At 69.3% G+C, this 55,836-nt stretch carries 54 protein-coding genes; 27 read left to right on the forward strand and 27 right to left on the reverse strand.

Annotation, left to right across the window (positions count from 1 at the left end):
• The first annotated feature begins 111 nt into the window (after positions 1-111).
• Entirely contained in the window at positions 112-1,158 is a 1,047-nt protein-coding gene (locus tag ACFE87_RS05410) for an MBL fold metallo-hydrolase (protein ID WP_375458596.1), read from the forward strand.
• A gap of 83 nt (positions 1,159-1,241) precedes the next feature.
• Here the strand turns inward: ACFE87_RS05410 and ACFE87_RS05415 are convergent, their stop codons facing one another.
• The 15 genes from ACFE87_RS05415 to ACFE87_RS05485 all read right to left on the reverse strand — a co-directional run bounded on the left by ACFE87_RS05415 (position 1,242) and on the right by ACFE87_RS05485 (position 22,163).
• A complete protein-coding gene (locus tag ACFE87_RS05415) occupies positions 1,242-2,126 on the reverse strand; it encodes an alpha/beta hydrolase (RefSeq protein ID WP_375458597.1) in 885 nt (294 codons plus the stop codon).
• A gap of 113 nt (positions 2,127-2,239) precedes the next feature.
• Complete coding sequence (locus tag ACFE87_RS05420) at positions 2,240-2,413, reverse strand: hypothetical protein (protein ID WP_375458598.1); 174 nt, start codon at positions 2,411-2,413, stop codon at positions 2,240-2,242.
• A gap of 167 nt (positions 2,414-2,580) precedes the next feature.
• Positions 2,581-3,234 carry a bifunctional 4-hydroxy-2-oxoglutarate aldolase/2-dehydro-3-deoxy-phosphogluconate aldolase gene (gene eda, locus ACFE87_RS05425; RefSeq protein ID WP_375458599.1) on the reverse strand — a complete coding sequence of 218 codons (654 nt, stop codon included), beginning with the start codon at positions 3,232-3,234 and terminating at the stop codon, positions 2,581-2,583.
• Positions 3,235-3,338: 104 nt separating this feature from the next.
• On the reverse strand, positions 3,339-6,491 hold the full coding sequence (locus tag ACFE87_RS05430) for an efflux RND transporter permease subunit (RefSeq protein WP_375458600.1): 3,153 nt from the start codon (positions 6,489-6,491) through the stop codon (positions 3,339-3,341).
• Between the two features lie 103 nt (positions 6,492-6,594).
• Positions 6,595-7,686 (reverse strand): efflux RND transporter periplasmic adaptor subunit, encoded by a 1,092-nt coding sequence (locus ACFE87_RS05435; RefSeq protein ID WP_375458601.1) that lies wholly within the window; start codon positions 7,684-7,686, stop codon positions 6,595-6,597.
• The gene (locus tag ACFE87_RS05440) at positions 7,683-8,315 is read right to left on the reverse strand and encodes a TetR/AcrR family transcriptional regulator (protein WP_375458602.1); all 633 of its coding nucleotides are present in this window, start codon (positions 8,313-8,315) and stop codon (positions 7,683-7,685) included. Before ACFE87_RS05440 ends, ACFE87_RS05435 begins: the two co-directional genes overlap by 4 nt.
• An 86-nt stretch (positions 8,316-8,401) precedes the next feature.
• Positions 8,402-11,491, reverse strand: coding sequence for an efflux RND transporter permease subunit (locus ACFE87_RS05445; protein ID WP_375458603.1), 3,090 nt, complete (start codon positions 11,489-11,491; stop codon positions 8,402-8,404).
• A complete protein-coding gene (locus ACFE87_RS05450) occupies positions 11,488-11,931 on the reverse strand; it encodes a PIN domain-containing protein (RefSeq protein ID WP_375458604.1) in 444 nt (147 codons plus the stop codon). The genes ACFE87_RS05445 and ACFE87_RS05450 overlap by 4 nt, the downstream gene beginning before the upstream one ends.
• Positions 11,928-12,170 carry a type II toxin-antitoxin system Phd/YefM family antitoxin gene (locus ACFE87_RS05455; protein ID WP_375458605.1) on the reverse strand — a complete coding sequence of 81 codons (243 nt, stop codon included), beginning with the start codon at positions 12,168-12,170 and terminating at the stop codon, positions 11,928-11,930. The genes ACFE87_RS05450 and ACFE87_RS05455 overlap by 4 nt, the downstream gene beginning before the upstream one ends.
• Positions 12,171-12,270: 100 nt before the next feature.
• Positions 12,271-15,477 carry an efflux RND transporter permease subunit gene (locus tag ACFE87_RS05460; RefSeq protein ID WP_375458606.1) on the reverse strand — a complete coding sequence of 1,069 codons (3,207 nt, stop codon included), beginning with the start codon at positions 15,475-15,477 and terminating at the stop codon, positions 12,271-12,273.
• A complete protein-coding gene (locus ACFE87_RS05465; protein WP_375458607.1) occupies positions 15,474-16,925 on the reverse strand; it encodes an efflux RND transporter periplasmic adaptor subunit in 1,452 nt (483 codons plus the stop codon). The genes ACFE87_RS05460 and ACFE87_RS05465 overlap by 4 nt, the downstream gene beginning before the upstream one ends.
• On the reverse strand, positions 16,922-18,322 hold the full coding sequence (locus ACFE87_RS05470) for an efflux transporter outer membrane subunit (RefSeq protein WP_375458703.1): 1,401 nt from the start codon (positions 18,320-18,322) through the stop codon (positions 16,922-16,924). The genes ACFE87_RS05465 and ACFE87_RS05470 overlap by 4 nt, the downstream gene beginning before the upstream one ends.
• A 199-nt stretch (positions 18,323-18,521) precedes the next feature.
• A complete protein-coding gene (locus ACFE87_RS05475; RefSeq protein ID WP_375458608.1) occupies positions 18,522-19,634 on the reverse strand; it encodes an acyltransferase family protein in 1,113 nt (370 codons plus the stop codon).
• Positions 19,635-19,734: 100 nt separating this feature from the next.
• Positions 19,735-20,667, reverse strand: a complete 933-nt coding sequence (locus ACFE87_RS05480; protein ID WP_375458609.1) for a sugar kinase — start codon at positions 20,665-20,667, stop codon at positions 19,735-19,737.
• A gap of 8 nt (positions 20,668-20,675) precedes the next feature.
• Positions 20,676-22,163 carry an FAD-binding oxidoreductase gene (locus ACFE87_RS05485; protein ID WP_375458610.1) on the reverse strand — a complete coding sequence of 496 codons (1,488 nt, stop codon included), beginning with the start codon at positions 22,161-22,163 and terminating at the stop codon, positions 20,676-20,678.
• Between the two features lie 137 nt (positions 22,164-22,300).
• On the opposite strand from ACFE87_RS05485, the gene ACFE87_RS05490 reads away from it, so the two are divergent.
• The 7 genes from ACFE87_RS05490 (at position 22,301) to ACFE87_RS05520 (ending at position 28,062) form a co-directional block, all read left to right on the forward strand.
• Complete coding sequence (locus ACFE87_RS05490; RefSeq protein WP_375458704.1) at positions 22,301-22,651, forward strand: RidA family protein; 351 nt, start codon at positions 22,301-22,303, stop codon at positions 22,649-22,651.
• A gap of 200 nt (positions 22,652-22,851) precedes the next feature.
• The gene (rpmH, locus tag ACFE87_RS05495) at positions 22,852-22,986 is read left to right on the forward strand and encodes a 50S ribosomal protein L34 (protein ID WP_375458611.1); all 135 of its coding nucleotides are present in this window, start codon (positions 22,852-22,854) and stop codon (positions 22,984-22,986) included.
• A 17-nt stretch (positions 22,987-23,003) separates the two neighbouring features.
• Positions 23,004-23,405 (forward strand): ribonuclease P protein component, encoded by a 402-nt coding sequence (gene rnpA / locus ACFE87_RS05500; protein WP_375458612.1) that lies wholly within the window; start codon positions 23,004-23,006, stop codon positions 23,403-23,405.
• Positions 23,406-23,414: 9 nt separating this feature from the next.
• The gene (yidC, locus tag ACFE87_RS05505) at positions 23,415-25,235 is read left to right on the forward strand and encodes a membrane protein insertase YidC (protein WP_375458613.1); all 1,821 of its coding nucleotides are present in this window, start codon (positions 23,415-23,417) and stop codon (positions 25,233-25,235) included.
• A gap of 103 nt (positions 25,236-25,338) precedes the next feature.
• Positions 25,339-26,001: a ribosome biogenesis GTP-binding protein YihA/YsxC gene (yihA, locus tag ACFE87_RS05510; protein WP_375458614.1), complete on the forward strand. Its 663-nt coding sequence runs from the start codon at positions 25,339-25,341 to the stop codon at positions 25,999-26,001.
• Positions 25,998-26,375, forward strand: a complete 378-nt coding sequence (locus tag ACFE87_RS05515; RefSeq protein ID WP_375458615.1) for a DUF423 domain-containing protein — start codon at positions 25,998-26,000, stop codon at positions 26,373-26,375. The genes yihA and ACFE87_RS05515 overlap by 4 nt, the downstream gene beginning before the upstream one ends.
• Positions 26,376-26,445: 70 nt before the next feature.
• The gene (locus ACFE87_RS05520; RefSeq protein WP_375458616.1) at positions 26,446-28,062 is read left to right on the forward strand and encodes an acyl-CoA synthetase; all 1,617 of its coding nucleotides are present in this window, start codon (positions 26,446-26,448) and stop codon (positions 28,060-28,062) included.
• 168 nt (positions 28,063-28,230) lie between these two features.
• Here ACFE87_RS05520 and ACFE87_RS05525 read toward each other — a convergent pair whose 3' ends face one another.
• A complete protein-coding gene (locus tag ACFE87_RS05525) occupies positions 28,231-28,413 on the reverse strand; it encodes a YdcH family protein (protein ID WP_375458617.1) in 183 nt (60 codons plus the stop codon).
• Positions 28,414-28,571: 158 nt separating this feature from the next.
• Between ACFE87_RS05525 and ACFE87_RS05530 the strand changes: the two genes are divergently transcribed.
• From ACFE87_RS05530 to ACFE87_RS05540, 3 genes are all read left to right on the forward strand, one after another.
• The gene (locus ACFE87_RS05530) at positions 28,572-28,793 is read left to right on the forward strand and encodes a YdcH family protein (RefSeq protein ID WP_375458618.1); all 222 of its coding nucleotides are present in this window, start codon (positions 28,572-28,574) and stop codon (positions 28,791-28,793) included.
• A gap of 85 nt (positions 28,794-28,878) precedes the next feature.
• The gene (purE, locus tag ACFE87_RS05535) at positions 28,879-29,382 is read left to right on the forward strand and encodes a 5-(carboxyamino)imidazole ribonucleotide mutase (protein WP_375458619.1); all 504 of its coding nucleotides are present in this window, start codon (positions 28,879-28,881) and stop codon (positions 29,380-29,382) included.
• On the forward strand, positions 29,375-30,442 hold the full coding sequence (locus ACFE87_RS05540) for a 5-(carboxyamino)imidazole ribonucleotide synthase (protein WP_375458620.1): 1,068 nt from the start codon (positions 29,375-29,377) through the stop codon (positions 30,440-30,442). The genes purE and ACFE87_RS05540 overlap by 8 nt, the downstream gene beginning before the upstream one ends.
• A gap of 156 nt (positions 30,443-30,598) precedes the next feature.
• On the opposite strand, the gene dapE is transcribed toward ACFE87_RS05540, so the two are convergent.
• Complete coding sequence (gene dapE / locus ACFE87_RS05545; RefSeq protein WP_375458621.1) at positions 30,599-31,756, reverse strand: succinyl-diaminopimelate desuccinylase; 1,158 nt, start codon at positions 31,754-31,756, stop codon at positions 30,599-30,601.
• Positions 31,757-31,888: 132 nt separating this feature from the next.
• Here dapE and ACFE87_RS05550 point away from each other — a divergent pair, with 132 nt between their 5' ends.
• Positions 31,889-32,188 carry a hypothetical protein gene (locus ACFE87_RS05550; protein WP_375458622.1) on the forward strand — a complete coding sequence of 100 codons (300 nt, stop codon included), beginning with the start codon at positions 31,889-31,891 and terminating at the stop codon, positions 32,186-32,188.
• Positions 32,189-32,200: 12 nt separating this feature from the next.
• On the opposite strand, the gene dapD is transcribed toward ACFE87_RS05550, so the two are convergent.
• The 8 genes from dapD to ACFE87_RS05590 all read right to left on the reverse strand — a co-directional run bounded on the left by dapD (position 32,201) and on the right by ACFE87_RS05590 (position 40,082).
• Positions 32,201-33,043 (reverse strand): 2,3,4,5-tetrahydropyridine-2,6-dicarboxylate N-succinyltransferase, encoded by an 843-nt coding sequence (dapD, locus tag ACFE87_RS05555; protein ID WP_375458623.1) that lies wholly within the window; start codon positions 33,041-33,043, stop codon positions 32,201-32,203.
• Between the two features lie 68 nt (positions 33,044-33,111).
• A complete protein-coding gene (lptB, locus tag ACFE87_RS05560) occupies positions 33,112-33,882 on the reverse strand; it encodes an LPS export ABC transporter ATP-binding protein (RefSeq protein ID WP_375458705.1) in 771 nt (256 codons plus the stop codon).
• Positions 33,883-34,060: 178 nt separating this feature from the next.
• Entirely contained in the window at positions 34,061-34,759 is a 699-nt protein-coding gene (locus ACFE87_RS05565; protein WP_375458624.1) for an LptA/OstA family protein, read from the reverse strand.
• Positions 34,756-35,502 carry an LPS export ABC transporter periplasmic protein LptC gene (gene lptC, locus ACFE87_RS05570; protein WP_375458625.1) on the reverse strand — a complete coding sequence of 249 codons (747 nt, stop codon included), beginning with the start codon at positions 35,500-35,502 and terminating at the stop codon, positions 34,756-34,758. The genes ACFE87_RS05565 and lptC overlap by 4 nt, the downstream gene beginning before the upstream one ends.
• Positions 35,503-35,594: 92 nt before the next feature.
• Positions 35,595-36,206 (reverse strand): ribonuclease D, encoded by a 612-nt coding sequence (locus tag ACFE87_RS05575; protein WP_375458626.1) that lies wholly within the window; start codon positions 36,204-36,206, stop codon positions 35,595-35,597.
• 113 nt (positions 36,207-36,319) lie between these two features.
• A complete protein-coding gene (locus ACFE87_RS05580; protein WP_375458627.1) occupies positions 36,320-36,673 on the reverse strand; it encodes a ComEA family DNA-binding protein in 354 nt (117 codons plus the stop codon).
• A 38-nt stretch (positions 36,674-36,711) separates the two neighbouring features.
• Positions 36,712-38,718 (reverse strand): heme biosynthesis HemY N-terminal domain-containing protein, encoded by a 2,007-nt coding sequence (locus tag ACFE87_RS05585; protein ID WP_375458628.1) that lies wholly within the window; start codon positions 38,716-38,718, stop codon positions 36,712-36,714.
• A 110-nt stretch (positions 38,719-38,828) separates the two neighbouring features.
• Complete coding sequence (locus ACFE87_RS05590; RefSeq protein ID WP_375458629.1) at positions 38,829-40,082, reverse strand: COG4223 family protein; 1,254 nt, start codon at positions 40,080-40,082, stop codon at positions 38,829-38,831.
• 148 nt (positions 40,083-40,230) lie between these two features.
• Between ACFE87_RS05590 and ACFE87_RS05595 the strand changes: the two genes are divergently transcribed.
• Positions 40,231-40,776 (forward strand): hypothetical protein, encoded by a 546-nt coding sequence (locus ACFE87_RS05595; protein ID WP_375458630.1) that lies wholly within the window; start codon positions 40,231-40,233, stop codon positions 40,774-40,776.
• Here the strand turns inward: ACFE87_RS05595 and ACFE87_RS05600 are convergent.
• Positions 40,754-41,587 (reverse strand): uroporphyrinogen-III synthase, encoded by an 834-nt coding sequence (locus tag ACFE87_RS05600; RefSeq protein ID WP_375458631.1) that lies wholly within the window; start codon positions 41,585-41,587, stop codon positions 40,754-40,756. The genes ACFE87_RS05595 and ACFE87_RS05600 overlap by 23 nt on opposite strands.
• 128 nt (positions 41,588-41,715) lie before the next feature.
• On the opposite strand from ACFE87_RS05600, the gene tsaD reads away from it, so the two are divergent.
• The 6 genes from tsaD (at position 41,716) to ACFE87_RS05630 (ending at position 45,364) form a co-directional block, all read left to right on the forward strand.
• Positions 41,716-42,783, forward strand: a complete 1,068-nt coding sequence (tsaD, locus tag ACFE87_RS05605) for a tRNA (adenosine(37)-N6)-threonylcarbamoyltransferase complex transferase subunit TsaD (RefSeq protein ID WP_375458632.1) — start codon at positions 41,716-41,718, stop codon at positions 42,781-42,783.
• A complete protein-coding gene (locus ACFE87_RS05610; RefSeq protein ID WP_375458633.1) occupies positions 42,780-43,103 on the forward strand; it encodes a GCN5-related N-acetyltransferase in 324 nt (107 codons plus the stop codon). Before tsaD ends, ACFE87_RS05610 begins: the two co-directional genes overlap by 4 nt.
• A complete protein-coding gene (locus tag ACFE87_RS05615; RefSeq protein ID WP_375458634.1) occupies positions 43,100-44,092 on the forward strand; it encodes an NAD(P)H-dependent glycerol-3-phosphate dehydrogenase in 993 nt (330 codons plus the stop codon). Before ACFE87_RS05610 ends, ACFE87_RS05615 begins: the two co-directional genes overlap by 4 nt.
• A 60-nt stretch (positions 44,093-44,152) precedes the next feature.
• Positions 44,153-44,566 (forward strand): EVE domain-containing protein, encoded by a 414-nt coding sequence (locus tag ACFE87_RS05620; RefSeq protein WP_375458635.1) that lies wholly within the window; start codon positions 44,153-44,155, stop codon positions 44,564-44,566.
• A 26-nt stretch (positions 44,567-44,592) separates the two neighbouring features.
• Positions 44,593-45,003: a DUF1761 domain-containing protein gene (locus tag ACFE87_RS05625; protein WP_375458636.1), complete on the forward strand. Its 411-nt coding sequence runs from the start codon at positions 44,593-44,595 to the stop codon at positions 45,001-45,003.
• A 67-nt stretch (positions 45,004-45,070) separates the two neighbouring features.
• Complete coding sequence (locus ACFE87_RS05630) at positions 45,071-45,364, forward strand: hypothetical protein (RefSeq protein WP_375458637.1); 294 nt, start codon at positions 45,071-45,073, stop codon at positions 45,362-45,364.
• Between the two features lie 6 nt (positions 45,365-45,370).
• On the opposite strand, the gene ACFE87_RS05635 is transcribed toward ACFE87_RS05630, so the two are convergent.
• The gene (locus tag ACFE87_RS05635; RefSeq protein ID WP_375458638.1) at positions 45,371-46,576 is read right to left on the reverse strand and encodes a Zn-dependent hydrolase; all 1,206 of its coding nucleotides are present in this window, start codon (positions 46,574-46,576) and stop codon (positions 45,371-45,373) included.
• A 153-nt stretch (positions 46,577-46,729) separates the two neighbouring features.
• Here ACFE87_RS05635 and acs point away from each other — a divergent pair, with 153 nt between their 5' ends.
• The 8 genes from acs (at position 46,730) to ACFE87_RS05675 (ending at position 55,783) form a co-directional block, all read left to right on the forward strand.
• A complete protein-coding gene (gene acs / locus ACFE87_RS05640) occupies positions 46,730-48,727 on the forward strand; it encodes an acetate--CoA ligase (RefSeq protein ID WP_375458639.1) in 1,998 nt (665 codons plus the stop codon).
• 133 nt (positions 48,728-48,860) lie between these two features.
• Entirely contained in the window at positions 48,861-49,892 is a 1,032-nt protein-coding gene (locus ACFE87_RS05645; RefSeq protein WP_375458640.1) for a YeiH family protein, read from the forward strand.
• 120 nt (positions 49,893-50,012) lie between these two features.
• Positions 50,013-51,446 (forward strand): NAD-dependent succinate-semialdehyde dehydrogenase, encoded by a 1,434-nt coding sequence (locus ACFE87_RS05650; RefSeq protein WP_375458641.1) that lies wholly within the window; start codon positions 50,013-50,015, stop codon positions 51,444-51,446.
• A gap of 153 nt (positions 51,447-51,599) precedes the next feature.
• Positions 51,600-51,839 carry a hypothetical protein gene (locus tag ACFE87_RS05655; protein ID WP_375458642.1) on the forward strand — a complete coding sequence of 80 codons (240 nt, stop codon included), beginning with the start codon at positions 51,600-51,602 and terminating at the stop codon, positions 51,837-51,839.
• Between the two features lie 8 nt (positions 51,840-51,847).
• Complete coding sequence (locus ACFE87_RS05660; protein ID WP_375458643.1) at positions 51,848-52,186, forward strand: hypothetical protein; 339 nt, start codon at positions 51,848-51,850, stop codon at positions 52,184-52,186.
• A 10-nt stretch (positions 52,187-52,196) separates the two neighbouring features.
• Positions 52,197-53,291 (forward strand): alanine racemase, encoded by a 1,095-nt coding sequence (locus tag ACFE87_RS05665; RefSeq protein WP_375458644.1) that lies wholly within the window; start codon positions 52,197-52,199, stop codon positions 53,289-53,291.
• 133 nt (positions 53,292-53,424) lie between these two features.
• On the forward strand, positions 53,425-54,765 hold the full coding sequence (gene glmM, locus ACFE87_RS05670; protein ID WP_375458706.1) for a phosphoglucosamine mutase: 1,341 nt from the start codon (positions 53,425-53,427) through the stop codon (positions 54,763-54,765).
• Positions 54,766-54,919: 154 nt separating this feature from the next.
• Positions 54,920-55,783, forward strand: a complete 864-nt coding sequence (locus tag ACFE87_RS05675; RefSeq protein ID WP_375458645.1) for an outer membrane protein — start codon at positions 54,920-54,922, stop codon at positions 55,781-55,783.
• The last annotated feature ends 53 nt before the right edge of the window (positions 55,784-55,836 follow it).

The raw sequence follows: 55,836 nt of genomic DNA on the forward strand, positions 1-55,836 counted from the left end.
GCCAACTACTTCAGAGCCGCTGGATACGAACCGGAGTAAGCTGAAACCGCTCTAGGGGCGCGGGCGCGACGCGGCCTTGAGGTGGGGCACCTCCCCCTGTAGCCAACCCGGATGGCATCCCCGGTCGCTCCCGCCCTCGCGCATCCTCACCCTGTCCCGCCCGAATGGGGGGAGACGATCGAGGTCGCGCCCGGCATCCTCTGGGCCCGACTGCCGCTGCCCTTCCGGTTGAACCACGTCAACGTCTACCTGATCGAGGACGGCGCGGGCTGGGCGGTGGTCGATACCGGGATCGGCAACGCGGCGACGAAGGAGGTCTGGGAGGCGCTCCTCGCCGGCCCGCTCGCCGGCCGGCCGCTCACGCGCCTCATCGTCACCCACATGCATCCCGACCATGTCGGGGCGGCCGGATGGCTCGCCGAGACGCTCGACCTCCCGCTTGACATGACGGAGACCGAGTATCTGCAGGCTCTGGTCCTCACGACCGATCCGGCCTCGCTCGAGAAGGACCCCTATCGCGGTTTCTATGTCGAGAACGGCCTCGACGAGACCGTGACCAACGCCGTCATGACGCGCGGCCACGACTACCTGCGCATGCTGACCGGCCTGCCGCACACCTTCCGTCGCGTGATCGCGGGCGACCGGCTGATCATCGGCGGGCGCAGCTTTCACGTGCTGACGGGCGGCGGCCACGCTTCCGAGCAGATGATGCTGCATCTCGCCTCCGAGAACCTCCTGCTCTCGGCCGACCAGGTGCTGCCCCGCATCTCTCCCAATGTCAGCGTCCAAGCGCGCGACCCCTCGGGCGACCCGCTCGGCATCTTCCTGCGCTCGCTGCGGAGCCTGAAGAGCACGATGTCGGCCGACACCTTCGTGCTGCCCGGGCACGACCTGCCCTTCACGGGCCTGCATGCCCGGCTCGACGCCATGGCGCAGCATCACGAGGAGCGCTGCGGCGAGATCGTGGTGGCCTGCCGGGAGGCGCCGCGCTCCGGGGCCGAGCTCGTGCCGGTGATCTTCCAGCGCGAGCTCGACGCGCACCAGACCGGCTTCGCCTTCAGCGAGGTCCTGGCGCACGTGAACTACCTCATTCGCCGGGGCAGGCTGACCTCGGCCGAGGGTACGGACGGGATTTGGCGGGCCTCTGCCGTGGGATAAGGCCTCCGCTCACCCGGGCGAAAGTCGGGGCCCAGGTCGCGAGGCTGGATCCCGGCTTTCGCCGGGATGAGCGGTTTGTGGCTTCAGCCCACGCGGCCGCGCCCAGCCCCGAGGCTCCTGACGAAGCTCGACATCTCGGCCAGCGCGGGCGCGCTTCCCCGGAAGGGGACGGAGAGCGAGATCAGCGTGTCCTTGTGGTCGAGCCCCTCGTAGAGCCGCTCGACCACGGGCACGCCGGCTGCCCGCAGCTTAGCGGCGAGATTCACCGTGTTCTTCGGCCGAACCGTGTCGTCGGCCGTGCCCGAGGCGAGGAACGAAGGCGGCGACCCGCGGCCCGCGAAGGTGATCGGCTGTGTCGCGCGCTTGTCCGGCGCGTCGCCGAAAACCTCCTGGGCCGTGCCGGGATCGAGCGGCAGGAAATCGTAGGGTCCGGACAGCCCGGCGAAGCCCCGGACCGTGCCGGCCGGGACGCCGGCCCGGCCGAGATAACGGCCGTCATAGGCCAGCATCGCGGCATTGTAGGCCCCGGCCGAATGGCCGGCCAGGATGATCCGGCTGCCGTCGCCGCCGAACCGCGCGGCGTTCTGCTGCGCGAACCCCACCGCCGCCGCGCTGTCCTCGAGGAAGTCGGGGAAGCGAACCTCGGGGTAGACGCGGTAATCCGGCAGCACGGCGACGAAACCCTGAGCCGCGAGCGCGGCGCCGACAAAGTCGTATTCCTCCTTGGTGCCGCCCTTCCAGGAGCCGCCGTAGAAGAAGACGACCACTGGAGCAGCCGCCGATCCCGGGCTTGAGGGAACATGGACGTCGAGCGTCTGCCGCGGATGCGGCCCGTAGGCCAGCGCCCGTCCGGGCTTGGTCGTGCCCGAGTCGCGCGGCGCCACGGCGTCGAAAATCGCCAGCGGCGAACAGCCGGCAGCGGCGAGCGCGGAGGCGCCGGCCGTGAGAAGACGCCGGGTGATCAGCATGAGGTCGATGTCCAGTCGCGCGCCACGAAACGAGCAAGCGTCCTGGCAACGCGTTACGGGCGAACAAGTCTCAGGGTTTCGACGGTCCGTAAGGAAACGCGGTGAGCGCTCGGTCAGCCGAGCGTATCCAGAACGATCTGCCGAAGTTCGTCACGGGTGAGGCCGGAGGCCTCGGGCCGCCAGACGGGCGGGCATTGGGCCTTGGAGCCGCTCTTGGCGCGGCGATGATCGGTGTCGTTGGTCTTGGCCTTGGTGACTTGCAGCATGGTTCCTACAGTCGGCTTCATCTGCCGAACGTATGATGGCGGCCGTGACGTCCTCGTGACGCCCCGTGCCGTGATCCCGATTGTGCGGGTGTGATATCGGCCTTCGATCGGGAGGCTGTGAGCCTCGCTCGAGAGATCGACCAGATTGATATGGTTGAAACCCGCGCCTGCCGCAAGGGCGCGCCGGATCAGCGAGCCCTGGACAGACCCGCGGCCGCCCGGGCGAGCGTGCCGATCCGCGCCCAGTCGCCGGCCGCGACCGCGTCGGCCGGCACCATCCAGGCGCCGCCCACGCAGGCGACGTTCGGGAGGGCCAGGAAGGCGGGCGCGCTCGCGGCGTCGAGCCCGCCCGTCGGGCAGAAGGAGACCTGCGGCACCGGCGCCGCGACGGCTTTCAGCCAGGCGAGGCCGCCGGAGGCGATCGCGGGGAAGAATTTCAGGTAGCTGAAGCGAAGGTCGGCCAGCGCCATCGCTTCCGAGACCGTGGCGCAGCCCGGCATCGCCGGCAGGGCGGATTCGGCCAGCGCCTCGGCCAGCGCCGGCGGCGTCCCCGGCGTGACGATCAGCTTCGCGCCGGCCGAGGCGACGTCCTCGATCTGCCCCGGCCGCTGGATCGTGCCGGCCGCGATCACGGCTTCGGGTACCAGCCGGGCGATGCGTTCGATCGCGCGCAGGGCGGCTTTCGTCCGGAGCGTCACTTCGACGACCGGCAGTCCGGCTTCGACCAAGGTGCGGGCCAAAGCCTCGGCGGTCTTCTCGTCCGCGATCGTCACGACCGGGATCACGGGCGCCAGCGCGACGTATCCGGCGAGAAGCTTGTTCTTGGTCTCGATCTGCGGCATCGCGACCTCCTGCCGCGCAGGGCAGCGGATGTCCATGCCCCGCGCGCCAGGACAGACGGATTTCGACCCTGACTACCGCAATGCGCTGTTTAATTTCGCCCGGTTCACTCCGCGGGCATCGGCTGGAAGCCGCCGGTCCGGGCTGCCAGGCGGGACGCGCGGCGCTCGTTCCGGCGGGACGCGCGGGCCTGCCGCCAGGCTGCCATGTTGGCGATCACCATCAGGAGCGCCGGCGTCACGATGAGGGTCAGCACGGTCGCGAAGCCGAGCCCGAAGACGATGGCAGTCGAGAGGTTGATCCACCATTGCGTCGACGGCGCCCCGATATCGACGGCCCGGTGCAGGAAGTCGATATTCACCCCGAAGGCGATGGCCAGCACGCCCAGCACGGCCGTGACAGCCGTCAGCACCACCGGCCGCGCCCGCTCGCGGCAGGTCTCGAGGATGGCGTCGCGGGCCGAGACGCCGTCCTCGCGCAGGCGGTCGTAGGTGTCGATCAGGACGATGTTGTTGTTCACGATGACGCCCGCGTTCGCGATCACGCCGATCCCGCCCATCACCACCCCGAAGGGCTGGCCCATCACCATGAAGCCGATCAGGACGCCGACGGTCGACATGATCACGGCCGAGAGCGTGATCATCACCGACGAGAAGCGGTTGAACTGCGCGAGCAGGATCGCGAAGATCAGGAAGAGCGCAGCCCCGAACGCCTTCATCAGGAAGGCGCCGGCCTTGGCCCGCTCCTCGTCCTCGCCCTTCAGCCGGAAGGTCACGCCGGCGCCGAGATCGGTCTTGGCGAGCTCGGCCGCAACCTCCGACTGCACCTGCGCGCTCTGCACGCCCTCGCCGACATTCGACGTCACCGTCACGACCCGCATCGAGTTGACGCGATTGATCTGGCCGACTTTCTGGGCCGCCTTCCGGGTGACGAAGTTGCCGATCGGGACCCCGCCCATCGCGGTGTTGATGCGGAGTTCGTCGAGCTGATCGAGCGAGCGGCGGTTCTCGGGGAAGCGCACCAGCACGTCGACGGACTTGTCGGTCTCGACGGGGCGGTATTCCGTGACCTTGACGCCGTTCGTGACGAGCTGCACGGCGGCCCCGACCGAGGCCGGGGTTGCGCCGAATTTCGCGGCCTCCGCCTTGTCGACTTCGAGGCGCCAGTCGATGCCGGGCAGCGGTAGGCCGTCGTCGACGTCGCGCGTGTCGGATCGAGCGCGCAACATGTCCGCGACCTTGCGGGCGGCTCCCGGCAGCGCCGTGGGTTCGAAGGCCGAGAGCTGGATCGTGACGGGCTTGCCTGTCGCGGGTCCGGCCCGAGGCTTCGTCACCTCGATGATAACGCCCGGGATGTCCTTCGTGCGGTCCCGGATGTCGTTCATGATGAGGGAGGCGCGGCGGCGCAGGCGCCAATCCACGAATTCGAACTGGACCGTCCCGACGGTATCCTCGGTCACCTCGTTCGAGCCGCGCTGGCCATCGCCGGCCCGGGCATAGATCGTGGACAATTCCGGCATGCCGAGAAGCCGCGCCTCGACGTGGCGGACGAGCTGGTCCTTCTCGGACATCGAGAGGTTGCCGCGGGCCCGGACCTGCACGAGGCCGAAATCCGGCTCGACGTCGGGGAAGAACTCGACGCCGTGACCGAAGCGGCCATAGGCGGTGACGACGCCGACCAGGACGGCAGCCGCGATCGCGAGGGTCGAGAGCGGGCGCGTGATGGCCGCGCCCACGATCCGCATATAGGGCCCGCGATCGGCCATGCGGTCGTCATGGGCCGCCCCCGTATTGGCGCGCCCGAGCAGCGCGCCGAGCGTCGGCGTGAAGAAGAGCGCGACCACGAGCGAGGCGGACAGCGTCGCGATGAGGGTGATCGGCAGGTATTTCATGAACTCGCCGACGATGCCCGGCCAGAACATCAGCGGCGAGAAGGCAGCGATCCGGGTCGCGGTGGCGGAAATGACAGGACCGGCCATGCGTTTGGCGGCGAGCGAATAGGCCTCGCGCGGCGGCATCCCGTCCTGCATCCGGCGCTCGGCGAATTCCGACACGATGATGGCGTCGTCGACCAGCATGCCGACGGCCAGGATCAGGCCGAAGAGGACGACGATATTCACCGTGAGACCGGCCATCTGCAGGGCCAGGATGCCGGTCAGGAACGAGGCCGGGATGGCGATCCCGATGAAGAGCGAGGCCCGGCCGCCGAGCACGACCAGCATGATCACGAAGACGAGGAGGACGGCCGTGATGACGGAGTTCTGCAGCTCGTGCAGCATGTCCCGGATCGTCTTCGACTTGTCCTGGGTGAAGTTTACCTGGACCGTCGAGGGCCAGCTCTGGCGCACCTGCGCCATCGCGACCTTCACCCCGTCGACGGTCTCGATCAGGTTCGCGCCGGTGCGTTTCACCACCTCGATCGCGATGGCGCTCTTGCCATTGAGACGGGTGATCGAATTCGCGTCCTTGAAGGTCGGCCGCACCTCCGCGACGTCGCCCAGCGTCACGGTCGCGCCGGCAGAGGCCGCGATGGGATATTTCAGGACGTCGGCGGGCGTCTCGATGAGTGACGGCACCTTCACGGCGAAGCGGCCGGACGCGCTCTCGATGGCGCCGGCGGCGACCAGCGAATTGCCAGCCGTGAAGGCGTTGGTCAGGTCGCCCAGATTGATGCCGTAGCTCCTCATGAGCATCGGCTCGGCGATGATCTCGACGGCCTCGTCGCGCGCGCCGCGAAGCTCGGCCGAGAGGACGCCCGGCAGACCTTCCAGCAGCGTCTTCGCCTGGCGGGCGAGGCGGAGAAGCGTGCGTTCCGGCACGTCGCCGCCGAGCGCGACGACGATCACCGGAAAGAGCGAGAGGTTGACTTCCTGCACGATCGGCTCGTCTGCGTCGCGCGGCAGGTCCTTCTTGGCCATGTCGGTCTTGGCCCGGATGTCGGCCAATGCCCGGTTCGGGTCGAAGCCGGCCACGAACTCGACCAGCACGAAGCCGCCGCCTTCGAAAGCCTGGCTGCGCATCTCCTTGATGTTCGAGACCGATTTCAGCTGCGTCTCGAGCGGGCGCAGGATCAGCCGCTCGGAATCCTCCGGCGAGATGCCCCGCTGCGTGACGTTCACGTAGACGATTGGCACCTTGATGTCGGGCTCGGCCTCCTTCGGGATCGACAGATAGGCCGAGAAGCCCGCGACGAGCAGGAAGAGCAGGACCGACAGGGTCAGCCGCGCATGGCCGATCGCGTAATCGACGGGGTTTCTCATGGTCTCGCGCCTCCGCCGTTCACCCCGGCGCAAGCCGGGGCGCTGCCCCTCCCGGTATCCTGGATCCCGGCTTTCGCCGGGATGAGCGGACAAGCCATGGGCCTCATCCCTGGGCCGCCGCCGGCAGGACCTCGACGGCCTCGCCCTCCTTCACGAAATCCTGGCCCTGGACGATCACCCGCGCACCATCGGGAAGCCCGGATAGCCAGAGCTCCTGCATTACGTCCTCGACGATCGCGACGGGCGTGAAGACGACCTTCTCGTCGGCGCCGACATGGCGGATTCCGAGCCGGCCCTCGGACGAGAAGGTGAGGGCCGAGCGCGGCACGCGGGCCGCCGGCACGGGGGCGAGGAGCAGGTCGACCTCGGCCGTGACGCCGTCCGGAATGCGCGCGTCGGCATTGGGGAGCTCGACATCGACCCGGTAGGTGCGGGTGCCCTGGCTGGCGCGTTTCGAGACGAAGCGGATGCGGCCGGCGACGCGCTCGCCCGTGACGAGCTTCACCTCGGCCCGGCCGCCCACCACGACGCCGGCGAGCTGCCGTTCGGCGACCTCCACCACGGCCAGCATCGGGTCGAGCCCGATGATCTCCGCGACATTCGCGCCCGACATCATGACCTGGAGGGCCTGGCCGATCTCGACCGGGACCTCGTTCACGACGCCCGAGATCGGCGCCGTGATCTCGCCCTTCTTCTGTTCGGCCTGGGCCTGCGCGAGACCGGCCTCTGCCGCCCGGAGCTCGGCCTGGAGGGCCGACTTGTTGATGGCCGGATAGCTGCCGGACTCGATCAGGCGCAGCCGCGCGGCCGCCTCGGCCTTGCGCTGTTCGAGCCGTGCCAGGGCCTGGGCGACCTGCGACTCGCGCGCCTCGTCCGACAGCACCGCGACGATGTCGCCCGCCTTCACGACCGAGCCGCGCCGGACTCGCAGATCCAGCACCACGCCGGAGACCCGGGCAACGGCCATCACGCGCTTGTCCGCCTCCGTGCGTCCCTGGAGGACGACGCGGCGCTGGTGCATCTCGGTCCGGACCGGGAGCGCCGCGACCTTGAAGCGCGGCAGGATCGCCGGGGTACGAGCGGTTTCGACATTGGCCGTCCGGGAAGTCGCGGCGTCGCGCCCGAGCACACCCGAGCCGATCCAGGCGGCGCCTCCGACCACGAGCGCGATGGCGGCGAGGCGTGAGGGTTTCATCCGGCGTCCTCGGCGAGGCGTTTGGGGCAGGGCAGGGGCATGGCGCCGGATACGAGGGCGCCGATCAGGTTGAGGACCCGGGGGACCTCGCGGGCGGCGTCGAAGCTCGGAACCACGGCGCGGCGCACGAAGAGGCCGTCGGCCAGGGTGGAGATCAGGATGGCGACAGCCTGAGGATCGATGTCGCGCCCGACCCGTCCGGCGGCACGGGCCTCTTCGAGCAGCGCGGTCAGCCGGCTGGTGACGTCTTCGACGAAACCCGCCACGAAGTCTGCCACCACCGGCGAGCGGGCCGCCTCGGCCCAGATCTGGAGGCAGAGCACGGCCTTTTCGCGAGGCTCGTCCTCGAAATGCTTGCGGCCGAGATCGAAGAAGGTCGCCATGAAGTCGCCGCCGCCCTCGAAGGAGGCGAAATCGCCGGCGAGATCGCGCCGGTCGCGCTCGCACAGGCCCTCGACGACGGAATCCTTGGACGGGAAATAGCGATAGAGATTGCCGGCGCTCATCCCGGCTTCGGCGGCGATGTCCTGCATCGTCGTGCGGTGGAAGCCGGCCCGCACGAAACAATGCTCGGCCGCGTCGAGAATGCGGGTCTTGCGGTCCGGCGGATCGGGGTTGATCTGGAGCATGGCAGCCACGAGAATGAACGTTCATTCTCATCGATGGCCGAATCTGTCAAGCTTCCCGCCTCGGGAGCGACGCCCGACTGCTCGCTTCAGCCCGCCGGGGCGGGATGAACCAGCCGCCTTCCGGCCGTGCTCCGCCGATGCAGCTTTCCGAGCAGGAGGTAGATGGCGGGCGTCGTGTAGAGCGTCAGCACCTGCGACACGATCAGCCCGCCGATGATGGTGATGCCGAGCGGGCGACGGATCTCGGCCCCGACACCTGACGCGATGGCGAGCGGCACCGCCCCGAGCAGGGCCGCGAAGGTGGTCATCAGGATGGGTCGCAGGCGATCGATCGCGGCAGCCACCACGGCCCGGGCCGGGTCGAGCCCTCTCGCCTCGTGTTCGAGCGCCGTGTCGACCAGCATGATCCCGTTCTTCTTCACGAGGCCGATCAGGAGGATGAGGCCGATCAGCGCGATGATCGAGAGTTCGAGCCCGGTGATCTGGAGGGCGATGAGCGCCCCGAGACCGGCCGACGGCAGGGTCGAGATGATGGTCAGCGGATGGACCAGGCTTTCGTAGAGGATGCCGAGGATGATGTAGACGGCGACGAGCGCGGCCAGGATCAGGATCCCGAACTCGCCGGCGCTGCCCATGAAATCCTTCGCGTCGCCGGCGAACTCGGCCCGGATCTCGTCCGGAAGGTGAAGCTCGTTCACGGCCGACAGGATGCCGCGCGACACCTCCTCGAGCGCGCTGCCCGGTGCGACGTTGTAGCTGATCGTGACCGCCGGAAAGGATCCCTGGTGGTTGATCGTGAGCGGCGACAGGCCGCGTGTCACCTTCGCGATGGCCGAGAGCGGCACGCCGACATCGTCCCGGCCCGGAACGTAGATGCGGGTCAGGTCGGCCGGGTCGTCGCGATCCTCGGGCGCCACCTCCAGCACCACCCGGTACTGGTTGCGCTGCGTGTAGATGGTCGAGACCTGGCGCTGCGAGAAGGCGTTGTTCAGGGCGTCGTTCACGTCCTGCATGCGGATTCCCATCCGGGACGCCGCCGCCCGGTCGATCTCGACCTTGGCCTGCAACCCGCCCCGGTCCCGGTCGCTCGAGACGTCGACGAGGCCCGGCACCCGGCGCAGGCGCTCCAGGATCCGGGGCGTCCAGGTGTCGAGCAGGCCGAGATCGGGAGAGAGCAAGGTGAACTGGTATTGCGAGCGGCCCTGCCGGCCTCCCGCCCTGACGTCCTGGGCGCCGAACATGAAGGTCCGGATGCCCGGAATGTTGGCAAGTTCCCGCCGCAAGCGGGCAATGACGGCATTCGAGCTCTCACGCTCGCCGTCCTGGCGCAGGCTGACGAAGAGCCGCCCCTGGTTGACGGAACCGCTCCAGCCCGAGGAGCCGGCCGAGGAGGACACCCCGACCACCGCCCGGTCGGCCCTGACCCGCTCGGCGACGCGCTCCTGAAGCTCGGCCATGGCCGGGAAGGAGATGTCGGGCGACGCCTCGGTGACGCCGATGAGGAGCCCCGTATCGTCCTGCGGAAAATAGCCCTTCGGCACGGTCCGGAACATCTGCACCGTGAGCGCGACGGTCGCCAGCGTGAGCAGGAGCATCAGCCAGGGATGCCGCAGGGCGCCCCCGAGGGTCGCGCCGTAGCCGCGGGTCAGGGCGCCGAGCACGGCCTCGCAGGCCCGGTCGAAGCGCGTCTCGCGATAGGGCCGTTGCGGCAGACGCGCGACCACTGTCGGGGCAACCGTGAGCGACACGATGGTCGAGACCACGATCGCGGCCGCGAGGGTGAGTGCGAATTCGTGGAAGAAGCGCCCGATGATCCCGGGCATGAAGAAGAGCGGGATGAAGGCCGCGAGCAGCGACAGGCTGATCGAGATGACCGTGAAGCCGATATCCCGCGCGCCCGCGATGGCCGCGTCGATGCGGGACATCCCGCGCTCCAGGTGTTTGTGCACGCTCTCGATCATCACGATGGCGTCGTCGACCACGAAGCCAACCGAAATCGTGACCGCCATGAGGGAAAGGTTGTCGAGCGTGAATCCGAAGAGCCACATGGCTGCCAGTGTGCCGGCGATCGACAGCGGCACGGTCACGCCGGCGGCCAGCGTGGGCGTCGCTCGGCGGAGGAACAGGAAGACGACCAGCATGACGAGGCCGATCGTCTCGACGAGAGTCCATTTCATGTCGTCGAGCGAGGACCGGATGGTGAGCGTGCGGTCGCTCATGATCTCGATGTCGACGGCGGCCGGGATCCAGCGCCTCAGGTCCGGCAGCAATGCCCGGACCCGGTCCACGGTCTCGACCACATTCGCGCCCGGCTGACGGGTGACCTGCAGCGTCACGGCCGGAAGGCCGTTATAGGAACCGGCCGCGCGGGTGTTGCGGGTACCGCGCTCGACGACCGCGACGTCCGCGAGCCGGACCACGGTGCCGTTCCGCGACCGGACGACGATGCGGCCGTATTCCTCCGGCCCGCCCAACTGGTCGTTGGTCGCGATCGTCAGCGATTGCGTGGGTCCGTCGAAGGAGCCGAGCGGTGCCTGCGCGTTCGTGGCCGCGATCGCGGTCCGGACATCCTCGAGCGAGAGGCTCATCGCCGCGAGGCGGCTCGGGTCGAGCCGCACCCGGATCGCGGGCTGTTCGGCGCCCGACACGATGACCTCGGCCACGCCCTCCACCTGCGCGATGCGCTGCGCGATCACGGTGTCGGCGACATCGTAGATCGCGGAGGCGGCGAGCGTCCGCGAGGTCAGCGCCAGGATCAGCACCGGAAAGGCGCCCGGATTGGCCTTGCGGAAGATCGGCAGGGTCGGAAGGTCGGAGGGCAGATCGGTCGCGGCAGCGTTCAGGGCCGCCTGGACGTCGCGCGCGGCCCGGTCGGCGGTGCGCGAGAGGTCGAACTGGATCGAGATCGAGGTCGAGCCGAGCGACGAGGTCGAGGTGATCTCGGTCACCCCCGCGATCGCGCCGAGCCGCCGCTCGAGCGGGGCCGCGACGGTGGACGCCATCGTGGCCGGGTCGGCGCCCGGGCGCGAGGCCGACACCCGGATCGTGGGGAAGTCCACCGACGGCATGGAGGCAACCGGCAGGAACAGGTAGGCGATCGCGCCGATCAGGAAGATTCCGATCGACATCAGCGTCGTGGCGACCGGGCGCCGGATGAACGCCTCGGAGATGTTCACGGGGGAAGGCTGGCGAATGGATCGACCGCCGTGATCCCGAGCGGCGCGAAATGGCGGAGGTTGCGGGTCAGCAGAGACAAGCCATGTGCCTGGGCTGTCGCCCCGATTGCGATGTCGGCCAAGCCAGGATGACGGCCGATCGAGACGGCCCGGTCCGACAGGCGGCCGACCGCTCGTGCTAGCTCCCGGTCGACCAGAATGATGTCCGCCCCGAACTCCGACAGCAATTCCTTGAGCCAATCCTCAAGAGATGAGGCCCGTTGCTCAGCTCCGGCTCGGCGGAGCTTGGATATGCCTCCCTCGATCTCGATCAGCGAGATGACCGAAAGACGCGTCCCGCCGGGCGATCGGCCGAGCTCAACAAGCCACGGCGGTGGCAGCCCCCGCCGACCCGGAGCGAGCTCCGAAAGGATCGACGTGTCCAAGAGGTAGATGCTCACAGGTCAATCGAGCGAAGGGGCGTCTGGTCTCGCTCGAGTTCGACGCCTCCCGGATAGGTCAGTAGATGGTCGAGCAGCGTCCTTCGCCTAACGGGATAAAGCTTTTCGGCGTCGGAGATGGGGACCAGCACGGCCGCGGGCTTCCCGTGCCGCGTGATGGTGGTCGGCTCGCCTCGTTCAGCTGCTTCGATGAGGGCGGAGAGAGTCGCTTTCGCGTCCCGAACTTGGACTTTCTGCATACAACCTCCTGAAGTGTGACCACAGGAAGTCACATTTGGCCGATGGTCGTCAAGCGCTGCGCTGCGATCTGTGGCTAGGGGTAGGGCCAAGCCCGCCTCCTCAAGCCGCGCCCTCTCGCACGCCATCCATCCCGCCTCGGAGCGGCAGTTCCGGCTCATATTCCTCCTCGGCCTCGTCCACACCCCGACGATTCCAGCGCTCGCGGAGATCCTCGAAGCCGAGATAGATCACGGGCGTCGTGTAGAGTGTGATCAACTGGCTCAGCACGAGGCCGCCGATGATGGTGACGCCCAGTGGCACCCGCAATTCGGAACCGGCGCCCTCGCCAAGCGCGAGCGGCAAGGCGCCGAGCAGCGCTGCCAGCGTCGTCATCATGATCGGCCGGAAGCGGAGGCGGCAGGCTTTCAGGATGGCGGCGGCCGGGTCGAGCCCCTCCTCGCGCTGAGCGCCGAGCGCGAAGTCGATCATCATGATTGCGTTCTTCTTCACGATCCCCATCAACAGGATGATGCCGATCAGGGCCACGACGGAGAGATCGTGACCGAGCGCCATCAGCGCGAGCAGCGCGCCGACGCCGGCCGAGGGCAGCGTCGACAGGATGGTCAGGGGGTGGATGAAGCTCTCGTAGAGCATGCCCAGCACGATGTAGATCGTCACGGCCGCGGCGAGCAGAAGCCAGGGCTGGCCGGAGAGCGACCGCCGGAATTCCGCCGCGTCGCCCGCGAAGGAGGCGACGACCGAACTCGGCAGACCGATATCCGCCTCGGCCCGCGCGATGGTCTCGACGGCGCTTCCGAGGGCGGAGCCGGCTGCAACGTCGAAGGAGATCGTCGCGGCCGGGAATTGTTCCTGGTGCGCGATCGAGAGCGGCGCCGTGGTGCGCTCCATCGTCGTGAAGGCCGAGATCGGGATCTGCGGCGCGCGCGCGCCCTGGACCGTTGTCGGCGCGACGCCGTTCGCGGCCAGGGTCACCTGCCCACTCGCCGGGACGTAGAGCTTCGAGAGCGCGTCCGGGCTCGCCTGGTATTGCGGCGCGGCCTCCAGGATCACCCGGAACTGGTTCGCCTGGCCATAGATGGTCGAGATCTGGCGCTGGCCGAAGGCGTCGTTCAGGGCGTCGTTCACGGCCTGGACCGAGACGCCGAGCCGGCCCGCCGTCTCGCGATCGATGGTGATCTTCGCCCTGAGCCCGCCCTCCTGGGTCTCGAGCGCCACGTTGCGGAGCCCGGAATCGTCGCGCAGCCGCTCCGCCATCCGGGCCGTCCAGAGCGTCACCTCGGCCGCATCGGCGCCGGACAGGGTGTACTGATATTGCGAGCGGCTCGACCGGGTGGCGATCTGGATGTCCTGGACCGACTGGACGTAGAGCGTGACGCCGGGGACGACCGCGGCGTTCCGTTTCAGGCGCTGGCCGACGTCCTGGGCCCTCGCCCGCCGTTTGTCGCGCGGGACGAGGCTCACGGAGAGCCGGGCGACATTCGGGGTCGGATTGAGTGTGCCGACCCCGACGACCGAGACGGAGGAGGCGACGTCGGGGTCCCGCCGCACGATCTCGGCGACGCGGTCCTGAAGCCGGCTCATCTCGGCGAAGGAGACGTCGGGCGCCGCCTCGACGACGACCGAGAGCAGGCTCGTATCCTGCTCGGGCAGGAAGCCTTTCGGGATGGTGACGTAGAGCCATCCCGTGAGGACCAGCGTCGCGAGCGTGACGAGGTTCATCAACCCGCGCCGGCGCAGCGCCCAGACGAGCGTCACGTCGTAGAGCCGCGCCATCTTCGCGATCGGCCATTCCGCGAGCCGCTGCAGCCAGCCCTCGTGGCTCGCGCGGGCCGGGCGGAGCAGCTTCGCGCACATCATCGGCGCAAGCGTCAGGGAGACGACGGCCGAGACCACGACCGCGATCGTCAGGGTAAGCGCGAATTCCCGGAACATGCGGCCGATGAGGCCCGTCATGAACAGGAGCGGGATGAATACCGCGACCAGCGAGACGGTGAGCGACATCACCGTGAAGCCGATCTCGCTCGCGCCGGACAAGGCCGCCTGGAGGGGCCGTTCGCCCTCTTCGATCTTGCGGACAATATTCTCGATCATCACGATCGCGTCGTCGACGACGAAGCCGGTTCCGATCGTGAGCGCCATGAGCGACAGGTTGTCGAGGCTGAACCCCGCGAGCCACATCACTCCGAAGGTCGCCACGATCGAGAGCGGCAGAGTGACCGCCGCGACGAGCGTCGCCCGGATCGTCCGCAGGAACAGCAGCACCACCAGGACGACGAGGCCGCAGGACAGGACCAGCGTGAATTTCACCTCGCCGATCGAGGCCCGGATGGTGTCGGTGCGGTCCTGGACGAGTTGCAGCGTCACACCTGCCGGCATGGCGCGCTCAAGCCGAGGCAGCTGGGCCCGGATGCGGTCCACCGTGTCGACCACGTTGGCGCCGGGCTGGCGCTGCACGTCGAGCACCACGGCGGTCTCGGCCCCGAACCGGCCGGCGACGCGCGAATCCTCGAGCCCGTCGACAATCTCGGCGACGTCCCGCAGGAGCACCGGAGCGCCGTTCCGATAGGTGATGACGATGTTGCGGTAAGCCTCGGCGGCCGCGAGCTGGTCGTTCGACGCGATGGTGTAGGATTGGCTCGGCCCGTCCAGCGCCCCTTTCGGGCCGGCGACATTCGCGGCCACGATCGCGACCCGGAGGTCGGCGAGGCTCATCCCGTAGGAGGCGACCCGGGCGAGGTCGGCCTGGACCCTCACGGCCGGCCGGACGCCGCCCTGGATCGTAACGGCGCCGACGCCCGAGACCTCGGCCAATCGCTGCGCCAGAAGGGTGTCGGCGAGATCGGACAGCGCCCGGAGGGGCACGGTCGGCGAGGTCAGGGCCAAGGTGACGATCGGCGCGTCGGCCGGGTTCACCTTGGCGTAGGTCGGCGGATAGGGAAGGTTGCGGGGCAGGGTGGAGCCGGCCGCGTTGATGGCCGACTGCACGTCCTGGGCGGCGGAATCGATGTCGCGGTCGAGCTCGAATTGCAGCGTGACCTGCGACAACCCGAAGGACGAGTTCGACGACAGCCCCGCGAGCGCGGGGATCTGGCCGAATTGCCGTTCGAGCGGGGCCGTCACGAGCGAGGCGATCGTGTCCGGGTTGGCGCCCGGCAGCCGGGTCGTGATCTGGATCGTCGGGAAATCGACCTGCGGCAGGGACGCGACCGGCAGGCGAAGATAGCCCAGGATTCCGCAGATCAGGATCGCGAGGCCGAGGAGCGAGGTCGCGATCGGCCGCCGGATGAAGGGCGATGAGACGCTCACGGCCGGGCCGAGCCGGTCCCGACAGGAGCGGCCGGGTTGGGGGCGGTCACGGTGGGAGGTGGCGCGGCCTCGTCCGCAGCCGCCGCGGGCCGGCCCTCGCGTGCCGCACGACCCTCGCGATTGCGGCGTGGCCGGTCCTCGCCGCCGGGCCGACCTTCGCCCGTAGACGAGGTCGGGATGTCGGCCGCGCCGCCCTCTCGTCCGCGTCGCCGCCGCGACGTGGCAGCTTCGCCCTCGGGCGCAGCCCGATTTGCCGCCGGCGCGTCACCGCTGGCCGGCGGATCGGCCACCGCGACCCGATCGCCGTTGGTGAGCCTCGCGAAGCCGGTCGTGATCACGCGCTCGGGCGGCGTGAGGCCGGAGGTCACGACGGTCAGGATTTCGGTCTGCCGCGACACGGTCACCGGTTTCAGCGCCGCCTTGTCGCCGTCGAGACCGTAGACGAACGTTCCCGTGGGTCCTCGCTGGACGGCGCCCGTCGGCACCACGACGACCTGGCGCAGGACGTCGATCGTGATCCGGACATTGACGAAGGACCCGGGCCAGAGCTGGAGGTCGGCGTTGGGGAAGGTCGCTTTTAGCTTCACCGTCCCGGTCGCCTGGTCGACCTGATTGTCGACCACCTCGAGCCGCCCCCGGTCGATCACGGTTCGGTTGTCCGCCTCGAGCGCGTCGACCGCGAGCGGCCCGGCGGCGGCCGCCGCGTTCACCGCGCGGAGGTTTTGCTGCGGCAGGTTGAACAGGATGGTGATCGGGCGGAGCTGCGTGATGACGACGAGCCCGGTCGAGTCGCCGGCTCGGACGAGGTTGCCCTGGTCGACGAGCCGGATGCCGAGCCGGCCGTCGATCGGTGCCCTGACGGTGGTGTAGTCGAGATAGGCCTTGGCGTTGTCGATCGCGCCCTGGTCAGACTTGATCTGCGCCTCGAGCTGGGCGACCGCCGCCCGCTGCGTGTCGGCCTGCTGCTTCGACCCGGCATTGGTCGCCGCGAGGCTCACGTAGCGCTGGAGATCGATGCGGGCATTGGCGAGGTTGGCCTCGTCCTGCGCCTTCTTGGCGACCGCCTGATCGTACTGGGCCTGGTAGATCGCCGGATCGATGCGGGCAATGACGTCGCCGCGCTTCACGTCCTGGCCCTCCCGGTAGGCGATGTCGAGCAGCTTGCCGTCAACCTGCGACCGCACCGTCACGGTGTTCAGCGCCTGTGCGGTCCCGACCGCTTCGAGCGTGACCGGCACGTCCTCGACCCGCGACGGAGCGGTCAGCACGGAGACCGGGCCCTCGTCGCCCCCTCCACGCCGCCCGCCCCGCCGGCCCGGACGGGAGTTTCCCGCCGGCGGTGCGACGCCCGGCTCGCCACCTGTGGGAGGCTGCCTCTCGTGCCAGACGAACACGCCGGCACCGAGCGCCAGCAGAAGGACGGCGACCGTCCGGATGGTGCGTCTCATGGTGCGGCGCCCGGCTCGGGCCCGCGGCGGAGCGGAACGGCGCGGTCCTGCGTCCAGCCGCCCCCGAGCGCCTGGAAGAGCGAGGCCAGGGCCTGGAAGCGGAGCAAGCGCGCCTGGACGAGGGCATCCTGGGCGTTGAACAGGGTGGTCTGCACCGTGAACAGGGTGACGACGTCGATCGTGCCTTGCGTGAGCTGGTTCTCGACGATGGTGAGGGCCCGCCGCGAGGCCGCCACAGCCTCGCGCTGCCGGACCTCGAATTCCGTATTCTGCCGGACCGCGATGAGGGCGTTCTCGACATCGGCGAAGCTCTGCACGATCGCCCGCCGGTAGAGCGCGGCGAACTCGGCCGCGCGTCCCTGCTGGAAGTCGAGCTGGCCCTGGAGCGCGTAGCCGTCGAAGATCGGCTGGGTGAGGCCGGCCGCGACCGAATAGACGAAGGCGTTCGGGCCGAAGAGGCTGCGCAGGGCGAGGCTCTGGACGCCGCTCGATCCGGTGAGCTGGATCGACGGGAAGAAGGCGGCCCTGGCGGACGCGATCGAGAGCTCGGCCGAGGCTAGCGTCGCTTCGGCGGCCGCGATATCGGGGCGCCGGAGCAGGAGTTCGGATGGCAGGCCGGGTCGCACCGACGGGACCCGGAGGGCATCGAGGCTGCCGCCCTTGACGAAGACGCTCTCCGGCGTCCGTCCCATCAGGACGGCCAGCACGTTCCGGTTCTGCCCGACCTGCTGCACCAGCGGCGGGATGCGAGCGCGCTGCGTCGCGACGAGGCTCTCCTGCTGGGCGATGTCGAGGCCGGTGCCGGTGCCGACGCGGCTTTTGGTCCGGACTGTCTCGAGGACGCGGTTCGCGATGCGAAGATTGTCCTCGGCAATGCGGAGCCGGTCCTGGGCCGAAACGACCGCGAAATAGGTGTTGGCGACAGAGGCGGTCGTCGCCAGCGCGATCGTGTCGCGGTCGAACCGCGCGGTCCGGGCTACTTCCTCGGCGGATTGGGCAGCGAAGCGGTTGCGGCCGAACAGGTCGAGTTCGTAGGACGCGGTCAGGCCGAGGCCGAACCGGTTCGACCCGACCGCGCCGCGTCCACCGCCGGGCAGGCCCGCACCGGACCCCTGCTGGCGCGAGACGTCCGCCGTGCCGCCGAGGCTCGGGAACAGGGCCGAGCCGGCGATGACGGCCTGCGCCTCCGCCTCGTTGATGCGCGCAAGCGCGGCTTCGATGTCCAGGTTCTCGACCTGCGCGATCGCGACGAGCCGGTTCAGCTCCGCCGAGCCGAACCCGGTCACCCAATCCTGGCGCAAGGGCGTCGTCGGGCTGCTCGCTCCTGCCCGATAGCCGGTTGGGATCGGCAGGGCGATGTTCGGCGCGACCGTATCGCAGCCGGCGAGCGCAAGCATGCTCACGAGCGCCGCGAGGCTCCTGCGCGTGCGTCGTCGCTGACGGGAAATCGAGAGGCGCGGATTGGGCATCTGCATGTCGGGCCACAGCGATGGACCGCGTCCATGGGGCCGAACCTCTCTCCGATCTTCAGGGGAGACGGACTCTAGGAAGGTCGCGCGGTCCTGAGAAGTGTGCGTGCCGTCACATGGAGAAGAATTAATACGACCGAGGCGCCGGACCTCGGGCAAGAAGGCGGCCCAGGCGCGAGGTCAGGGGTCGCTCCAGCCAGTGGAACACGCCGAGCGAGACCAGGAGGGTGGCCCCGAGCCCCAGCGTCGCGAGACCCCAGGGTCCGATCGCGACCGCGAGCCCGGCGCCATCAAACGTCCGGCCGACGGCCCGGATTACGAAGGGGTGAAGCAGATAGACGGCGTAGGACGCGTCGCCCACCGCCGTCCCCGCCCGTTCCCAACCGCTCTCTTGCGATCGGGCCCGCGACGGGGCGAAGCCGCAGGCCGCGACGAGCGCCGCCGCCGGCAACCCGAACAGTAATGCGCGTGGCAAGGCCGATGTGGTCGCGGCGTCCCCGCCGACCCAGCCGAGCCAGAGGAGAGCCGCGAGCGCGAGCGCGAGGCGAGGCGCGAGGCCGAGCGTCACGCCTTCGGCCCGCAGCAGGCCGAGCGCCATGCCGAACGCGAATTCGAGCAGCAGCGTGTCGGTCCAGAAGCCGAGCGGTTGCGGCAGCGGCCCCCATGCGAGGCCGAGAAGAACCAGCATGCCTAGCGCCGCCCCCGCCGTCGCGACGGCTAGGCGGCGGGGAAGGGCGAGCGCGAGCGCGAACAGCCCGTAGAAGAACATCTCGTAATTGAGGGTCCAGCCCAGGGTGTAGACGGGCTGCACGATCCCGTCCGGCCGGGCGAAGGGCAGGAACAGGTAGGACGAAACAACGGCCGTGGCCGTCGTGGGCGGCGAGTGGACCAGCTCCGGACGGAGCGCGAGGACGAGCAGGAACAGGGTCGTCGTCAGCCAATAGAGCGGCACGATCCGGGCGATGCGGCGCGCCAGGAACTCGCGAAAGGCGCCCTTGCGGCCGAACAGCCGTCCCGAGGCATAGACCATCACGAAGCCGGAGATGACGAAGAAGACATCCACGCCCGCATCCCAGGGGAAGATGGACGGCGACACGCTCACACCGGCGGCGGCGGCCGCACGAAGCTTGCCGTCGTGCTCGGCATGGAGGGCGGCCACCGACAGGGCGGCCGCCGCCCGCAGGACCTGGATCCCGACGAGTTTCGACGACGCGCCGTCCCGAGCCGGGTCCGGCGTCACGCTCGTTCCTGCACCGACCGCCTGGTCGCCCGAGTCGCTCCGGCGAGAATGTCGGTCCGGTCTTCGCGGAATACAGCGGGGATATGCACCGGCGCCTGCCTCAGGACACCCGGCCGGCCAGAAAGGCCTCCACGGCCGGGCGGCGGGGCAGCGGTGCGACCGCGCCCTGGCCGAGGGTCTTCAGTGCGGCGGCCGCATTGGCGTAGTCGGCGGCCCGGAACGGGTCGCGGTGGGCGAGCCATTCGGCCAGGAAGGCGCCGCCGAAGCAATCGCCGGCTCCGCTCGCATCCACGGCCTCGACCCGGCGGGCCGGCACGAGCCGGCGCTCGCTTGGCGTCGCGACGAGCACCCCGTCGGCTCCGAGCGTCATGGCGACGAGTCCGCAGCCGAGGCCGAGATAGAAATCCGCGATCTCGTCCGGCGTCTGGAGGCCCGTCAGCTTGCGGGCATCGTCGAGCCCTGGCCGGGCGACGTCCGCGCCCGTGATGGCGGCGTGGATCACGGCCCGGGCGCGGTCCAGCGGCCACAGGGCAAGGCGGAGATTGGTGTCGTAGCTGACGAGGCGGCCATTCGCCTTCGCATGCCGGATGGCCGCGAAGACGGCATCCGCGGCACTGTCCGAGATCGCCTGGCTGATGCCCGAGACATGGAGCAGACCGGCCGCGGCGATCTGGTCGAGCGGAAGGTCGGCGGGCCCCACCCGGCTCGCGGCCGAGCCGTCCCGGACGTAGCTGAAATGATGCCCGTCGGGTCCGTAGCCGATGAAGTAGATGCCGGTCCGGCATCCCGGCCTCGTGACGACGCTCGTCCGGTCCACGCCCTCCGCATCCCAGAGGTCGAGGAACTCGCGACCGAAGGCGTCCTCGCCCAGATGGGTGAAATACCCGACTCGCGCGCCCTGGCGCGCGGCGGCGATCGCGAGATTCGAGGTGTCGCCGCCGAAGCCCGGAAGGTAGAGACGCTCGTCGCCGCGCTGCGTCTCGGCAAACTCCATCAGGGGTTCGCCCATCGCCAGGATGTCGAGGCCGGCCATCTGCCGGCTCAACTGACGAGAACGGGCCGGGGCGAACCGTGCGGCAGCGAACTCGGCAGGTCGTCCCCGAGGGCCAGGACCTTGCCGGGATTGAGGATGTTGTGCGGGTCGAGCGCGGTCTTGAGCTTGTGCATCAGGTCGAGGGCTACCGGGTCCTTGTAGCGCAGGAGTTCGTCGCGCTTGATCAGCCCGACGCCGTGCTCGGCCGAGATCGACCCGCCCATCGCATGCACGATGTCGTGCACGATCCGGTTGAACATCTCCCATCGAGACAGGAAGGCGTCCTTCTCCATCCCGACCGGCTGCGACAGGTTGAAGTGGATGTTGCCGTCGCCGAAATGCCCGAAGGCGAGCGGCCGGACGCCCGGCATCGCGTCCTCGCAGGCCTGGCTCGCCTCGGCGATGAAGGCCGCGACTTGCGATACCGGCACCGAGACGTCGTGCTTGATCGAGCCGCCCTCGTAACGCTGCGTGTCGGAGATGCGCTCGCGCAGGTTCCAGAGCGCGGCGCGCTGCGCCTCCGATCCCGTGATGGTGGCGTCGCCGATCGTGCCGTCCTCGATCGTGGTGGACAGTACCGTCTCGAGCAGGCCCTCGAGATTGGCGTCGGATTGCGGCGAGGACAGTTCGATCAGCGCATAGGCGGCATGGTCGCCCGCGAGCGGGCGCACGGCGCCGGGCGCGTGCCGGAGGACGATCTCGATCGCGAGCCGGGGCAGGAATTCGAAGGCGACGAGCGCCTCGCCGGCCTCGGAGCGGAGGCGGGCGAAGACGTCGAGCGCGTTCTCGGGCGTGTCGCAGCCGATGAAGGCGGTGGCGCGGACCTTCGGCGCCGGAAACAGTTTCAGCACCGCCGCCGTGATGATGCCGAGCGTGCCCTCCGACCCGACGAACAGGTTGCGGAGGTCGTAGCCCGTATTGTCCTTCCGCAGCGCCTTGAGGCCGTTCCAGACCCGGCCGTCGGCCAGCACCACCTCGAGCCCGAGGACGAGTTCGCGGGCATTTCCGTAGCGCAGCACGGCCGTGCCGCCGGCATTCGTAGCGAGATTGCCGCCGATCCGGCAGGACCCCTCCGACGGCAGCGAGAGCGGGAACAGCATGTCCTCGGTATGGGCTGCTGCCTGCACGTCGGCCAGGATGCAGCCCGCCTCGACCGTCATGGTGGCGTTCACGGAATCGACCGACCGGACCCGGTTCATGCGGGCCATGGAGAGGACGATGCCGCCATAGGGAACGCCGCCGCCGACGAGCCCGGTATTTCCACCCTGCGCCACGATCGGCACCCCGGCCGCCGCCGCGGCCCGGACCACGGCCGCGACCTCCTCGGTCGAGCCCGGCCGGACCACCGCGATGGCGCGGCCCTGGTAGAGGCCGCGCTCCTCGCGGATATGCAGGGCGAGGTCGTCCTCGGCCGTCCGGACATGCTGCTCGCCGAGCGCGGCTTTCAGCGCGTCGATCAGGGTATCGGGGTTCGGGAGGGAGAAGGAGGCCGACATGCGAGAGACATGGCGCGACGGCGGGCTCGGGGCAACTGTCCTGCGACCGATCCGGAGCGAGACCTGCTGACAGGGGCGGGGCGAGGCCGTAAGCAGCGCCTTCGCGGCCGCGACGGCCGCGCCGGACGAGGTAGATGATGACGATCCAGCGAATCGAGAGCGGCACCCGCATGAGCAAGGCCGTCGTCCATGGCGATACGGTCTACCTCGCCGGGCAGGTCTCCACGAACGCCGCCCAGGGCGGCGTGACCGAGCAGACGAAGGACATCCTGGCCATCATCGACGGCTTCCTGGCCCAGGCCGGCACGGACAAGACGAAGCTCCTGTCGGCCAATATCTGGCTCACCGACATCGGCACCTTCGCCGAGATGAACGCCGTCTGGGATGCCTGGCTCGCGCCCGGCTGCGCCCCGGCCCGGGCGACGGTCGAGGCGAAGCTCGCCGCCCCGAACCTCAAGGTCGAGATCGCCGTCATCGCGGCCAAGTAGCGCGTTTCGCCGGAAGGTCGCGGTTTCGTCGGGCGAGGCGCCCTTCGAACGGAGAGCTCGCGTTGACTTTGCGCGGGCGCACCACCTATAAGCCCGCCACGCGAAGGGCGCCCCCACGGGCGCGCGCCGTCTGTTCAGACCTCGCTGTCAGCACCACATGCGGTCGGGAGTGTACCCGGACACGCGACCGGAGATGAGCCGTGAAGAGGACCTATCAACCGTCGAGGCTCGTGCGCAAGCGTCGGCACGGCTACCGCGCCCGGATGGCGACGGTCGGCGGCCGCAGGGTCATTGCCGCTCGGCGTGCCCGGGGCCGCAAGCGCCTGTCGGCCTGAATTTTCGGGAGCGCGTCTTGCGCGTCGGACCGCATCCGGCGCTGGGGCGCCTCCTCAAGCGGCCGGATTTCCTGGCCGCCGCGCGCGGTCGTCGATTCCATTCCCCGAAGATGACGGTCCAGGGTCGCGCCCGCGACGTGGATGCGGCGATGCCGGCGACGGGTCTCAGGCTCGGCTACACCGTGACCCGCAAGGTCGGGCACGCGACCGAACGCAACCGGATCAAGCGCCGGCTGCGCGCAGCTGCGGCCGAGGCGTCGGCCCGCTTCGTCGACCGACATTCCGACGTGGTCGTCATCGGACGGCGCGAGGCGCTGTCGGCTCCCTTTCCCGACCTCATCGAGGATCTCGCCCGCGCGTTCAGCATCGTCACCCGCACCGGGGGCGGTCAGGACACGCGACGGCAGATTCCCACCTGACCTGGCGCCATGTTCAACCAAGACAACAAGAACCTGATCCTGGCCATCGCGCTCTCGGTCGCGGTGCTCATCGGCTGGAACTATTTCGTGGGCGGGCCGCAGCTCGAGAAGCAGCGTCAGGCTCAGCCGACCGCCGGCCAGCAGGCGGGTCCGACCGTCCCGAGCCCGGCTCCGCGCGAAGGTCAGCCCTCGACGCCCAATCCGGCGACCTTGCCGGGCAATGCGGCCGCCCCCGCTGCCGAGACGCGTGAGACGGCGCTTGCGCGCTCTCCGCGCGTCCGGATCGACACGCCGGCCCTCGTCGGCTCGATCGCGCTCAAGGGCGGGCGCATCGACGACGTCTCGCTTCGGAAGTACCACGAGACCGTCGACGACAAGAGCCCGCTCATCGTGCTGCTGTCGCCTTCGGGCAGCCCTACACCCTATTACGCCGAGTTCGGCTGGGTCGGCGCGGGCGCGCCGGCGCCGGACGCCCTCTGGACTGCGAACGGGGACGTGCTCTCCCCCGACCGCCCGGTCGAGCTCAGCCACGACAACGGCGCCGGCCTCGTCTTCCGACGCCGCCTCCAGGTCGACGACAAGTTCATGTTCACCGTCCAGGATACGGTCGAGAACAAGGGCGCGGCCCCCGCGACGCTCTATCCGTACGGCCTCGTGTCGCGCCACGGAAAGCCGCCGACCCAGGGCTATTACGTCCTGCACGAGGGCATGATCGGGGTCGTCGGCGACCAGGGCCTGCAAGAATACGGCTACGCCACCCTCGACAAGGAGGGCGTGATTCCCGGCCAGACGACCCGCGGCAAGGTCTGGAACGGCGTGACCGGCGGATTCCTCGGCATCACGGACAAGTATTGGGCGGCAGCCGTCCTGCCCGACCAGGTACAGCCCTATCAGGGCAGCTACACCTCCCGCCAGGAAGGGCCGACCTTCATCTACCAGGCGAATGTGCTGTCGGACGCGAAGACGATCCAGCCCGGCGCGACGGCGGACATCACGCAACGGCTGTTCGCGGGCGCGAAGGAGGTCCAGCAGGTCGACCGCTACGAGACCGCGCTCGGCATCAAGAAGTTCGATCTGCTCATCGACTGGGGCTGGTTCTACTTCATCACCAAGCCGATGTTCAAGGCGCTGGACTTCTTTTTCAAGATGTTCGGCAATTTCGGCGTGTCGATCCTGCTCGTGACCGTGATCCTGAAGGCGTTCTTCCTGCCGCTCGCCAATCGATCCTACCGGTCCATGGCCAAGATGAAGGCCGTGCAGCCCGAGATGGTCGCCATCCGGGCGCGCTTCAAGGACGACAAGGTCAAGCAGCAGCAAGAGATGATGGCGCTCTACAAGCGCGACAAGATCAACCCGGTCGCCGGCTGCTGGCCGATCCTGATTCAGATCCCGGTCTTCTTCGCGCTCTACAAGGTGCTGTTCGTCACGATCGAGATGCGGCACGCGCCGTTCTTCGGCTGGATCCGCGATCTCGCGGCACCCGACCCGACCTCGCTCTTCAACCTCTTCGGCCTGCTTCCCTTCACGGTGCCGGAATTCCTGCATATCGGCGTGTGGCCGCTCGTCATGGGCGTCACGATGTTCCTGCAGATGAAGATGAATCCGGAGCCGCCGGATCCGGTCCAGAAGGCCATGTTCTCCTACATGCCGCTGATTTTCACCTTCATGCTGGCCTCCTTCCCGGCCGGACTGGTGATTTACTGGGCCTGGAACAACCTGCTGTCCGTGAGCCAGCAATATGTCATCATGCGGCGGAACGGCGTGAAGGTGGAGCTGTGGGACAACCTTCGGGGCATGTTCGCCAAGAAGCCGGCCCCGGCCAAGGGATGACCGACCCGTCCAGTGCGCCTCATCCGCTCCTGCCGGCGAAAGCCGGCACCCTAAACGCCTGGACCCCGGCTTCCGCCGGGGTGAGCGGTCCGTTCATCGGGCAATGACGCTGGATCAACCTGACCTAGATCCGGACCTCGTCGAGGCGGGACGCAAGCTGTTCGCGGGCGAGGCCGGGTTCTTCTGGGCGGCGAGCAAGGCCGATGGCCTGCCGCCGATGAAGGGCCTCGAGATCGCCTTCGCGGGCCGCTCGAATGTCGGCAAGTCGAGCCTGATCAACGCGCTGACCAACCGCAATGCGTTGGCCCGGACCTCCCACACGCCTGGCCGGACGCAGGAGCTGAATTTCTTCGACCTCGCCGGCCGCCTCACCGTCGTCGACATGCCGGGCTACGGCTATGCGGCGGCCGGGAAGGACAAGGTTGCGGCCTGGACGCGGCTCATCAAGGTCTACCTGCGCGGCCGGGCCAATCTCGGCCGGGTCTATGTGCTGATCGATTCCCGGCACGGGCTGAAGGACAAGGATCTGGACGTCCTGAACCTGCTCGACGTCGCGGCGGTTTCCTACCAGGTCGTGCTGACCAAGTCGGACGAGCCGAAAGCGGCCGAACTCGAACGCCGGATCGCGGACACGCAGGCGGCCCTCGCCCGACGGCCCGCCGCCTTCCCGCTGGTCCGGCCAACCTCGAGCCGCACGGGCGAAGGCATCCCGGAGCTGCGGGCCGACATCGCGACCCTGCTGGTCGATCGCGAGGAGCGCGCGTGACCGGGCCCGCGGAGCGGGTCTTGCTCGCTCTCGGCGCGCTTGCGGGCCTGCTGGGTGTCGGGCTTTCGGCTGCAGCGGCCCACATCTCGGGCGGCGGTAGCCTGGAGACGGCTTCCCGGTTCCTGCTCGTCCACGCGCCCGTGCTGCTGGTCCTGGCCGCGCTGATCGGGCAGGCCCTCGTCCATCGCGGTCTCGGCCGGATCGCGGGCGCCGGGATGGTCCTCGGGCTCGCGCTCTTCTGCGGTGACCTTTCGGTCCGGGTTCTTCTGGGCGTCGCGCCCGTTCCGATGGCGGCCCCGATCGGCGGCAGTGTGCTGATGCTGGCCTGGGCCGTCCTGATCCTGGCGCCTTTCCTGCGAAATCGGCCGAGCTGAAGCCGGGACGCGGCGTGGCTGCCGATGCTATAGCGGCCGCCCTTGCTCGCTCTCTCTGGAGCCCGTCCCGGTGTATGACCGTGATCTCGACCGCAACCCGGCCAATTTCCAGCAGCTGACGCCGCTCGGCTTCCTGGAGCGGGCCGCGGCGACCTTCCCGGACCGCATCGCGATCGTGCATGGCCGGATCCGGCGCTCCTATGCCGAGTTCTACGCCCGTTCGCGCCGGCTTGCCTCGGCCTTGGCGAAGCGGGGTATCGGGCGCGGCGACACGGTCGCGGCCATGCTGCCGAACACGCCCGCGATGCTGGAATGCCATTACGGGGTGCCCATGACGGGCGCCGTCCTGAATGCGCTGAACACCCGGCTCGATGCCGCCGTGCTCGCCTTCTCGCTCGGGCATGGCGAGGCGAAGGTCCTGGTCACCGACCGCGAATTCGCACCGGTGATGAGGGCCGCGCTCGCCGACGCGCCGGTGACGCCGCTCGTGATCGATGTCGACGATCCGGAATATGCGGGCGACGGGGAGCAGCTCGGCTCGATCGATTACGAGGATTTCCTCGCCGAGGGCGACCCGGACTTCATCTGGACGCCGCCTGCGGACGAGTGGGACGCGATCGCGCTGAACTACACGTCGGGGACGACGGGCGACCCGAAGGGCGTCGTCACGCATCACCGAGGGGCCTACCTGTCGGCGCTCGGCAACATCCTGGCCAGCAACATTCCGCGGGCGCCGGTCTATCTCTGGACGTTGCCGATGTTCCACTGCAATGGCTGGTCCTTCCCTTGGACGATCTCGGTCCTGGCCGGGACCCATGTCTGCCTGCGGCAAGTCCGGGCCGGGCCGATCTTCTCGCTCATCGCCGAGCATGGCGTCACCCACATGTGCGGCGCGCCGATCGTGATGTCGGCCCTGATCGGCGCCTCCGCCGAGGACCGGAAGCCGCTACCCGGGCCGGTCTCCTTCATCACGGCCGCCGCTCCGCCGCCAGAAGCCGTGCTCGCCGGCATGCGGGAGGCCGGGTTCGACGTGACGCACGTCTACGGGCTGACGGAAACCTACGGGCCCTCGGTCGTGAACGAATGGGATTCTGCCTGGGACGCGCTGCCGGGTCCCGAACAGGCGGCCCGGAAGTCGCGGCAGGGTGTCCGCTACGTGGCGCTCGACGGTCTCGACGTGCTCGACCCGGAGACAATGCAGCCGGTTCCGGCCGACGGCGCCACGATGGGCGAGGTCATGATGCGCGGCAACATGGTCATGAAAGGCTATCTCAAGAACCCGCGCTCCACGGCGTCGGTCTTCGCCGGCGGGTGGTTCCACTCGGGCGACCTCGGGGTCAAGCATGCCGACGGCTACGTGCAGCTGAAGGACCGCTCCAAGGACATCATCATTTCGGGCGGCGAGAATATCTCGTCGATCGAGGTGGAGGAGGCCCTCTACAAGCATCCCGCGGTGGCCGCGGCAGCCGTGGTCGCAAAGCCGGACGAGAAATGGGGCGAGACGCCCATCGCTTTCGTGGAGCTGAAGGCCTCCGAGATGGTGTCGGCCGAGGAACTCATCGGTTGGTGCCGGGCGAATCTCGCCCATTACAAGGCGCCGCGCCACGTCGTCTTCGCCGAACTGCCGAAGACGTCCACGGGCAAGGTACAGAAGTTCCGCCTGCGGGAGATGGCCAGAAAGATCTAGCGCGAGCCAGGAGGCTTATGTCGGGTTTGCGTCCTTCGAGGCCCCGCTTCGCGGGGCACCTCAGGAGGAGGAGCGAGGTGGAATCTCTCACGTCCTCATGCTGCTGAGGTGCGAGCCTCGAAGCACGCACGCCATTCGGCAGAGGCTCGGAGGTCTCCCGAACGACCGCTAGTGGAGCTTCTCCTCGGGCTTCCTGAGCCTCGACAATTCGTCCTTAAGCTGCAGCTTCCGTCGCTTCAATTCGGCGAGTTTGACGTCGTCTGTTGCCGGGTGGGAGGCGGCGGCCTGGATTTCACGCTCCAATGCGTCGTGCTTGCGTTCGAGTTCGGCCAGATGGTTCTGCAGCGCCATGAAGGTCTCCTCTTCCGTCTCCGGACCAAGCAATCTGAGGCCGGACTGGTTCCGTATGACCGTGGCATCCCGTCGCAGCTTGACGTGCGGCCGAGCTTGTCGCCTATCCCGGATGGCCGGCCGCCGGGACCATGCGCGGCTGCGCCTCGGGAGCCGAGATGGGGCCGGAACTCGACCAGGATAACGGGCCGGGCACGCTCGAAGCGGAGCTCGCCCGTCTGAAACAGGAGCATCGCGATCTCGACGCCGCGATCGAGGCGCTCGAGCAGAACGTGGCCGGCGACCAGCTTCAGATCCAGCGGCTGAAGAAGCGCAAGCTCGTCCTGCGTGACCGAGTCTCCTTCATCGAGGACGAGATCACCCCGGATATCATCGCCTGAGCGACGCTCGCCTTGCAGGGCGGCGCGCTCGCCTCTATCGGCAGCGCTCCCGCGCGGGATACCCGCCCCTCAACCGAAGCCGGATATGCCGCCGCCTGTCGCCATCATCATGGGAAGCCAGTCCGACTGGACGACCATGCGCCATGCGGCCGAGACGCTGGACGCGCTCGCGATCCCCTACGAGGCCCGTATCGTCTCCGCGCACCGCACCCCCGAACGCCTCTTCAGCTTCGCCAAGGGCGCCAAGGCGGCCGGCTTCAAGGTCGTGATCGCGGGCGCCGGCGGGGCGGCGCATCTGCCCGGCATGACGGCCGCGCTGACGCCGCTTCCGGTGCTCGGCGTACCGGTCGAGTCGAAGGCGCTGTCGGGCCAGGATTCGCTCCTCTCGATCGTGCAGATGCCGGCCGGGATCCCGGTCGGGACACTCGCGATCGGGCGTGCGGGAGCGGTCAACGCGGCCCTCCTGGCTGGCGCCATCCTGGCGCTCGGGGACGAGGCGCTGGCCGCCCGGATCGAGGCCTGGCGTGACCGGCAACGCGACGCCGTCGCCGAGCGTCCGGCGGATACGGAGCCTCCTGCCCATGGGTGAGGCCCGAATCGCGCCCGGCGCGACCCTCGGCATTCTGGGTGGAGGTCAGCTCGGACGGATGATCGCGACGGCCGCAGCCAGCCTCGGCCTGAAGACGCATGTCTTCTGCCCGGATACGGGCCCGGCCTTCGATGTCGCGGCGGGCCGGACGGTCGCGGCCTACGAGGACGAGGATGCGCTGCGACGCTTCGCGGCCGCGATCGATCTCGTCACCTACGAATTCGAGAACGTGCCGGGCCGCACCGCCGAGATCCTGGCCGGCCTCGTGCCGCTCCGCCCCAATGCCGCCGCGCTCGCGACCGCGCAGGATCGACTCGCTGAGAAGCGTTTCGCGGCCGGGCTCGGCATTCCGACGGCCCCGTTCCGGGCGGTCGAGAGCGAGGCGGACCTCACCGAGGCACTCGAGGCCCTCGGCACGCCGGCGATCCTGAAGACGCGGCGCTTCGGCTATGACGGCAAGGGCCAGGTCCGCATCCATGCGGGCGACCGGCCGGGCGAGGCCTATGCCCATCTCGGCGGCGCGCCGGCGATCCTGGAGGGCTTCGTCCCCTTCACGCAGGAGATCTCGATCGTGGCCGCCCGAAGCCCGGACGGGGCCTTCGCCGCCTACGAGCCCTGCCTGAACGAGCACCGGAACGGCATCCTGAACGTAACCCGCCTTCCCGCCGGCATTCCGCCCGGGGTCGAACGGCGGGCTGTGGAGGCCGCCGAGGCGATCGCGGCCTCGCTCGACTATGTCGGGGTGATCGCGGTCGAGATGTTCGTGGTCGGGGACGACATCGTCGTGAACGAGATTGCGCCCCGGGTGCACAATTCCGGCCATTGGACGATCGAGGGCGCGGAAACCTCGCAATTCGAGCAGCATGTCCGGGCGGTCTGCGGCTGGCCCCTCGGCGCCACGACCCGGCTCGGCCGTGTGGAGATGCGCAACCTGATCGGCGACGAGATCGAGGGCTGGGCCGCGCTCCTCGCGGAGCCGGGCGCCCATCTGCACCATTACGGCAAGGCGCGCGCCCGGCCCGGCCGCAAGATGGGCCATGTCACGCGGGTCTCACGGTAGGGACGGCCGCCCGTCATTCCGGGCGCGGTGCTGCACGCAGTGCTGCGCCGCTGACCCGGAACCTACGGCTTGCACACCCGTGGACCGCTTCCGTCGTGGCTCGCTTCCTTGGGTTCCGGGTTCCGCTGCGCGGCCCCGGAATGACAGGGGTCTCTTTCAGGCCCGCGGGAAATAGGCCTCGAGCACCCGGCGATAGATCGCCGTCAGCCGATGCAAGTCCTCAACCATCACCCGCTCATCGACCGCATGCATCGTCTGGCCGACAAGGCCGAACTCGACCACCGGGCAATGATCCTTGATGAAACGGGCGTCCGACGTGCCGCCCGTCGTCGACAAGACGGGGCTGCGCCCCGTCTCGGCTTCGACGGCCCCCCGCACGAGGTCGACGAAGTCGCCGGGCGGGGTCAGGAAGGCGACGGAGTTGGTCGGATCGAAGACAAGGTCGAACGCGGCGTCCGGGCCGGCTGAGCGCCGGAGCCGCAAGCCGATCGCGAGGCTTTCGGGGTCCCAAAGATCGTTGAACCGGATGTTGAAGACGGCGCGGGCCTCGGCCGGCACTACGTTGGTTGCCGGATTACCCACATCCAGCGTCGTCCATTCCAGGTTCGAGGCCCCGAAATGCGCCGTGCCGCCGTCGAGCGGCTCGGCCGAGAGCGCCGTCACCATCCTGGCCAGGATCGGGATCGGGTTCCGGGCAAGGTCCGGATAGGCGACATGGCCCTGCCGCCCCCGCACCGTGAGCCGGCCGGTGAGCGAGCCGCGCCGGCCGATCTTCGCCATCTCGCCGAGGGCGCTCGGATTTGTCGGCTCGCCCAGGATGCAGGCATCGAAGCGCTCGCCGCGCTCCTTCGCCCATTCGAGGAGCTTCACCGTGCCGTTCACGGCCGGCCCCTCCTCGTCTCCGGTGAGCAGGATAGCGATCGCGCCGCCGAAGCTCGCCCCGCGCTCGCCCGTGAAGCCGATCGCGGCCGCCAACATGGCCGCGACGCCGCCCTTCATGTCGACCGCGCCTCGCCCGTAGAGCCAGCCGTCCTCGACGACCGCGCCGAACGGGTCGTGCCGCCATGCCGCCGCGTCGCCCGGAGGCACCACGTCGGTATGGCCGGCGAAGACGAGGCAGGGCGAGCCGGAGCCGAACCGGGCGTAAAGGTTCGGGATGTCGGGCGTGCCTGGGGCCGAGAAGACCGGTAGGTCGACCTCGAACCCGGCCTCGGCGAGGGCTTCGGCGCAGACAGCCAGCGCGCCGTAATCGGCCGGGGTGACGGAGCGGCAGCGGATCAGGGCCTGGGCCAGCGACAAGGGGTCGGGAAACATGGCCTGTGTGTCCGTCAAGCCGTCCGGGACTTCAACCCGGGAGCGCCATCGTACCGAACCCGGCAAGGCCTGAACCGATCGAAGCCCTGCCGCTTACCCGTCGAACACCCCTGGTTGCTGCCGAGGCGTCCCATGCTCCGTATCGCCCTCACCACCCTCCTGGTCGCATCCGCGGCGCTGCCCGCGGTCGCGCAGATCGAAGGCTCCAGCGTCGCCATGACCTGCCGTCAGAGCGCCGGGCTCGTTCGCGCCCGGGGCGCCGTTGTCCTCGGGACGGGCGGCCAGACCTATGACCGCTTCGTCTCGGACCGTCGATTCTGCCAGGTGACGGAGCAGGTCCGCCCGGCCTTTGCGCCGACGCGCGACGATCCGGCCTGCCTCATCGGCTATACCTGTTTCGAGCCGAGCAACCGCTTCTCGGACGATCTCTGAGCGCTTGGGCTCTCAATCCCGCAAGAGTTCGTTGATGCTCGTCTTCGAGCGCGTTTGCGCGTCGACCCGCTTCACGATCACGGCGCAATAGAGCGAGGGACCGGGAGAGCCGTCCGGCAGGGGCCTGCCCGGGAGGGCGCCCGGCACCACGACCGAATAGGGCGGCACGCGGCCCATGAAGACCTCGCCCGTCGCGCGGTCGACGATCTTGGTCGAGGCGCCGAGATAGACGCCCATCGACAGGACCGAGCCCTCGCCGACATGCACGCCCTCGGCCACCTCGGAGCGGGCGCCGATGAAGCAATGGTCCTCGATCACCACCGGATTGGCCTGGAGCGGCTCGAGCACGCCCCCGATGCCGGCGCCGCCCGAAATGTGGCAATTTTTCCCGATCTGCGCGCAGGAACCGACGGTCGCCCAGGTGTCGACCATCGTGCCCTCGTCGACATAGGCTCCGAGATTGACGAAGGACGGCATTAGGACGACGTTCGGGGCGATATAGGCGCCCCGCCGCACGATGCAGTTCGGCACCGCCCGGAAGCCTGCGGCCCGGAAGCGGTTCTCGCCCCAGTCCTCGAATTTCGACGGCACCTTGTCCCACCAGGTGGCGCCGCCAGGCCCCCCCGGGATCGGGCCCATGTCGGTGAGCCGGAAGGACAGGAGCACGGCCTTCTTCAGCCATTGGTGGACCTGCCACCCGCCATCGCTTTTCGCGGCGACTCGGGCCTCGCCCCGGTCGAGGAGGTCGAGCACCTGCTCGACCGCCTCGCGAACCGCGCCCTGCGTTGAGATGCCGATCTCGGCCCGGTTCTCCCAGGCGGCATCGATCGTCGTCTCGAGGTCGGTCGTGGTCATGGGCGGCCTTCTGCATTGCTCGGCCCGTCGCTTAGCAAGGGGCGCCGGGCCTGTCATGGCCGCCGGTTCTACATCCGGAAATCGGCGCCGAGATAGAGGCGGCGGACCTCCTCGTTGGCGATGATCTCCTGCGGCGTCCCTTCGGTCAGCACGCGCCCGGAATGGATGATGTAGGCGCGGTCGGTGAGGGCCAGCGTCTCGCGCACATTGTGGTCGGTGATGAGCACGCCGATGCCGCGCGCCTTCAGGTGGTGGACGAGATTCTGGATGTCCCCGACCGCGATCGGGTCGATGCCGGCGAAGGGTTCGTCGAGGAGCATGAAGGAGGGCTGGCCGGCCAGCGCCCGGGCGATCTCGCAGCGACGCCGCTCGCCGCCGGAGAGCGCGATCGACGGCGATTTCCTCAGGCGGGCGATGTCGAATTCCTCGAGTAGTTGCTCGAGCTTGCGCTCGCGCTCCTTCCGGTTCGGCTCGACCACCTCGAGCACGCCCCGGATGTTGTCCTCGACGTCGAGGCCGCGAAAGATCGAGGCCTCCTGCGGCAGGTATCCGATCCCGAGCCGGGCGCGGCGATACATCGGCAGGCCCGTGATGTCGTGGCCGTCGAGGCTGATCCGGCCGCGATCGGCCCCGACGAGTCCCGTGATCATGTAGAAGATCGTGGTCTTGCCGGCCCCGTTCGGCCCGAGCAGCCCCACCGCCTCGCCCCGTCGCAACCCGAGCGATGCCTCGTTCACGACCTTGCGGCCCCGGTAGCTCTTCTCGAGGCCCCAGACGGCCAGGATCCCCGGGCCCCCGAAATTCGCGGCCTCTCGCTTCTCCGCGCGGCGGCCGAACAGGCCCCGCGAGCGGACCGGGCCATCGGCAGGCGGGCCCGCCTGCGCGGTCGCGGCGAGGCCATCGTCGGCGGTCTCCGGCGCGGAGCGGCCTCGGGAGAAGAATTTCACGGAGAAGGGTCCGGGCAGGGTTCGGCGGACGGGATAGGCCTCGCCCGGTCGCCGCGCAATCGCAGGCGGGTCAGCGCGGCTCGCGCTTGGGCTTGGCGTCCCTGCCCTTGTCCTTATCCTTGTCGCTACCTGGCACGATCAAGGCCCGCACGCGTCCGCCCTCGACGTTGGCGACCCCGGTATTGAGGTCGTAGGCGACGCGCTCGCCGCGGGTCACGTTCGGGCCGTCGCTCAGGGCCGCGTTGCCGATCAGGAACACCTTGTTCACGATGCGGTCGAACTCGGCGCGATCGCCGGTGGCCGTCTGCGTCTTCGTCGTGATCGTGACCGGGCCGCGGCACTCGATCTTACGGATCGCGCTGTCGTTGCCGAAGGAGCCGCCCGACGGCGCGGGCGTGCGGGGCTGGCCGCCGGTCGCGGCTCCCGCGCCGGTCGCGGCTCCCGCGCCCGTCGCGGCTCCCGCACCCCGGTTCGCCTCGTAGAACACGTTCATCGTCGTGCATTTCATCGTGGTCTCGCCCTGCACGGCGATCACGTTGCCGGTAAAGACCGCCCGGCCTTCCTTGTCGAAGACGTCGAGCCGGTCGGCGTCGATCGCGATCGGGTCCCTGGACGAGCCGACATCCCCGAGACCGCGCGCCGTCTTGCTCTGCGTCCCGCTCGGATTGGGGGCGGCGGCCGCTGCCGCGGCGCTCATCGTGAGCGCGACCGCAAGCGCAAGGCGCGAGGCGGCCGACGCAGCGCCGCCGGCCGACTTTGCCCCATTCATGGGCGTGCGCCCGCCTCGGCCTGGGTGATCTTCGAGGGGGCGGTGTTCGGGGCGGCTGTCCGGGCCGCTCGGCTCGCCTGATCGGGCCCGGGGATCAGCTTCGCCCGGACGCGTCCGGCGAAGACGAGCGTCTTGCCGTTTTCCGACATCTCGAGCCCCTCGGCCTCGATCTGCATCGTCGGGGTCGTGATCTTCACCGGCTCCCGCGAGACGGCGCTTCCGGTCTTGAAGTCGACCGAGGCCGATCGCATCAGGATCTCTTCGCCCTTCTCGGTCCAGATCCGGATGCTGTCGGAAAGGTCGAGATGCTCCTTCGACGTGTCGAAGATACCGGCCTTCGACACGAGATTGGCCATCCCGCCCGAATCGTCGACGGCGAGCTTCGCCTTCATGTCTTGCAATTCGATCACGTTCGGCTTGCGGACGTCCTGGAAGGCCGCGGTCGCGGTCACCTCATAGGGCCGATTGTCCTTGCGGAAGCCGGTCAGGCGCGGGCTCTCCATCGCGATCTTGGAGCCCTGCATGGAGACGGGTCCAAGCGTGAGGCCTGAAATGCGGCTGAAGGGGTTGAAGATGCTCCCGAGGGCCACGGCGCCGACGACCACGACCGACCCGACGGGAATGGCGATTTTCAGGAACCGGACCATGACCGAATGGCGTCGCGCGGCCGCGAAGGAGCGGCTCCGGGGCGAGCCCGGCGAGGTCAGATCCTGAGACGCGAAGGCCGACCGCGAGCCGCTCACCGGGAAGTCCCGTCGATTGATGACACCTGCTCGTCGCGCGGCGCCATGGCGAAGTTGTGACCGTCGCCATTGGACAGAGGCCGCGGGCCTCGTCAACTATGCGCGAAGATGTCCTGTTCGGCCCAGCCGAGGAGGTCGAGCCGGGCGCGGGTCGGCAGATAGCCGAAGCTGTCCGCGGCCAGTCCGGTCCGGCCCTCCCGGGCCAGCATGGTGTCAAGCCGCACGACGAGAGCGTGCAGGTGAAGGACGTCGGAGGCGGCGTAGTCGAGCTGCGCCTGGGACAGGGTCTCCGCGCCCCAATCGGAGGATTGCTGGGCCTTCGAGAGATCGATCCCGAGAAGCTCGCGAACGAGATCCTTCAGCCCGTGGCGGTCGGTGTAGGTCCGGACGAGCTTCGAGGCGATCTTGGTGCAATAGATGGGGTCGGGCATCACCCCGAAACGGTGCAGGAGCACGGCGAGATCGAACCGGGCGAAGTGGAAGATCTTGAGGATCGCCGGGTCCCCGAGCACGCGCCTGAGATTCGGGGCGTCCTCGCTCCGTCCGATCTGGACGACGTCCGCTGTGCCGTCGCCCCGCGAGATCTGCACGACGCAGAGCCGGTCGCGGAGCGGCTGAAGGCCGAGCGTCTCGGTATCGATCGCGATCGACCGGCCCGGCTCGTAATCGGCGGGCAGGTCGCCCCGGTGCAGGCGAACGGTCATGATCTGCTGTCGGCTGGAGAGCGTCCGGGCTTCTACGGCCCGGCCGCGAGCGCTGTCCAGTCGCGCCAGGTCGCTGCTCCGCGCCGGCGCGGCGAACCGGCCGGCGGCTCGGGTCAGGCCTGCCGGGCGATGATGCGGTCCTTGATCGCGTCATAGACGTTCTGGGGCAGGATCTTGCGCCGGGTCAGCTCGTCCTTGCCCTTGTAGGGCCTGCCCTTGATGATCGCCTCGGCCCGAACCGGCCCGATCCCCGGGAGGACGTCCAGCTCTTCCTTGGTGGCGGAGTTGAGGTCGATCAGCTTCGCGGCCGGCGTGGTGGCCGGCGCAGCCGCCGGAGCGGGAACCGTCGTAGCGGGCCGGGTCGCCGGCGAGGCCGGAGTGCTGGTCTGTGGTGCCTGGGCCGAAACGAGGCCTGCCGTGAGGAGAGCCGTCGCGAGAGCGAGACCGCGAATCGATGCCGTGATCATGTCTTCACCTCATTGCCGCGCAGGTCGGTATCGATCCCTTACACACGCAACCTGAACCGCTGCCGACGATCCGTGCCGCCTTCCAGTCCCGGATCATCCGGAGCGCGCGGGACCGGGAAGATCACCGGCTCGGGCTCTCGCGAGGCGCCGCGAGCGGCCTGATTTGACCCGTTCGGCGCGGAGGTTCTGGCGGCGTTGGATCCCGCCGAGGGCCGCTCCGGTATCGCGGGTGCCTCGGGTTTGGCCGGCTCCAGCCTGGACGGCGCCGCGCCGCGGGACGGTCCGGCGCTGGACGAAGGGGCCGGGTCCTTCGGGGTCTCGGGTCCGGGCGCCTCGTCTCCCTGCCGCGACGCGGAAACCACCGGCTTCGATCCTCCACGCGAGGCGCTTTCGGGCATCTTCGGCGCGGTCGCCAATGCGGATGACGGCTTCGCCGCATCGGTCGTCGCCGCCGAGCCGTCGGGCTGCGCGGTGGACGGAGCCACTCCGATAGCGGATGGCTTGGCCGCCTCGCTTTCCGGCTGCGGAGCGCTCGCAACAGAGACGGGCGAGGCGGTCCCGCCCTGTTCGGAGCCGCCCGCGGTAGGCGGTTCGACGACCTCAGGCCGCGCTCCGGCAGCAACTTCCCCGGACCGAGTCTCCGCCCCGCGCGGCCCGGAGCCGCGCGTAGGCCGCGCGAGCTTCAGCGCGGGCAGGTCCTCGGGTGCATCCGGTTCGGGCGGATCGAAGGTGATCTCGTCCCGCTCCATCGAGGCACCGAGTGTTTCGGCCGGCGTCTCCCAGCGGAACGCGTCGAGGCGACCCGTGACGGGCGACACGGGTGCCCAGGTCTCGGAGACGAGGCCGTCGGCGATCCAGGCCTTGTCGCGCGGCGCACGGGCGGCGCGGGCCAGCCATTCGCGGGCTCCGCCCGAATTGCCGCCGCGGCCTTCGATCTCGGCCATCATCATGCAGAGCCGGACCGTCGGTCGGCCCTCGTCCTCGAGGAGCGGGCGCAGAACCTCGCGGGCGCGGGGCAATTCGCGGGATTCGATCGCGGCCCGGGCGATGGCGAAGCGCGACTCGCCCGACCAGCTCGACAGCCTCGCCAGCGTCTCGGCCCGGTGCAGCCGGTCCGTGGCGGAATCGCCCGGCCGCAGGTTGAGATAGGCGGCGGCGAGCTCCGGATGCGGCATCGCCGTCCAGGCGGTCTCGATCGTCTTCGCGGCGCGCTTGAGGTCGCCGCGGCGGGACAGGAGCCGGGCCGCGAGCCCGGCTGCCGGAACGAGGTCAGGCGCAAGCTTCACGGCCTGCTGGGCGGAGGCGAGCGCACCATCGGGGTCCCGCGCCTCCTTGGCCATGGCCTCGGCGGTGAGCAGCACGGCCCGCTGCCGGCGCGACGTCGTCCGGTCGACGAGTCCGAGCGAGGTGCGGCGCTCGACCATGCGGACCGCGCCGGTCCAGTCGCCGTCGGTCGACAGGCCTTCGAGCACGGCGTCGCTCGCCCAGCCGATCGCGGGCGCGATCCGGGCCGCCTCCTCGGCATGGCGGCGGGCCGCCTCGAGATCGCCGCGGCGACGGGCCTCGAGATAGAGGCCGCGCAGGCCGAGGATGCGGGTCTCGGGCTTCTCCGACATATCCCGGAAGGTCGCCTCGGCGGCCTCGCGGTTGCCTGAGGCCTGTGCCGCCTGCGCCTTGAGGAGGAGCGCCAGCGGGTCGTTGCCGAGCAGCTTTTCCGCCTCCGAGGCATGGCGGCGTGCGGCCGTGATGTCGCCCGCGCCCACGGCCACGATGCCCCGGGAGAGCGAGGAATAGCCCTTCGACTGCCGGCGCCGCTTGCGAGCCCGCCCGACCGTGGTCGGGAGGGTGAAGACGTAGCGGATCGCGCCGAGGATGAGGGAGAGCAGGATCGCGGCCGCGAGCAGACCAACCACTCCGACGGCGAGAGAGGACGAATATTCCCGTCCGGCCCAGGTGACCGCGATCGTTTCGGGATTGTTCGCCAGCCACACCGCGCCATAGGCCGCGAGGCAGATCAGGCCGAGGAAGACGAGGGCGCGCCACATGGCGGTTGGGGCTCCTGGAAAGGCGGGCGGGCGACGGAGGCGGGCTCCGGTCGCCCGTTAAAGGGGACACATGAGGCTGCGGGCGAACCGAAGTCCACGCCCGCCGCGTCTCATCGGGCGGTCGCGGTATCGAGCGAGGCGAGGGCGGCGCTGGAGATGCTCTTCGCGGCCTGATCGGCCGCCACCCGAGTCTTCAGCCGAGAGCCCCAGTCGGAGGACATGGCCTTCGCCTCGTTCGGCAGTTGCTCCCAGGCTGCAGCCGCTGGTGCGAGCGACCCGCGGGCGAGCGAGGCCTCGATCCGGGCGACGAGGCCCGGCAGGTCGCTGCCGCTTCCGTCGCCGACAGCTCGGACGGTCACGACCCGCTCGAAGACGCGCCGCACCCGGTCCCACCAAGTCGCGGCGGGTCCCTGCGGGACGGCGGTCATCCTCTCGGCGAGCGGCTTGAACTCGGCGGCCAGAGTGTCGGAGGAGGGGGCCGGTGCGTCGGTGAAGGGCCTCAGCGCCGCGAGCGCGGCCTCGTCCGCCCCGAGGCGGCCCAGCGAGGCTAGGACGGCTCCGAGCGGCGCGCCGCTCCGGAGCGCCTCATCCAGCCGGCCGGAGACCACGACCCGGAGGCCCGCCTGGACCGCCGCGGGCGACAGCTTGGCGAGGTCGCCGGACACGCGCCCGAGATCGCCCGACAGGGCGGCGAGCCGCTTTTCGGCCTCGGCCGAGCGGGCATCGAGGGCCCCGGTGCCGGTCTTCAGGGCCTGGACGTCCGCCTGGACCGCGCCGACCCCCCGCTGCAGGCCCTGGAAGGCCTCGGTCCCCTTGGCGACGGCCTCGCCGAGACGCCCGTCGACGCCGTCGAGCTTCGTCCCGAACTGGCCGAGGGCGGCGGCATTGCCGCGGGCCTGTTCGGCGCTTTCGTCGAGCCGCCGCGTCAGCGCCGCGACGGTGTCGCGGAGGGAGGTGTCCGGCGCGGCGCTTGCTCCGGCGGCGGCCGGACGGTTCAGAGCTTCGCCAACCTGTTTCGAGGCCGCATCCGCAACGGCCCGGGCCGCCCGCGCATCTTCGGCCGCCTGGCGGAGGCCGCTCTCCACCGCCGCGAGCCTCGGCTCGAGCGGAGACGGGCCGGCTGCCGTCGTTCCAGTGGGCAGGGCCGCCACCCGGCTTTCCAGCGCCGCGACCCGCGCCGCCACGGCATCGTCCTGCCGAGCGGGCAGGAGATAATGCTGTGCGCCGAGCGAGAGCCCGGCCCCGACGAGGCCGCCGATCAGCCCGGCCGAGACCAGGCCGCCGGCTCCCCGTGCGGGGGTCTTTTCAGGGGTCGAAGTCTGGATGGGGTCCGGCTTCCGGCCTGCCGGGGCGGCGCCCGCCACGGGTCCGGTGGCCCCGCTGGCGGAGCTTGGGGCTCCGCTCGGCGTCGCGCCCGGTCCACTCCCTGTGCCGGAAGGCTTCGAACCCGCCGACGCTGCGGCGGGTGCTGCCGCGCTTGCCTCGGGTATTCCGGACGGAGCCGTCGAAACCTTGGCCGAGCCGGGTGGCGTCGAAGCGGGCCGGTCGGAGGCTGAGGAAGCACTCGCGGACGCGGCGCCGACCACGGCCGAAGAGGTGGAGGCCGCGCTCTTCGCCGCGGAGCTTTGCGGCGGCGTCGGGGTGATTTTCGCGCCGGCTCCCGACGTCGCGACGGACGACGCGCCCGCGGCCGGAATGCCGGATCCGCCGGTCGGCTTCGGCGCGGTCGCGCTCGGGGCGACCGGCCCGGGCTTGAGGGCGTCGGGCTTCGTGGACGAGGCTCCGGTGCCCGCCGGTGCCTTCGGACCTCCGGCTCCGCCCTCCGCGGTCTTCTTCGGAGCCGGTTCGCCGCCGGCGGCTGATGAGACCGGCCGGATCGCACCCGCGCCTTCCCCCGGCGCCCCTTTCGGGTCCGGATTGCCTGGGGCAGCACCGGCCTCGGCCGCCCTCGGCGCGTCCGAGCGGCGGAACTGCCCTTCCGGCAGGTCGATGGTCGGCGGCTCTCGGCGGAGAGGGTCGGGTCGTCGCGTCTCGCTCATCGTGGCCGATCGTTCTTGACGTTTCGCAACGGGGGGATCGTCGGAATCGTTCCTTGTCTAGCATTCGGTCGGGCCGGCGCGCGAGCCCGACGCGACGCCGCATCGGCAGCGAGGCCCTCAAGCGCCTCGAAGATCGCATCCTCGGTCGGCTCGTTCGCGATCGCGATCCGGGCGGGACCGAGCTCGGAGAGACCGCGCGCTGCCTCCGCCGAGATGCAGATCTGCGCGGCCCCGAGGAGCGCCTCCGACAGGCCATAGGTCTGCGCGAGTGTGACCAGCGTTTCGGCGCTCCGCCGCGAGTAATGCAGCACCGCGTCGACCTCTCCGGCATCCAGGCCAGCGATCACCGGCTCGGGCAACGTTTCGGCGGCCTCGGCCGCGTAGACCTCCCAGGTCGTAACGGCGTAGCCGGCCGCCTCGAGAGAGCGATCCGGTTCGGTATGCCGGTCGCGTCCGGCGAGATGCAGCAATGTGGCGCCGGCTCTGACTTGGCCGCTGATCAGCCGGGCGAGACCGAGGCCGTCGCCTTCCGCGGAAGAGATGACACGGTCGAAGCCGCCTTCTTGAAGGGCCCGGGCGGTGCGGGGCCCGACTGCGAAGACCGGGAGGCGGCCGAAGCGGCCATGCCAGGCCATGGCGGCCGGAACCGCATTCGCGCTCGTGAGGATGAGGGCCGCGGGGTCCACGTCCGGCGGCTCGGTTCCGGTCGGCTCGATCGCCAGCATGGGCGCGGTTAGGGCGGTGTGGCCGAGTTCCTCCAGGCGCCGGATGCTATGCCGAGCCTGGGCTTGCGGTCGGGTGACCAGGACCCGCATCCGAGACTCCGTCACGACGCCTCCCGCGGAAGGCTCCAGCTTCCAGGCGGGCCGGCAAGCTTTCCAGCCATCGGCCCGCACCGTATAGGCGGAGGACCCTCTCCTGCGAAGGGGCGAAGCTGCGAATCGCCCGGGCCCCAACCATGCCGCCGCCTCTCCGTGTCCTCGGCCTCGAGACGACCTGCGACGAGACCGCCGCGTCCGTCGTGGCGCTCGGCGAGGATGGGCGTGGGCAGATCCTCTCGAACGAGGTCCGGAGCCAGCATGCGGAACACGCGGCCTATGGCGGCGTCGTCCCCGAGATCGCCGCCCGGGCCCATGTCGAGGTCATCGACGGCATCATCGTCCGGGCGTTGGAGCGGGCCGGTATGACGCTGGCGGAGCTCGACGGGATCGCAGCCGCCGCCGGCCCGGGTCTCATCGGCGGCGTTCTCGTCGGTCTCACGACGGCCAAGGCCCTGGCGCTCGTCGCCCGAAAGCCGCTGCTGGCGATCAACCACCTGGAGGCACACGCTCTCACGCCGCGCCTTACCGACGGCGTCGGCTTCCCCTACCTCCTCCTCCTTGCTTCCGGCGGCCACACCCAGCTCGTCGCGGTGCGGGGCGTCGGCGATCATCTGCGGCTCGGCACCACCGTCGACGACGCGCTGGGCGAGGCCTTCGACAAGGTCGCGAAGCTGCTCGGCCTCGCCTATCCGGGCGGCCCCGAGGTGGAGCGCGAGGCCGAGCGCGGCGATCCCGAGCGCTTCGCCCTGCCGCGGCCGATGCTCGGGCGCCCGCGTCCAGACTTCTCCTTCTCGGGCCTCAAGACGGCGCTCCGGCTCGAGGCGGAGCGCGTCGCGCCCCTGACCCGGACCGACGTCGCCGACCTTTGCGCGAGCTTCCAGGCTGCGGTCGTCGACACCGTGGTGGACCGCACCCGCGTCGCCTTGCGGGCCTTTCGCGAGAGCGTCGGCCATCCGACCGCGCTCGTCGCGGCCGGCGGCGTGGCGGCGAACGGCCCGATTCGGCGGGCGCTGGCGCGGCTTGGGGCCGAGGCCGGGCTGCGGCTCGTCGTGCCGCCGCTCGCGCTCTGCGGCGACAACGGCGCCATCATCGCCTGGGCCGGGATCGAACGCCTCCGACTCGGCCTTGTCGACGACATGACGGCCCCGGCCCGGGCGCGCTGGCCGCTCGCCGAACTCGACAGGGCCGGCGCGGCACAGCCGTGAGCGCCGAGGCCGAACTCCGGGCGCGCTGGCGAAGCCTCGTCGGCGAGGTCCTGCCCGAGGCCGCGCGGGGCCGGCGGGACTGGCCCGTCGCCCTCGACCATTGCTTCGCCCGCATCCTCCTCGACAATGCCTGCGGGCGGCCCTGGCGCGAGGTCGTGCCGCCCCCGGCCTGGCGCCATATTGCCCCGGACCGGCTCGCCGAGGCCGTTGCCATCGGCGAGGCGGTGCTGACCGGAACGGCCGATCTCGCGGCCCTGAACCGGCGCTCGCTCGCGTTGCGGGGCAAGGCTGTCCCGGTCCGGGAGGCTGGGCCCTCGTGAGGACCCTGGACACTGTCGCAGTGGTCGGGGCCGGTGCATGGGGTACCGCACTTGCGAATGCCGCGGCTCTGGCCGGACGTCGCGTCCTCCTGTGGATGCGTGACCCGGAGATGGCAGCCGCGCTCGCGGCGTCGCGGGAGAACGCGCGCCGCCTCCCGGGCATTCTCCTTCACCCGAGCGTGGAACCGACCGCGGACGCGACCCGCCTGGGAGAGGCGGACGCCACCCTCCTGGTCGTTCCGGCCCAGGTCGTCCGACAGGTCTGCGGCGAGATCGAGTCCCGGCTTCGACCCGGTTCGCCGCTGGTCGGCTGCGCCAAGGGTATCGAACGCGGGACGGGGCTCTTCATGAGCGAGGTGGTGGCGGAGATGCGCCCCGGAGAGCCGGTCGGAATCCTGTCCGGGCCGAGCTTCGCTCCCGATGTCGCCCGCGGGCTCCCCACCGCCGTGACGCTCGCCTGCCGGGATGCCGTGCTCGCCGCCCAGCTCGCCGCGTCCCTCTCCGGCCCGTCCCTCCGGGTCTATCACGGCTCCGACCTGCGCGGTGTCGAGATCGGCGGCGCGGCCAAGAACGTACTGGCCATCGCGGCCGGGATCGTCGCGGGTCGCGGCCTCGGCGAGAGCGCCCGGGCGGCGCTCGTGGCGCGCGGCTTCGCCGAACTCATGCGCTTCGCTGCCGCGCTCGGCGGACGGCCCGAGACGCTGATGGGCCTCTCAGGCCTCGGCGATCTCGTCCTCACCTGCGGCTCGGCGCAGTCCCGGAATTTCGCCTTCGGGATCGACCTCGGCCGGGGTCTTGCGCCGGCGGCGGCCGGCGGCGGCCGGCTCGCGGAGGGCGTGTTCACGGCCGACGCCCTCATCGGGCTCGCGCGCGCGAGCGGGGTCGAGATGCCGATAGCGGAAGCCGTCGCGGCCATGCTCTCCGGGCAGCTCTCGGTGGACGAGGCCTTCGCGGCCTTGATGACCCGACCGCTTCGGTCCGAAGTCTGACGCCGGGCGTTGAGCCGCGACCGGAAAGATGCATGCTTCGCTCGGGAGCGGGAGACCTTCGTGCCGCATTGGCTGTTCAAGTCGGAGCCGTCGTCCTGGTCGTGGGACCGGCAGGTCGCGGCCGGCGCTGCCGGCACGCCCTGGAACGGCGTCCGCAACCATTCCGCCAAGCTGCATCTCATGGCCATGGAGGTCGGCGAGCAGGGCTTCTTCTACCATTCGAACGAGGGCAAGGCCGTCGTCGGCATCGTCGAGGTGATCCGGACCTATTACCCGGATCCGTCCGATGCCACCGGCCGCTTCGGCATGGTCGACCTGAAGGCGGTCGAGCCGCTCGCCGAGCCCGTCACGCTCGAGATGGTCAAGACCCAGCCCGAACTCGCCGACATGGCGCTGATCCGGAATTCGAGGCTCTCCGTCCAGCCTGTCACGGACGAGGAATGGCGGGTCGTCCGCAAGCTCGGCGGCCTCTAACGCGTCATAGGCAGGAGGAGGACAGGATGTCAGGTCTCGCGAGCACCCTCTCGATCCCGATCGCGGCCGTTGCGGCATGGCTCCTCGGAGCGGTCTGGTACAGCGTCTTCTCGGAGACGTGGCTCGGGGCGCTCGGCAAGACCAGGGCCGAACTCGTCGGGGCGACCGGTAAGCCGTCTCCCCTTCCCTTCGCCCTGTCCTTCGCGGCCGAACTCGTGATGGCGACGGTGGTCGCGATCCTGGTGGCGCGTCTCGGCATGACGAGCGCGGCCGGCGGCATGTCGATCGGCATCATGGCCTGGGTCGGCTTCGTGGCCACCACGCTCGGCGTGAACCACGCCTACACGGCCGCGAAACCGGAACTGAGCCTGATCGACGGCGGCCATTGGCTCGTGGTCCTGCTCGTCATCGGCTTCATCGTCGGCGGCCTCGCCTGAGAGGGCGCGCGACGCGGAGGCAACCGCCGTCGCCTCCGCGCGTTCTCAGCCCAACCGGAGCCTCTTCATGCGCCTTCTTCCCATCATCGTGGCCGCCGCCTGCCTCGCGAGCGCAGCCGCCACAGGCCAGACTGCACCCTCCGGGGTCGATGCCCGCTCGCCCTCGACGGCGGGGCCAACGCCTTCTCCCGTCGGCGGGGCCGGCCGGAACGTGACCGCCACCGGCCAGACGAAGCCGCCGGGCGCCGCCGTCGCCCCCAATGCCCCGATCGACAACCGAAGTGGGCTCACGCCCGAGCTCGACCGGAAGAGCCGCGAACTCGACCGTCAGATCAGCAAGGGCATCTGCAAGGGCTGTTGAGATAGCCTATCCGGCGTCGAGCGCGGCCGCGACCGCCTCGCAATAGACCCGCGCCCCGAGGGCGATGTCGTCGTCGGACGTGTTCTCGGACCAATGGTGGCTGATCCCACCGATCGACGGCACGAACAGCATCGCGGCCGGCATCACGCGGGCGAGATATTGCGCATCGTGACCGGCCCCGCTCGGCATGCGGAGGGCGCAACCGGGCTGCACGGCGTTGGCAGCCCCGTCGATCAGGCCCTGCAGCGTCTCGTCCATCAGGGCCGGCCGGCTCTGACCCAGGATCTCGATCTCGATCGGGCAGGCACCGGCCTCGTTCGCGGCCGCGACCAGCCGGTGAAGCTCCGCCTCCAGCCGGTCCAGCGTCGCCGGATCGGCATCGCGGAACTGGAACAGGAGCGAGGCCCGGCCCGGGATAATCGAGGGGGCGCCCGGCTCCAGCGTGATCCGCCCGGTGGTCCAGACGGTCGCCGGCCCGGCGATCTCCGGGAAGCGGCGGTCGATCTCGCCGAGAAGCCGCACGAGCGCGAGTCCGGCATCGCGCCGGCGCGCCATCGAGGTCGTGCCGGCGTGGTTCTGCTCGCCAACGGCCGTGATGCGGAATTGCCAGATCGCGACGATGGCCGTCACCACGCCGATCTTCAGTCCCGATCCTTCGAGCGTGGCGCCCTGCTCGATATGCGCCTCGACGAAGCCCCTGTACCGTCCGGGCTCGACCTGCCGGCGCGGAACCCCGGCGAGCCCGGCCCGGGCGAGCGCCTCCCGGAGCGGCGTGCCGTCGTAGCGGTTCGCGAGCCCGTCGATCTCCGCCTCGTCGAGCAGGCCCGTATAGGAGCGCGAGCCGATGAAAGAGCCGAAATGGCCCTCCTCGTCACACCAGGCGGCGACGTCGACGCCGCGGCCGATCGCGCGGGCGGCCTCGAGGGCGAAGACCATGCCGAGCGCCCCGTCGAGCCAGCCCGCATGATTCTGGCTCTCGAGATGCGAGCCGGTCAGCATCTTCGGACCCGGTCCGGGCGACAGGCCGTAGACATTGCCGATCCCGTCGATCGAGCTCTCGAGCCCGGCCTCCGTCAGCTTCGCGGCGAACCAGCGCCGGGCCGCGATGTCCTCCTCCGAGAAGGTCGGACGGTGCACGCCGGTCTCGTAGGCGCCGAAGCGGGCGAGTTCACGGAGGTCGGAGAGGACGCGGTCGGATCGGAAATCGAGCATGATGGCTGGCCGTGCAAATCGAGCGCCACTTACGGCGATGTCGAGATGGAGGCCAAAGTCGAAAGCGGCGCTCCTTGCCGGTCGGTAGCCGCTTTCGTACACCCTCGGCAATGCAGCCGTTGAACGGCCGAGATCAGGACAGGGAGGGCTCAGGTGGACACCCCAACCCATAGCCAGAATGTGCACGAGGTGACACCCGAATGGGCCGCCCGCGCCTATGTCGACGATGCCACCTACCGGGCCATGTACGAGGCCTCGGTTGCGGATCCCGAGGCGTTCTGGTTCGAGCACGGCAACCGCATCGAGTGGTTCGAGACCTACACGACGGTGAAGAACACCTCCTTCGGCGGCCCCTTATCCGAGATGGGCGAGGTCTCGATCGGCTGGTTCGAGGATGGTGTCACGAACGTCGCCCATAATTGCATCGACCGGCATCTCGAGGAGCGCGGCGACCAGGTTGCGATCATCTGGGAGGGCGACGACCCGTCCGAGTCGAAGCGCATCACCTACCGCGAGCTGCATGCGGAGGTGTGCCGGATGGCGAACGTGCTCCGCAATCGCGGCGTCGAGAAGGGCTCGACCGTCACGATCTACATGCCGATGGTCCCCGAGGCCGCCTACGCGATGCTGGCCTGCGCACGGCTCGGCGCGGTGCATTCGGTGGTCTTCGGCGGCTTCTCGCCGGATTCGCTGGCCGACCGCATCCAGGGCTGCGGCTCCCGCATGGTGATCACGGCCGACGAGGGACTGCGGGGCGGCCGCGCCGTGCCGCTCAAGGCCAATGTCGATGCCGCCATCGCCAAGGTGGGCGAGGTCGACCACGTCGTGGTCGTGCGCCGGACCGGCGGTGCGGTCGAGATGGTGCCGGGCCGGGACGTCTATCTCGACGAGGCGGCCGAGCAGGTCACGGACGAATGCCCGTGCGAGCCGATGAACGCGGAGGACCCGCTCTTCATCCTCTACACCTCGGGCTCGACCGGGAAGCCGAAGGGCGTGCTGCACACGACCGGCGGCTATCTCGTCTATGCCTCGATGACGCATCAATACGTCTTCGATTATCACGACGGAGACATCTACTGGTGCACGGCCGATGTGGGCTGGGTCACGGGCCACAGCTACATCCTCTACGGGCCGCTCGCGAACGGCGCGACCACGCTGATGTTCGAGGGCATCCCGACCTACCCGTCCGTCTCCCGCTTCTGGGAGGTGATCGACAAGCACAAGGTCAACATCTTCTACACCGCTCCGACCGCTATCCGGGCCCTGATGGGCGCGGGCGAGGTGCCTGTGCGACGGACCTCGCGGGCCTCGCTCCGGCTCCTCGGCTCGGTCGGCGAGCCGATCAATCCGGAGGCCTGGGAATGGTATCATCGGGTGGTCGGCAACGGCCGCTGCCCGATCGTCGATACCTGGTGGCAGACCGAGACCGGCGGCATCATGATCACGCCGCTTCCGGGCGCCACGCGGCTGAAGCCGGGCTCGGCGACCCGGCCCTTCTTCGGCATCGTGCCGCAGATCGTGGACGCGGAGGGTCAGGTGCTGGAGGGCGCCGGCCAGGGCAATCTCGTCATCGCGGAGAGCTGGCCCGGCCAGATGCGCACCGTCTTCGGTGACCACCAGCGCTTCGTCGAGACGTATTTCTCGGCCTATCCCGGCAAGTATTTCACCGGCGACGGCTGCCGGCGCGACGCCGACGGCTATTATTGGATCACCGGCCGGGTCGACGACGTGATCAACGTCTCGGGCCATCGCATGGGCACGGCCGAGGTGGAATCGGCCCTCGTCGCCCATCCCAAGGTGTCCGAGGCGGCCGTCGTCGGCTACCCGCACGACATCAAGGGCCAGGGCATCTACGCCTACGTGACCTTGATGGCCGGCGAGGAGTCCTCCGACGAACTCCGCAAGGAACTCGTCGGGTGGGTGCGAAAGGAAATCGGCCCGATCGCCTCGCCCGACCTCATCCAGTTCGCGCCCGGCCTGCCCAAGACGCGCTCCGGCAAGATCATGCGGCGCATTCTGCGCAAGATCGCCGAGGGCGAGTTTTCCGCACTCGGCGACACCTCGACGCTGGCCGACCCGGCCGTGGTCGACGACCTCGTCGAGAACCGGCAGAACCGGGCGAGGACGCCGGAACGGGCAGCCGGAGGCTAAGGATTGCAGAGCCAAGCCGGAAGGGGCGCGCAAGCTGAGGAGCGACAAGGGGGAAAAATCGACCCTGGAAGCGGTTGCCTGGAGACGATCCGTCTCGACGCGGACAAGTCACCCCGATAAGCCGGCCTGGCCCATGAACCTGTCCGGCGCCACCACCCGTCTCGCCCCGGGCATCCTCCTCTGCACGGGCGTGACGCTCCTCTCGATCGCGCTTCAGCGCGCGGAGGAGGCCGTGTTCGGGCACCCCTATGTCGAGGCGCTGGTCCTCGCGATCCTGCTCGGGACGCTGATACGCACCTTCTGGATGCCGTCTGCGCCGTGGCGCGAGGGGATCGCCTATTCGGCGAAGACGCTGCTGGAGGTGGCGGTCTTCCTGCTCGGCGCGTCGGTGTCCTTCGGACTGATCGCGTCCGCCGGTCTCGGCCTTCTCGTCGGGATCGCGGCCACCGTCGCCGTCGTGATCGTGGCGAGCTACGGGGTCAGCCGCCTCCTCGGCTTGCCGCGCCGGATGGCCGTGCTGATCGCCTGCGGCAACGCGATCTGCGGCAACTCGGCGATCGCGGCCGTCGCCCCGGTGATCGGCGCCAAATCCGACGAGGTCGCCTCCGCCGTCGCCTTCACGGCGATCCTCGGCGTGATCGTGGTTCTGGCTCTGCCGCTGCTGATCCCGCTGACGGCGCTGAGCGAGACGCAATACGGGGTCGTCGCCGGTCTCACGGTCTACGCCGTGCCGCAGGTGCTCGCCGCGACCGTGCCGGTCGGCCCGGTCGCGACTCAGGTCGGAACCGTCGTCAAGCTCGTGCGCGTCTTGATGCTCGGGCCGGTCGTGATCGCGATGGCGTTCCTGGCGCCCCGCATCGCGGATGTGAGGCCGGAGGGGCCGGTCAGGAAGCCCGGTTTCGGACGACTCGTGCCCTGGTTCATCATCGGCTTCCTGATTCTCGCGGGCGCCCGCTCGCTCGGGCTCATTCCCGATCCGGTGGTCGGACCTGTGACCTTCGTCGCCCGGTTCTTGACGGTGATCTCGATGGCGGCCCTGGGACTGGGCGTGGACGTGCGGGTCCTCGGGCAGGTCGGGCCGGCGGTGGTCGCCTCCGTGACGGCATCGCTCCTCTTCCTCGTCGCGATCAGCATCCTTCTCGTGCGCGTGCTGCACATCGCCTGAGCGCCCTGGCGCTTGGACCGGCGCAGAAGGATAGGCTAATCAGCGAAGACGGCCGGGCCCTCAGGCCCAGGCAGGCGCGCGACCAAGGGCGGCCGCGGAGCCCAAGCGGAGCGAAATACCATGTATCCAGAAACCCGCCTGCATATCGCCGGAGAATGGCGCGCCGCCCGTTCGGGCGAGACCATCCCGATCATCAACCCGGCGACCGCCGAGGAGATCGGCCGGCTGCCGAAGGCCGGCATCGCCGATCTCGACGAGGCGCTGGCAGCGGCCGATCGCGGGTTCAAGCTCTGGAAGACGGTGTCGGCCTACGAGCGGTCCAAGATCCTCCGCAAGGCCGCGGACCTGCTCCGCGAACGGGCCGACGGGATCGCCCGCACCATGACGATCGAGCAGGGCAAGCCGCTCGCCGAATCCAAGGGCGAGACGCTGGCCGCCGCCGACGTCATCGACTGGTTCGCCGAGGAGGGACGCCGCGCCTATGGGCGCGTGATTCCGGCCCGCATGGACGGCGTCATGCAGTTCGTGGTCCGCGAGCCGGTCGGGCCGGTCGCTGCCTTCACGCCCTGGAATTTTCCGATCAACCAGGCGGTCCGGAAGGTCTCGGCGTCGCTCGCGACCGGTTGCTCGGTGATCCTGAAAGGGCCCGAGGAGACGCCCGCGAGCTGCGCGGCGCTGATCCAGGCTTACCTCGACGCCGGCATTCCGGGCGACGTGCTCGGGCTCGTCTTCGGCAGCCCGGCCGAGATTTCGAGCTACCTGATCCCGCATCCGATCATCCGCAAGGTGACCTTCACGGGCTCGACGGCGATCGGCAAACAACTCGCCGGACTCGCCGGGCAGCACATGAAGCGGGTCACGATGGAACTCGGCGGCCACGCCCCCGCGATCGTGTTCCGAGACGCCGATGTCGGCAAGGCCGCGAGCGTGCTGGCCGCGAACAAGTTCCGCAATGCCGGTCAGGTCTGCGTGTCTCCGACGCGGTTCCTGGTTCATGAATCCATCCTCGAGGATTTCACCGAGAAGTTCACGGCGGCCTCCAAGAAGCTCAAGGTCGGCGACGGGCTCGACCCCGAGACCCGGATGGGTCCGCTCGCGCATGATCGCCGCGTCACGGCGATCGAGGGCTTCGTTCAGGATGCCCGCGACGCGGGCGCGGAGATCCGGACCGGCGGCAGCCGCATCGGGAACCAAGGCTATTTCTTCGAGCCGACCGTGCTTACGAATGTCCCGCTGACGGCTCGGATCATGAACGAGGAGCCTTTTGGGCCGATCGCCGCGATCCGGGGCTTCTCGGAGGACGACGAGGCGCTCGACGAGGCGAACCGGCTTCCCTACGGGCTGGCCGCCTACGCCTATACCCGCTCCACGATCACGGCCGAGCGGGCGGCCTCGCAGATCGAATCCGGCATGGTGTCGATCAACCATCACGGCCTCGCCCTTCCCGAGGTCCCGTTCGGCGGGGTCAAGGATTCGGGCTATGGCAGCGAGGGCGGGTCCGAGGCGATCGAGGCCTATCTCAACTCGAAATTCGTGAGCCAGGCGCGGGCGTGAGGGTCGAATTCACTGCTGCTGTCGCCCGCTTCTCTCGAGGCGCGCAGTGCGATCGGACCGGGGCGGCGTGTCGGCCGCCCGTTCTGAGCCGGAACATAGTTGGGAACGCCTGTTGTGTGTTAGGCTGAGCGGCGTGATCACGAGGCGGCTCGCATGAGTGAGATGAAGGTCAACAATATCAACGTCGATCTGATCCAAGATCAGGCGACGATTGCCCTGATCAGGCAAGGTGAGCCTGTTGTGGGAAAAGCAACGCACGCATTTATCAGTATCAACGTGCCAATCACAAGCCCGGGCGATCAACCTGAGAGCACCATTCGGAAGAAAGCAATTGATGAAGCGCGAAATGCGCTTCGGGAAGCCCTACGTGTCCTTGATGCTGAGGCTGCTTAAGGTTTGCCATGCCTGAGTCGGCTTTCTCAATTGACGCGATCGTGCTTGAGTCGCGTCTCTCAACTATCGAGACGAAACTCAGCGATACGTCTGCTCGGGAGCGCCTCGCAGCTGTTGAGGCGGAGACGAAGGCGCTAACCGCATCGTCTGTTCGAATGGACGAGCGTTTCCGCTCGCTGCCAAACGAAAAGGAGCTGACCGACTTACTTCAGAGGCTGGCTCGTCTTGAGACCCGAGTCGCTCATCTCCCGAGCAAGGGCTTCATCATAACGGTTGTAACCACGATCGGAGCTTTGATCGGGACGGTCCTTTCGTTCGGAAAGCTCAGGATCATTCTTGGCTTGTGAGGTCAGCCGAATGGATCCGCTTTCGACCTGTCGTCTCGCCCAGACCGTCGCCCGCGAGTTCGGCACGCCCTGCGCCGTGGTCGATCTCGACCGGGTTGAGGCCAACATCGCCCGGCTGCAGGGTCGCTGCCGCGAGGCCGGCATCGCGAACCGGCCCCATATCAAGACCCACAAGAGCCCCGTCTTCGCCGCGATGCAGCGCGAGGCCGGCGCGGCCGGGATCACCTGCCAGAAGCTCGGCGAAGCCGAGATCTTCGCGGAGGCCGGGTTCACCGACATCCTGATCAGCTACAACATCATCGGCGACGAGAAGATCGCCCGGCTTGCCCGACTGATGGAGCGCGCGCAGCCGATCGCGAGCGTCGACAACCCGGTCGCGGTGGCGGCGGCCGCGAGCGCCGCCCGATCCGCAGGCCGCACGCTGCCGGTCGTGATCGAATGCGACACCGGTCGCAGGCGGGCAGGCGTGGAGAGCGCGCCGGAAGCGGTGGAGATCGCCCGAGCGATCCGCGACGCGGGCCATCTCGAATTCGCGGGTTTCCTGCTCTATCCGCCCGAGGGCGGCGTTGCCGTGACCCAACGCTTCCTCGACGAGGCCGGAGCCGGGTCGCGCGATCTTGGCTTGCCGCCGCCCCGCATCGTCTCGACCGGCGGGACCCCTAATCTCGCCGATCTCGGCAGGATCGACGGGACGACGGAACATCGGGCCGGCACCTACGTCTTCAACGACCGCATGATGGTGGCAGCGGGCGCGGCGACCCTCGAGGATTGCGCGCTGACGGTCGTTGCGACCGTGGTGAGCCGGGGCGGGCCGACCAGGGGTATTCTCGACGCGGGCTCGAAGACGCTCTCCTCGGATACCGGCAAGCTCGACGGGTTCGGCCTGATCCTCGAATATCCCGAGGCCCGGATTCACGCCTTCGCGGAGGAGCACGGCTTCCTCGACCTGTCCGGCTGCGCCGCACCGCCCAAGGTTGGCGACGTTGTCCGGGTGGTCCCGAACCATGTCTGCGTCGTCGTGAACCTGATGGACCGTCTCGTCGCCACCCGCGGCGGCATGATCGTGGGCGAGATTCCGGTCGCGGCACGAGGTCGGATCAGCTGACGAGGCTGACAGGCAGAGATCGTCAACCGAGATTTTCGACGCTCTGTGAACCGGCGCCGAGTAGCATTACAGGATGACGCCTGCCCACATCCTGCCGCCCCGAGCGGCGCCGGGTAGGTCCAAGGGGGCGAATGTGAGAAAATACTTCGGGACCGACGGAGTCCGCGGCCGGGCGAACGAGATCATCACGCCTGAACTCGCGCTCAAGATTGGCCAGGCAGCCGGGCTGCAGTTCCAGCGCGGAAATTACCGCCATCGGGTGGTGATCGGCAAGGACACGCGGCTGTCGGGCTACATGATCGAGACCGCGCTCATTGCCGGCTTCACCTCGGTCGGGATGGATGTCCTTCAACTCGGCCCGATGCCGACTCCTGCGGTCGCCATGCTGACCCGGTCGCTGCGCTGCGATCTCGGCGTGATGATCTCGGCCTCGCACAACCCGTATGAGGATAACGGCATCAAGATCTTCGGGCCTGACGGTTTCAAGCTGTCGGATGAGACCGAGTTGGCGATCGAAGAGCTCCTCGACACGAACCTGTCCGCGCGTCTCGCGAAGTCCGAGGCGCTCGGCCGCGCGAAGCGGATCGAATCCGTGCATGCGCGCTACATCGAATTCGCCAAGCGCACCTTGCCCCGACAGCTCGATCTCGAAGGCCTGCGTGTCGTCGTCGATTGCGCGAACGGCGCCGCCTACAAGGTGGCTCCCGAGACGCTCTGGGAACTCGGCGCCGACGTGATCGCGATCGGGGTCGAGCCGGACGGGTTCAACATCAACCGCGATGTTGGCTCGACGGCGCCGAGCGCGCTCGTCGCAAAGGTGAGGGAGCGGCGCGCCGATATCGGCATCGCGCTCGACGGCGATGCCGACCGGGTCATCATCGTGGACGAGAAGGGCCGGCTCGTCGACGGCGACCAGCTCATGGCCGTCGTGGCGCGCTCCTGGCTGCAGGACGGCCGGCTGACCCAGCCGGGCGTGGTCGCGACCATCATGTCCAATCTCGGCCTCGAGCGCTTCCTGGGCACGCTCGGTCTCGACCTCATCCGGACGGCGGTCGGCGACCGCTACGTGCTCGAGCATATGCGCGAGCACGGCTACAATCTCGGCGGCGAGCAGTCCGGACACATCATCCTGTCCGATTTCATGACGACGGGCGACGGCCTGATCGCGGCGCTGCAGCTCCTCTCCGTGGTGAAGCGGCTGGACAAGCCCGTCTCCGAGGTCTGCCACTGCTTCGAGCCGCTGCCGCAGATCCTCCGGAACGTGCGCTACGGGGCGGGTCAGCCGCTCGCGGCCGATGCGGTCGTCGTCGCGATCGCGGCTGGGCGCGCCCGGCTCGGCAATGCGGGCCGCCTCGTCATCCGGCCGTCGGGCACCGAGCCCGTGATCCGGGTCATGGCGGAGGGAGACGATCGCGCGCTCGTCAGCTCCGTCGTGGACGATGTGGTGGACGCCGTCACCCGTGCGGCTGCCTAGCCCGTCAAGCACATGCGAGGCAGTTCCGCCCCGTCGCACGGACTGAAGGTTAATCGGTAAGGTTAAGTCCCGTTTAACCCTCCTCTGCAAAGGTCTCTCAGTCAACGCCGCGCCGCTGACCGATTCGGCGGCGCAACAACTGAGGGACCCTGCCATGGGCAGCTTGAAAGTCTACGCTACTCTGGCGGGATTTCTCGCAGTCGCGACGTCGATCACGACGGCGCGTTCGGCTGATCTCCTGCCTCCTCCCCCGCCGATGCCGGCGGTTGAGTCGATCTCCGAAGATTTCGGGGGCGGCTGGTACCTGCGCGGCGATGTCGGCGTCAGCAAGTACGAGGGCTCCAAGTTCAAGAATCCCGAATTCCCGACCTCCGTCTATTTCGGCGAGGATTTCGGTTCGGGCTCCTTCGCCGGCGGCGGTGTCGGCTACCAGTTCAACAGCTGGTTCCGGGCCGACATCACCGGTGAATATCGCTTCTCGACGGGGATCAAGGTCCGCGATCGGGACGTGTTCTTCGACGGGTTCGGCAACCTGATCATCTCGAACGAAAAGTCGAAGGGCGATTATTCGGCCGGCGTTTTCCTGGCGAACGCCTATATCGACCTCGGCACCTGGCACGGGATCACCCCGTTCATCGGTGGCGGCGTCGGCTACGCCTATCACTGGCTAAACAACTTCGAGACCTCGACCCTCAACGTCTATGCCAACCCGGCCTTCGGGGTCGGCGTCAGCGGCGGAACCTTCCGCGACAAGGACAAGGGCGATTTCGCCTGGGCCCTTCACGCGGGTCTCTCGTATGACGTGACCCAGAACGTGAAACTCGAACTCGCCTATCGCTACCTCAACTTCGGCAGCATCCGGACCGGCGTGATCGATTGCCTCTGCGGCCAGGTCTACCAGGGCCTGAAGATCAAGGACCTGGAATCCCACGACGTGAAGCTCGGCATGCGCTGGGCGCTCGGCGGCACCTCGGCGGGCCCGGCCTACGAGCCGGCCCCTCTCGTCCGCCGCTACTGAGCGAGACCATGACGGCCCGGCTTCCGCCGGGCCCGACGAGACGGCGCGGGATC

The organism is uncultured Enterovirga sp. (genome assembly GCF_964242715.1).
In the GTDB taxonomy this organism is placed as follows: domain Bacteria; phylum Pseudomonadota; class Alphaproteobacteria; order Rhizobiales; family Beijerinckiaceae; genus Enterovirga.

What these genes read in the sequence shown, in the direction of transcription:
- ACFE87_RS05410 (WP_375458596.1), top strand. Translation starts at nt 112, where the DNA reads ATGGCATCCCCGGTCGCTCCCGCCCTCGCGCATCCTCACCCTGTCCCG.
- ACFE87_RS05415 (WP_375458597.1), bottom strand. Translation starts at nt 2,126, where the DNA reads ATGCTGATCACCCGGCGTCTTCTCACGGCCGGCGCCTCCGCGCTCGCC.
- ACFE87_RS05420 (WP_375458598.1), bottom strand. Translation starts at nt 2,413, where the DNA reads ATGAAGCCGACTGTAGGAACCATGCTGCAAGTCACCAAGGCCAAGACC.
- eda (WP_375458599.1), bottom strand. Translation starts at nt 3,234, where the DNA reads ATGCCGCAGATCGAGACCAAGAACAAGCTTCTCGCCGGATACGTCGCG.
- ACFE87_RS05430 (WP_375458600.1), bottom strand. Translation starts at nt 6,491, where the DNA reads ATGAGAAACCCCGTCGATTACGCGATCGGCCATGCGCGGCTGACCCTG.
- ACFE87_RS05435 (WP_375458601.1), bottom strand. Translation starts at nt 7,686, where the DNA reads ATGAAACCCTCACGCCTCGCCGCCATCGCGCTCGTGGTCGGAGGCGCC.
- ACFE87_RS05440 (WP_375458602.1), bottom strand. Translation starts at nt 8,315, where the DNA reads ATGCTCCAGATCAACCCCGATCCGCCGGACCGCAAGACCCGCATTCTC.
- ACFE87_RS05455 (WP_375458605.1), bottom strand. Translation starts at nt 12,170, where the DNA reads ATGCAGAAAGTCCAAGTTCGGGACGCGAAAGCGACTCTCTCCGCCCTC.
- ACFE87_RS05465 (WP_375458607.1), bottom strand. Translation starts at nt 16,925, where the DNA reads ATGAGACGCACCATCCGGACGGTCGCCGTCCTTCTGCTGGCGCTCGGT.
- ACFE87_RS05470 (WP_375458703.1), bottom strand. Translation starts at nt 18,322, where the DNA reads ATGCTTGCGCTCGCCGGCTGCGATACGGTCGCGCCGAACATCGCCCTG.
- ACFE87_RS05480 (WP_375458609.1), bottom strand. Translation starts at nt 20,667, where the DNA reads ATGGCCGGCCTCGACATCCTGGCGATGGGCGAACCCCTGATGGAGTTT.
- ACFE87_RS05485 (WP_375458610.1), bottom strand. Translation starts at nt 22,163, where the DNA reads ATGTCGGCCTCCTTCTCCCTCCCGAACCCCGATACCCTGATCGACGCG.
- ACFE87_RS05490 (WP_375458704.1), top strand. Translation starts at nt 22,301, where the DNA reads ATGACGATCCAGCGAATCGAGAGCGGCACCCGCATGAGCAAGGCCGTC.
- yidC (WP_375458613.1), top strand. Translation starts at nt 23,415, where the DNA reads ATGTTCAACCAAGACAACAAGAACCTGATCCTGGCCATCGCGCTCTCG.
- yihA (WP_375458614.1), top strand. Translation starts at nt 25,339, where the DNA reads ATGACGCTGGATCAACCTGACCTAGATCCGGACCTCGTCGAGGCGGGA.
- ACFE87_RS05525 (WP_375458617.1), bottom strand. Translation starts at nt 28,413, where the DNA reads ATGGCGCTGCAGAACCATCTGGCCGAACTCGAACGCAAGCACGACGCA.
- ACFE87_RS05530 (WP_375458618.1), top strand. Translation starts at nt 28,572, where the DNA reads ATGGGGCCGGAACTCGACCAGGATAACGGGCCGGGCACGCTCGAAGCG.
- purE (WP_375458619.1), top strand. Translation starts at nt 28,879, where the DNA reads ATGCCGCCGCCTGTCGCCATCATCATGGGAAGCCAGTCCGACTGGACG.
- ACFE87_RS05540 (WP_375458620.1), top strand. Translation starts at nt 29,375, where the DNA reads ATGGGTGAGGCCCGAATCGCGCCCGGCGCGACCCTCGGCATTCTGGGT.
- dapE (WP_375458621.1), bottom strand. Translation starts at nt 31,756, where the DNA reads ATGTTTCCCGACCCCTTGTCGCTGGCCCAGGCCCTGATCCGCTGCCGC.
- ACFE87_RS05550 (WP_375458622.1), top strand. Translation starts at nt 31,889, where the DNA reads ATGCTCCGTATCGCCCTCACCACCCTCCTGGTCGCATCCGCGGCGCTG.
- dapD (WP_375458623.1), bottom strand. Translation starts at nt 33,043, where the DNA reads ATGACCACGACCGACCTCGAGACGACGATCGATGCCGCCTGGGAGAAC.
- ACFE87_RS05565 (WP_375458624.1), bottom strand. Translation starts at nt 34,759, where the DNA reads ATGAATGGGGCAAAGTCGGCCGGCGGCGCTGCGTCGGCCGCCTCGCGC.
- ACFE87_RS05575 (WP_375458626.1), bottom strand. Translation starts at nt 36,206, where the DNA reads ATGACCGTTCGCCTGCACCGGGGCGACCTGCCCGCCGATTACGAGCCG.
- ACFE87_RS05580 (WP_375458627.1), bottom strand. Translation starts at nt 36,673, where the DNA reads ATGATCACGGCATCGATTCGCGGTCTCGCTCTCGCGACGGCTCTCCTC.
- ACFE87_RS05585 (WP_375458628.1), bottom strand. Translation starts at nt 38,718, where the DNA reads ATGTGGCGCGCCCTCGTCTTCCTCGGCCTGATCTGCCTCGCGGCCTAT.
- tsaD (WP_375458632.1), top strand. Translation starts at nt 41,716, where the DNA reads ATGCCGCCGCCTCTCCGTGTCCTCGGCCTCGAGACGACCTGCGACGAG.
- ACFE87_RS05625 (WP_375458636.1), top strand. Translation starts at nt 44,593, where the DNA reads ATGTCAGGTCTCGCGAGCACCCTCTCGATCCCGATCGCGGCCGTTGCG.
- ACFE87_RS05630 (WP_375458637.1), top strand. Translation starts at nt 45,071, where the DNA reads ATGCGCCTTCTTCCCATCATCGTGGCCGCCGCCTGCCTCGCGAGCGCA.
- ACFE87_RS05635 (WP_375458638.1), bottom strand. Translation starts at nt 46,576, where the DNA reads ATGCTCGATTTCCGATCCGACCGCGTCCTCTCCGACCTCCGTGAACTC.
- ACFE87_RS05645 (WP_375458640.1), top strand. Translation starts at nt 48,861, where the DNA reads ATGAACCTGTCCGGCGCCACCACCCGTCTCGCCCCGGGCATCCTCCTC.
- ACFE87_RS05650 (WP_375458641.1), top strand. Translation starts at nt 50,013, where the DNA reads ATGTATCCAGAAACCCGCCTGCATATCGCCGGAGAATGGCGCGCCGCC.
- ACFE87_RS05655 (WP_375458642.1), top strand. Translation starts at nt 51,600, where the DNA reads ATGAGTGAGATGAAGGTCAACAATATCAACGTCGATCTGATCCAAGAT.
- ACFE87_RS05660 (WP_375458643.1), top strand. Translation starts at nt 51,848, where the DNA reads ATGCCTGAGTCGGCTTTCTCAATTGACGCGATCGTGCTTGAGTCGCGT.
- ACFE87_RS05665 (WP_375458644.1), top strand. Translation starts at nt 52,197, where the DNA reads ATGGATCCGCTTTCGACCTGTCGTCTCGCCCAGACCGTCGCCCGCGAG.
- ACFE87_RS05675 (WP_375458645.1), top strand. Translation starts at nt 54,920, where the DNA reads ATGGGCAGCTTGAAAGTCTACGCTACTCTGGCGGGATTTCTCGCAGTC.